53 protein-coding genes and 2 riboswitches (1 of these 55 cut by a window edge) are annotated in these 57,671 nt (G+C 46.5%); of the genes, 38 read left to right on the top strand and 15 right to left on the bottom strand.

Going from position 1 to position 57,671, the window contains the following annotated elements; all coding sequences use genetic code 11:
• Window positions 1-235, bottom strand: the start of a protein-coding gene (locus tag ACL9RM_RS14810; RefSeq protein ID WP_250266630.1) for an MFS transporter. Its footprint begins 938 nt before the window's first position; only the first 235 of its 1,173 coding nucleotides appear in the window; its start codon is at window positions 233-235; its stop codon lies off the left edge, out of view.
• 223 nt (window positions 236-458) lie between these two features.
• Here ACL9RM_RS14810 and ACL9RM_RS14805 point away from each other — a divergent pair, with 223 nt between their 5' ends.
• From ACL9RM_RS14805 to ACL9RM_RS14775, 7 genes are all read left to right on the top strand, one after another.
• Window positions 459-941, top strand: coding sequence for a hypothetical protein (locus ACL9RM_RS14805; protein ID WP_250266629.1), 483 nt, complete (start codon window positions 459-461; stop codon window positions 939-941).
• Between the two features lie 16 nt (window positions 942-957).
• Complete coding sequence (locus ACL9RM_RS14800) at window positions 958-2,109, top strand: transglutaminase domain-containing protein (RefSeq protein ID WP_250266628.1); 1,152 nt, start codon at window positions 958-960, stop codon at window positions 2,107-2,109.
• 20 nt (window positions 2,110-2,129) lie between these two features.
• A complete protein-coding gene (locus ACL9RM_RS14795) occupies window positions 2,130-4,214 on the top strand; it encodes a peptidoglycan D,D-transpeptidase FtsI family protein (RefSeq protein ID WP_250266627.1) in 2,085 nt (694 codons plus the stop codon).
• A 187-nt stretch (window positions 4,215-4,401) separates the two neighbouring features.
• Window positions 4,402-6,480: a peptidoglycan D,D-transpeptidase FtsI family protein gene (locus ACL9RM_RS14790; protein WP_250266626.1), complete on the top strand. Its 2,079-nt coding sequence runs from the start codon at window positions 4,402-4,404 to the stop codon at window positions 6,478-6,480.
• Window positions 6,481-6,562: 82 nt separating this feature from the next.
• Window positions 6,563-7,312 (top strand): Cof-type HAD-IIB family hydrolase, encoded by a 750-nt coding sequence (locus ACL9RM_RS14785; RefSeq protein ID WP_061829851.1) that lies wholly within the window; start codon window positions 6,563-6,565, stop codon window positions 7,310-7,312.
• 51 nt (window positions 7,313-7,363) lie between these two features.
• Entirely contained in the window at window positions 7,364-7,843 is a 480-nt protein-coding gene (locus ACL9RM_RS14780; protein ID WP_061829850.1) for a DUF456 domain-containing protein, read from the top strand.
• A gap of 138 nt (window positions 7,844-7,981) precedes the next feature.
• The gene (locus ACL9RM_RS14775; RefSeq protein WP_250266625.1) at window positions 7,982-9,607 is read left to right on the top strand and encodes a putative polysaccharide biosynthesis protein; all 1,626 of its coding nucleotides are present in this window, start codon (window positions 7,982-7,984) and stop codon (window positions 9,605-9,607) included.
• 17 nt (window positions 9,608-9,624) lie between these two features.
• On the opposite strand, the gene ACL9RM_RS14770 is transcribed toward ACL9RM_RS14775, so the two are convergent.
• Window positions 9,625-10,914: a DUF2515 family protein gene (locus tag ACL9RM_RS14770; protein WP_250266624.1), complete on the bottom strand. Its 1,290-nt coding sequence runs from the start codon at window positions 10,912-10,914 to the stop codon at window positions 9,625-9,627.
• 236 nt (window positions 10,915-11,150) lie between these two features.
• Between ACL9RM_RS14770 and ACL9RM_RS14765 the strand changes: the two genes are divergently transcribed.
• The 8 genes from ACL9RM_RS14765 to ACL9RM_RS14730 all read left to right on the top strand — a co-directional run bounded on the left by ACL9RM_RS14765 (window position 11,151) and on the right by ACL9RM_RS14730 (window position 19,228).
• Window positions 11,151-11,495, top strand: a complete 345-nt coding sequence (locus ACL9RM_RS14765) for a thioredoxin family protein (RefSeq protein WP_025723593.1) — start codon at window positions 11,151-11,153, stop codon at window positions 11,493-11,495.
• 275 nt (window positions 11,496-11,770) lie between these two features.
• Complete coding sequence (locus tag ACL9RM_RS14760; protein ID WP_237166381.1) at window positions 11,771-12,640, top strand: COX15/CtaA family protein; 870 nt, start codon at window positions 11,771-11,773, stop codon at window positions 12,638-12,640.
• A 129-nt stretch (window positions 12,641-12,769) separates the two neighbouring features.
• Window positions 12,770-14,536, top strand: a complete 1,767-nt coding sequence (locus ACL9RM_RS14755) for a UbiD family decarboxylase (RefSeq protein ID WP_250266623.1) — start codon at window positions 12,770-12,772, stop codon at window positions 14,534-14,536.
• 51 nt (window positions 14,537-14,587) lie between these two features.
• Window positions 14,588-15,313, top strand: a complete 726-nt coding sequence (locus ACL9RM_RS14750; protein WP_250266622.1) for a Cthe_2314 family HEPN domain-containing protein — start codon at window positions 14,588-14,590, stop codon at window positions 15,311-15,313.
• A 125-nt stretch (window positions 15,314-15,438) separates the two neighbouring features.
• A riboswitch (SAM riboswitch) is annotated at window positions 15,439-15,578 on the top strand.
• Between the two features lie 136 nt (window positions 15,579-15,714).
• Complete coding sequence (locus ACL9RM_RS14745; protein WP_165148501.1) at window positions 15,715-16,737, top strand: methionine ABC transporter ATP-binding protein; 1,023 nt, start codon at window positions 15,715-15,717, stop codon at window positions 16,735-16,737.
• On the top strand, window positions 16,734-17,402 hold the full coding sequence (locus tag ACL9RM_RS14740) for a methionine ABC transporter permease (RefSeq protein ID WP_013311839.1): 669 nt from the start codon (window positions 16,734-16,736) through the stop codon (window positions 17,400-17,402). Before ACL9RM_RS14745 ends, ACL9RM_RS14740 begins: the two co-directional genes overlap by 4 nt.
• A 74-nt stretch (window positions 17,403-17,476) precedes the next feature.
• Window positions 17,477-18,319 (top strand): MetQ/NlpA family ABC transporter substrate-binding protein, encoded by an 843-nt coding sequence (locus ACL9RM_RS14735; RefSeq protein WP_250266620.1) that lies wholly within the window; start codon window positions 17,477-17,479, stop codon window positions 18,317-18,319.
• A gap of 144 nt (window positions 18,320-18,463) precedes the next feature.
• Entirely contained in the window at window positions 18,464-19,228 is a 765-nt protein-coding gene (locus tag ACL9RM_RS14730) for an SDR family oxidoreductase (RefSeq protein ID WP_250266619.1), read from the top strand.
• A gap of 92 nt (window positions 19,229-19,320) precedes the next feature.
• Here the strand turns inward: ACL9RM_RS14730 and ACL9RM_RS14725 are convergent, their stop codons facing one another.
• Window positions 19,321-19,566 (bottom strand): NifU family protein, encoded by a 246-nt coding sequence (locus ACL9RM_RS14725; RefSeq protein WP_013311836.1) that lies wholly within the window; start codon window positions 19,564-19,566, stop codon window positions 19,321-19,323.
• 87 nt (window positions 19,567-19,653) lie between these two features.
• Between ACL9RM_RS14725 and ACL9RM_RS14720 the strand changes: the two genes are divergently transcribed.
• Complete coding sequence (locus ACL9RM_RS14720; protein WP_023990179.1) at window positions 19,654-19,911, top strand: YuzB family protein; 258 nt, start codon at window positions 19,654-19,656, stop codon at window positions 19,909-19,911.
• Window positions 19,912-20,022: 111 nt separating this feature from the next.
• On the opposite strand, the gene ACL9RM_RS14715 is transcribed toward ACL9RM_RS14720, so the two are convergent.
• Window positions 20,023-21,090, bottom strand: a complete 1,068-nt coding sequence (locus ACL9RM_RS14715; protein ID WP_061829841.1) for an NAD(P)/FAD-dependent oxidoreductase — start codon at window positions 21,088-21,090, stop codon at window positions 20,023-20,025.
• A 204-nt stretch (window positions 21,091-21,294) separates the two neighbouring features.
• Window positions 21,295-22,401 carry an aminofutalosine synthase MqnE gene (gene mqnE / locus ACL9RM_RS14710; protein WP_023990177.1) on the bottom strand — a complete coding sequence of 369 codons (1,107 nt, stop codon included), beginning with the start codon at window positions 22,399-22,401 and terminating at the stop codon, window positions 21,295-21,297.
• 372 nt (window positions 22,402-22,773) lie between these two features.
• Between mqnE and ACL9RM_RS14705 the strand changes: the two genes are divergently transcribed.
• Window positions 22,774-23,133 carry a HesB/IscA family protein gene (locus ACL9RM_RS14705; protein ID WP_013311832.1) on the top strand — a complete coding sequence of 120 codons (360 nt, stop codon included), beginning with the start codon at window positions 22,774-22,776 and terminating at the stop codon, window positions 23,131-23,133.
• Between the two features lie 150 nt (window positions 23,134-23,283).
• On the opposite strand, the gene ACL9RM_RS14700 is transcribed toward ACL9RM_RS14705, so the two are convergent.
• Window positions 23,284-23,484 (bottom strand): hypothetical protein, encoded by a 201-nt coding sequence (locus ACL9RM_RS14700; RefSeq protein WP_250266618.1) that lies wholly within the window; start codon window positions 23,482-23,484, stop codon window positions 23,284-23,286.
• Between the two features lie 261 nt (window positions 23,485-23,745).
• On the opposite strand from ACL9RM_RS14700, the gene ACL9RM_RS14695 reads away from it, so the two are divergent.
• The gene (locus ACL9RM_RS14695) at window positions 23,746-24,111 is read left to right on the top strand and encodes a hypothetical protein (protein WP_250266617.1); all 366 of its coding nucleotides are present in this window, start codon (window positions 23,746-23,748) and stop codon (window positions 24,109-24,111) included.
• A 190-nt stretch (window positions 24,112-24,301) separates the two neighbouring features.
• Window positions 24,302-25,879 carry a sigma-70 family RNA polymerase sigma factor gene (locus ACL9RM_RS14690; protein WP_250266616.1) on the top strand — a complete coding sequence of 526 codons (1,578 nt, stop codon included), beginning with the start codon at window positions 24,302-24,304 and terminating at the stop codon, window positions 25,877-25,879.
• A gap of 193 nt (window positions 25,880-26,072) precedes the next feature.
• Here ACL9RM_RS14690 and ACL9RM_RS14685 read toward each other — a convergent pair whose 3' ends face one another.
• The gene (locus tag ACL9RM_RS14685) at window positions 26,073-26,951 is read right to left on the bottom strand and encodes a LysR family transcriptional regulator (RefSeq protein WP_250266615.1); all 879 of its coding nucleotides are present in this window, start codon (window positions 26,949-26,951) and stop codon (window positions 26,073-26,075) included.
• A 147-nt stretch (window positions 26,952-27,098) separates the two neighbouring features.
• On the opposite strand from ACL9RM_RS14685, the gene ACL9RM_RS14680 reads away from it, so the two are divergent.
• The 6 genes from ACL9RM_RS14680 to ACL9RM_RS14655 all read left to right on the top strand — a co-directional run bounded on the left by ACL9RM_RS14680 (window position 27,099) and on the right by ACL9RM_RS14655 (window position 32,108).
• A complete protein-coding gene (locus ACL9RM_RS14680; protein ID WP_250266614.1) occupies window positions 27,099-27,986 on the top strand; it encodes a DMT family transporter in 888 nt (295 codons plus the stop codon).
• Window positions 27,987-28,749: 763 nt separating this feature from the next.
• Window positions 28,750-30,480, top strand: coding sequence for an RICIN domain-containing protein (locus tag ACL9RM_RS14675; RefSeq protein ID WP_422759375.1), 1,731 nt, complete (start codon window positions 28,750-28,752; stop codon window positions 30,478-30,480).
• Between the two features lie 182 nt (window positions 30,481-30,662).
• A complete protein-coding gene (locus ACL9RM_RS14670; RefSeq protein WP_302058612.1) occupies window positions 30,663-30,881 on the top strand; it encodes a YkvA family protein in 219 nt (72 codons plus the stop codon).
• Entirely contained in the window at window positions 30,839-31,165 is a 327-nt protein-coding gene (locus ACL9RM_RS14665; RefSeq protein ID WP_250266612.1) for a hypothetical protein, read from the top strand. Before ACL9RM_RS14670 ends, ACL9RM_RS14665 begins: the two co-directional genes overlap by 43 nt.
• Window positions 31,166-31,183: 18 nt before the next feature.
• Window positions 31,184-31,474 carry a hypothetical protein gene (locus ACL9RM_RS14660; protein ID WP_013311821.1) on the top strand — a complete coding sequence of 97 codons (291 nt, stop codon included), beginning with the start codon at window positions 31,184-31,186 and terminating at the stop codon, window positions 31,472-31,474.
• Window positions 31,475-31,787: 313 nt separating this feature from the next.
• Window positions 31,788-32,108 (top strand): hypothetical protein, encoded by a 321-nt coding sequence (locus tag ACL9RM_RS14655; protein ID WP_014277849.1) that lies wholly within the window; start codon window positions 31,788-31,790, stop codon window positions 32,106-32,108.
• Between the two features lie 157 nt (window positions 32,109-32,265).
• Here ACL9RM_RS14655 and ACL9RM_RS14650 read toward each other — a convergent pair whose 3' ends face one another.
• The 3 genes from ACL9RM_RS14650 to ACL9RM_RS14640 form a co-directional block, all read right to left on the bottom strand.
• On the bottom strand, window positions 32,266-33,123 hold the full coding sequence (locus ACL9RM_RS14650; protein WP_250266611.1) for a 1,4-dihydroxy-6-naphthoate synthase: 858 nt from the start codon (window positions 33,121-33,123) through the stop codon (window positions 32,266-32,268).
• Window positions 33,124-33,786 (bottom strand): futalosine hydrolase, encoded by a 663-nt coding sequence (locus ACL9RM_RS14645; RefSeq protein WP_250268960.1) that lies wholly within the window; start codon window positions 33,784-33,786, stop codon window positions 33,124-33,126.
• Between the two features lie 200 nt (window positions 33,787-33,986).
• Window positions 33,987-34,232: a hypothetical protein gene (locus ACL9RM_RS14640; protein WP_007431922.1), complete on the bottom strand. Its 246-nt coding sequence runs from the start codon at window positions 34,230-34,232 to the stop codon at window positions 33,987-33,989.
• 307 nt (window positions 34,233-34,539) lie between these two features.
• Here ACL9RM_RS14640 and ppk1 point away from each other — a divergent pair, with 307 nt between their 5' ends.
• Window positions 34,540-36,648 (top strand): polyphosphate kinase 1, encoded by a 2,109-nt coding sequence (gene ppk1, locus ACL9RM_RS14635; RefSeq protein ID WP_025724043.1) that lies wholly within the window; start codon window positions 34,540-34,542, stop codon window positions 36,646-36,648.
• On the opposite strand, the gene ACL9RM_RS14630 is transcribed toward ppk1, so the two are convergent.
• Complete coding sequence (locus tag ACL9RM_RS14630; RefSeq protein ID WP_069290324.1) at window positions 36,608-38,143, bottom strand: Ppx/GppA phosphatase family protein; 1,536 nt, start codon at window positions 38,141-38,143, stop codon at window positions 36,608-36,610. The two genes, ppk1 and ACL9RM_RS14630, sit on opposite strands and share 41 nt — an antisense overlap.
• A gap of 217 nt (window positions 38,144-38,360) precedes the next feature.
• On the opposite strand from ACL9RM_RS14630, the gene ACL9RM_RS14625 reads away from it, so the two are divergent.
• Both ACL9RM_RS14625 and ACL9RM_RS14620 read left to right on the top strand, forming a co-directional pair.
• A complete protein-coding gene (locus ACL9RM_RS14625) occupies window positions 38,361-39,017 on the top strand; it encodes a YheC/YheD family protein (protein ID WP_250260487.1) in 657 nt (218 codons plus the stop codon).
• A 282-nt stretch (window positions 39,018-39,299) separates the two neighbouring features.
• Window positions 39,300-39,443, top strand: a complete 144-nt coding sequence (locus ACL9RM_RS14620; RefSeq protein WP_007431918.1) for a sporulation histidine kinase inhibitor Sda — start codon at window positions 39,300-39,302, stop codon at window positions 39,441-39,443.
• 160 nt (window positions 39,444-39,603) lie between these two features.
• Here the strand turns inward: ACL9RM_RS14620 and ACL9RM_RS14615 are convergent, their stop codons facing one another.
• Window positions 39,604-40,608: an NAD(P)/FAD-dependent oxidoreductase gene (locus ACL9RM_RS14615; protein ID WP_250266610.1), complete on the bottom strand. Its 1,005-nt coding sequence runs from the start codon at window positions 40,606-40,608 to the stop codon at window positions 39,604-39,606.
• Between the two features lie 244 nt (window positions 40,609-40,852).
• On the opposite strand from ACL9RM_RS14615, the gene ACL9RM_RS14610 reads away from it, so the two are divergent.
• Window positions 40,853-42,043, top strand: coding sequence for an NAD(P)/FAD-dependent oxidoreductase (locus ACL9RM_RS14610; protein ID WP_250266609.1), 1,191 nt, complete (start codon window positions 40,853-40,855; stop codon window positions 42,041-42,043).
• Between the two features lie 202 nt (window positions 42,044-42,245).
• Here ACL9RM_RS14610 and hemQ read toward each other — a convergent pair whose 3' ends face one another.
• Entirely contained in the window at window positions 42,246-43,025 is a 780-nt protein-coding gene (hemQ, locus tag ACL9RM_RS14605) for a hydrogen peroxide-dependent heme synthase (RefSeq protein ID WP_061830116.1), read from the bottom strand.
• 344 nt (window positions 43,026-43,369) lie between these two features.
• Here hemQ and ACL9RM_RS14600 point away from each other — a divergent pair, with 344 nt between their 5' ends.
• The 4 genes from ACL9RM_RS14600 to uvrC all read left to right on the top strand — a co-directional run bounded on the left by ACL9RM_RS14600 (window position 43,370) and on the right by uvrC (window position 48,576).
• Entirely contained in the window at window positions 43,370-44,887 is a 1,518-nt protein-coding gene (locus ACL9RM_RS14600) for a DnaD domain protein (RefSeq protein ID WP_061830115.1), read from the top strand.
• A 53-nt stretch (window positions 44,888-44,940) separates the two neighbouring features.
• On the top strand, window positions 44,941-45,888 hold the full coding sequence (dnaI, locus tag ACL9RM_RS14595; protein WP_025724035.1) for a primosomal protein DnaI: 948 nt from the start codon (window positions 44,941-44,943) through the stop codon (window positions 45,886-45,888).
• Window positions 45,889-46,013: 125 nt separating this feature from the next.
• On the top strand, window positions 46,014-46,331 hold the full coding sequence (gene trxA / locus ACL9RM_RS14590) for a thioredoxin (RefSeq protein ID WP_010347861.1): 318 nt from the start codon (window positions 46,014-46,016) through the stop codon (window positions 46,329-46,331).
• Window positions 46,332-46,491: 160 nt separating this feature from the next.
• Complete coding sequence (gene uvrC, locus ACL9RM_RS14585) at window positions 46,492-48,576, top strand: excinuclease ABC subunit UvrC (RefSeq protein WP_250266608.1); 2,085 nt, start codon at window positions 46,492-46,494, stop codon at window positions 48,574-48,576.
• Here the strand turns inward: uvrC and ACL9RM_RS14580 are convergent.
• Window positions 48,545-50,275 carry a CPBP family intramembrane glutamic endopeptidase gene (locus tag ACL9RM_RS14580; RefSeq protein WP_061830112.1) on the bottom strand — a complete coding sequence of 577 codons (1,731 nt, stop codon included), beginning with the start codon at window positions 50,273-50,275 and terminating at the stop codon, window positions 48,545-48,547. The genes uvrC and ACL9RM_RS14580 overlap by 32 nt on opposite strands.
• 261 nt (window positions 50,276-50,536) lie before the next feature.
• A riboswitch (cyclic di-AMP (ydaO/yuaA leader) is annotated at window positions 50,537-50,689 on the top strand.
• Between the two features lie 408 nt (window positions 50,690-51,097).
• On the opposite strand from ACL9RM_RS14580, the gene ACL9RM_RS14575 reads away from it, so the two are divergent.
• Both ACL9RM_RS14575 and ACL9RM_RS14570 read left to right on the top strand, forming a co-directional pair.
• Window positions 51,098-52,438 carry a TrkH family potassium uptake protein gene (locus ACL9RM_RS14575; RefSeq protein ID WP_069290318.1) on the top strand — a complete coding sequence of 447 codons (1,341 nt, stop codon included), beginning with the start codon at window positions 51,098-51,100 and terminating at the stop codon, window positions 52,436-52,438.
• 17 nt (window positions 52,439-52,455) lie between these two features.
• Window positions 52,456-53,133, top strand: coding sequence for a potassium channel family protein (locus tag ACL9RM_RS14570; RefSeq protein WP_028541455.1), 678 nt, complete (start codon window positions 52,456-52,458; stop codon window positions 53,131-53,133).
• 5 nt (window positions 53,134-53,138) lie between these two features.
• Here ACL9RM_RS14570 and ACL9RM_RS14565 read toward each other — a convergent pair whose 3' ends face one another.
• Entirely contained in the window at window positions 53,139-54,044 is a 906-nt protein-coding gene (locus tag ACL9RM_RS14565) for a LysR family transcriptional regulator (RefSeq protein WP_028541456.1), read from the bottom strand.
• A 226-nt stretch (window positions 54,045-54,270) separates the two neighbouring features.
• Here ACL9RM_RS14565 and ACL9RM_RS14560 point away from each other — a divergent pair, with 226 nt between their 5' ends.
• The 3 genes from ACL9RM_RS14560 to sdhB all read left to right on the top strand — a co-directional run bounded on the left by ACL9RM_RS14560 (window position 54,271) and on the right by sdhB (window position 57,571).
• A complete protein-coding gene (locus ACL9RM_RS14560) occupies window positions 54,271-54,945 on the top strand; it encodes a succinate dehydrogenase cytochrome b558 subunit (RefSeq protein ID WP_061830110.1) in 675 nt (224 codons plus the stop codon).
• A 93-nt stretch (window positions 54,946-55,038) separates the two neighbouring features.
• Window positions 55,039-56,784 carry a succinate dehydrogenase flavoprotein subunit gene (sdhA, locus tag ACL9RM_RS14555; RefSeq protein WP_061830109.1) on the top strand — a complete coding sequence of 582 codons (1,746 nt, stop codon included), beginning with the start codon at window positions 55,039-55,041 and terminating at the stop codon, window positions 56,782-56,784.
• Window positions 56,785-56,803: 19 nt separating this feature from the next.
• Window positions 56,804-57,571 carry a succinate dehydrogenase iron-sulfur subunit gene (sdhB, locus tag ACL9RM_RS14550; protein WP_013311795.1) on the top strand — a complete coding sequence of 256 codons (768 nt, stop codon included), beginning with the start codon at window positions 56,804-56,806 and terminating at the stop codon, window positions 57,569-57,571.
• Window positions 57,572-57,671 lie beyond the last annotated feature (100 nt).

Raw genomic sequence — 57,671 nt, 5'->3', positions numbered from 1 at the left:
TGCCTGCGGCTGTTAGGCTGAACATAATATATCGGCGGCTGCCGTGTTTGTCGACCTTGGGGCCGGCCATCAAATTACCAGGCAGATGAGTTAGAGAGTAAATCCCCATCATCCAGCCAATAAAAGTAGGTGCTGCACCCAGGGAGATAGCGAATGGTGTCAAAATAGGATATTGTGCATGCAGATCGAAAAAAGCAATGAATAAAAAGAGATACAGCCAGAGGGCTGTTTTCATGGGATGACCCCCTTCCCTAATGTAAACTTTCATGTTGCACGACGTATTGGCCCTTCCTAAGTTGTACGCTGGAGTGGACGAACATAGACCACTTTGTATGGACAAGAATTGAATAACAAGGTATGTACAAGAGCTAAGCTGACAGGGCATCACGTAATCATGTATAATTACAGAGACAATTTTGTGATTTAAATGATGTAGTTGAAAACGGGAGTGTAGCGAAATGGATAAGGGCGTCTGGACAGAGTTTTTGGAACATAATTGGCAGATCGTTCAGGATAACTGGATGTATATATTAATTGGGCTTGTCCTACTGTTAGTCATATTGAAGATTGTAAGAACTCTCGTAAAATGGCTGATTGTCATTGTCGTCATTGCAGGCTTGCTTATCTACAGTGGCATTTCCTTTGAACAGGTCGGCAAGGTCGTTACTCAGGCAAAGGATGATGCGATTAACAAGGTTCAGAGCGAGGCTTTGAACATGATGATCAAAGAGGGACGGGATGCCCGATACACATCCAACGCGGATGGTACGTTTTCGGTAACCAGCTCCAACTTGGAAGTGAAAGGTCCATTTGATGGTGACAAGGTCAAGGTATGGTATCAGGGGATGTCGCTGGGCGAGTGGAGTATGGGCGATACCGTCAAGAAATATATCGAAGGTGCGAAAGGCTCGGCTGTAACACAGTCGCCGCAGTCGCCGTAGAGACAGGAGGAACACAATGAAACCATCCTGGCTGGAGCCTATTCTTCATTGGAATGGCGTGACGGTGTTTTTGATTGTCATTGTACTGCTGTCGTTGATTCAGGGCTGGAGACGAGGAGCTTCCAGATCTGTAGGGGCGCTGTTCAGTCTTATTGTAGATGGCATACTGACTGTGGCGGGTATTTTGTGCTCGCTCGGATTAGCCATGTGGCTTTCACCGAAGGTACAACAATGGCTGGCGGCTTACATGGAACATTTGCCTCAGCGAGAACTAAGTGGGATTGAGCAATTTTATTATACGTTGGTGGCAGGGTTAGAGGGGTTCCCGCTGCTGCGGTTCGCCGTATTGTTCATGCTCAGTTATGCGATCGCCCAATTTGTACTACGTGCAATTTATGTGTTGATGGTAGGTGGTAAGTCAGATTCTTCTTTCCATGAACATGAAAAAAAATCAGGCTTTTTCAGCAGGGTGGCAGGGGCTGGAATAGGTACTCTTATTGGTGGAGCACGCGCTATCATGGTTATAGCCCTGCTATTCATCGGCGTAAGTCTGTATCCAGACAGCGGGTTTAGCAGCTACGTCCAAGCTTCACCGATTTATAAGCAGGGAGCGCAATCGGTCATTGAGCCGTTATCCGGTACACTGATTAAGGATAAATTGCCCGTATTTACGCAGGCCGTTACCAAGGAATTAAACGGTATCCTGCAGCGTAAATACGAAATGATTGACCGGGAAATTCCGAACGATATCGGTCAGGCGTCAGCCAAGATTACGCAAGGGATGAGCGGTGATGAGCAAAAAGCCAGAGCGTTGTATGAATGGGTAGGTACTCGTATTAGCTATGATTTCAGTAAGGTAGAGGCCTATGAGCAACGTGGTGACTGGCATGAACAGACCCCTAGAGATACGTTTGATACACGTAAAGGAGTCTGCATTGATTATGCCCGCCTGTATGCGATGATGGCTCGGTCGCAGGGACTACAGGTCAAGGTGGTGACAGGGCTTGGATATAACGGACAGGGAGGATACGGTTCCCATGCATGGAATGAAGTGTATTTGAGCGGACAGGATCAGTGGGTACCGCTAGACCCGACCTGGGCGCAAAGTGGGGACTGGTTTAATCCGCCTGGTTTTGCCCAAACACATATCAAGGATAAAGTGATTTAATAAGGAGTGGAAAAGGGCACATGAGAAAGATAGACAACGAGCAGGGAAAAGACAACGAGACGTCTGATCGAAAAAGATTCAGCTTTCGGATCAATCTGTTCTTTTTCAGCTCGTTCATTATATTTACGGTCATTATTGTAAGACTGGCGATACTTCAATTTGTAGATGGACCTCAGCTTAAGCAGCAGGAGGCCAGTAATGTTACCAAAAATGTACCGCTTACGCCGATTCGCGGAACAATTTATGATTCTACCGGGCAGAATAGACTGGCGTATTCTACACCTGTACAATCGCTGTATATCACGCTCTCCAAGAACTATAGTGACAGCGTGGAGGAAAAGCGTAATCCAGATAAAAAGCTGTTGCCTGAGCTGGAAAACATGACACAAAAGCTGGCAAATCGATTTGCCCAATATGGTAATAAAGATGAGCCGAAAATGACGGCAGAACAAATTATGGACGCTATGGATCGGAACTATCAGCGATTTAGCGGTTTTACGCCGCGTCTGATTAAAACGAATCTTAATAAAGATGAAGTTGCCTATTTTATGCAGCATAAAAGTGAGTTTCCAGGCTTAGATGTCGTAGAGGAAACGGTACGTCATTATGATCCAGATACGGTAGCTGTTCAAACGGTTGGCTACATTAAAAGCTATAAAAGTGCGCGTGAAACGTTGACTAAATATAAGAATATTCAAAAATCTATGTCAGCTGAAAATGATCCGGGCCTCATTTATATGGATAACGAATCGGTTGGCTTTGATGGACTGGAATTTCAATATCAGGAACAATTACGGGGGAAAAATGGCTATAAAACCGTTCCGATAGATCCGCGTAATATGCCGGAAGGTGTAGATTCTGTTACTCCTCCGCAAAAAGGAAATAATGTCTATTCTACGATTAACAAAGAAATTCAGGTGAAGACTGAAGAAGCCATTATGGATCAATTGAGATGGCTCCATTCACACGCTGTATCTGGCAAGACACATCCTTATGCCAAAACAGGCTTCGCTGTGGCTATGGAAGTGGACACAGGAAATGTGGTAGCGATGGCCAGTATGCCAGATTATGATGCAAATTACTGGCAGACTGGAAATATATCCAGTGATAATTACAAAAAAATACAAAATGTATACTTGAATGGTACTATTCGTTCGTTCGGATCGGGCCAATCGGGTCAACATCCAGAGTCAGTTGTTCTTCTGGGCTCCACCATTAAACCCCTTTCTGTGTTGATAGGTCTGGAGGAAAATCTATTCAGTACCTCATCCTACTATCAGGATACAGGAGCGGCTTATTTTGGGCGTAACAATTCGTCACGAGTTCGAAACTCTTCCGGTCATGTGTACGGGGGGTTAGACCCGGCTTCTGCCATTCGGCATTCCTCCAATGCATTTATGGTCGATATGGTGGGCAAAAGATTGTACAACAAGTACATTAATAATGCCAAGGAAGATCAAGGTGTGAATGTATGGGACCGCTACATGAAGGAATTTGGGCTAGGGGTGTCTACGGGTGTAGATTTACCTACGGAATATCCTGGTTTGAGAGAGTATGGACCTAAAAGTAAGGAATCGGCCTTGTCCAAATTAGCGTATGCTTCTTTTGGACAGCAGGGTAAGTATACAACGCTCCAGCTTGCACAATATACCACTGTACTGGCTACCAAGGGCAAACGGATGGAGCCGCATTTGGTCAGTCAGATTAAAGATACTAACGGCAATGTAGTTCAAACGATTAAGCCGAAGGTGCTGAATGAAGTGAAATTCCCGGATGCATACTGGAATGAGGTCATACGCGGAATGGCAACAGATGTCAGCGCATTTAATGGTTTCCCTTACGACTATGCTCGTAAAACGGGGACATCGCAGCAAAGCGTAGGCGGTAAACTGAAGGATAACGGGGTATTTATTGCCTTTGCGCCACGTCAGAATCCCAAACTTGCAGTAGCGGTTGTCATTCCTGAAGGAGGTTTCGGGGCTTTTAGTGCCGGACCTGTAGCGCGCAAAATATTTGATGCCTACGATGAAGTATATGGTTTGGACGGGGTACCTAAGAAAAAGGTTGAAACAGCAACCGATTCTAACGCAATCAAACAGCCATAATCATTTTATACGATTTTATACGATGTCATTTCATGAAAGCTTTCCTTAGCCTTTGGGCTGAGGGAAGCTTTTTTATGTTTTTTCTACGTTTTCTTACAAAATTGTCATCTTAGAATTCATCGTTTATTGTTTTAGATATGGTAGGATCAGGGAATATGAACCTATTGGAAGGAGTAATGCAGCTAATATGGACAGAAGAAGTTTAGATAAAAAGTTTTCATTCAAAAAGAAAAATCAAGAAGAGGATGAAGAGTCACGAAAAAAACGGACGGTTTTACGAACCAACCTACTGTTTTTTAGTGCTTTTGTGCTGTTTGCCCTGATCATTACCAGACTAGCTGTATTGCAGTTTGTACAATCGGACGAGCTGAAGAGTCAGCAGCAATCCGTAAATACGAAAAATGTCCCGTTAGTTCCGAGTCGCGGCACGATTTATGATTCCACAGGTACGGTTAAGCTGGCGTATTCGACTCCAGTACAGTCCCTATATGTAACTTTATCTAAGGATTATAGCAAGCATACGGAGAAAGACCGTAAACCAGGGGAAAAGCTGCTCCCTGAGCTTAATGCTTTTGCTACCAAGCTTGCTGCCAAATTAAACGAACTGGGGCGTACCGAAGGAGAGCAGCTCAATGCAGAGGAAATAAAAAAGCGACTGGACCCGGACTATAATCAATATAGGGGGTTTACCCCACGTTTGATCAAATCCGACCTGAGTCAGGAGGAAATCGCTTATTTTCTGGAGCATCGGACAGAGTTTCCTGGCGTGGAGGTAGTAGAAGAAAGTGTCCGCCATTATGACCCGGATCGGGTAGCGGTCCAAGCGATTGGATATATGTACAAGTTCAAAGGAGCCCGTGCGAACCGAACCAAATATAAAGAGCTGTACCAAGCTAATTCGGAGGTTCTAAGACCAGAACAGGTTTACCTGGAAAGTGAAACGGTTGGATATGATGGCTTGGAGCTTCAGTACCAGGACGAGCTGAGAGGAAAAAATGGATATAAAACAGTAGAGGTCAATCCTCGCAGCATGCCAGAGGGCATTGAATCCATTACTCCTCCTGAAAAAGGACATCATTTATATTCCACCATCAACAAGGAAATTCAGCAGAAAACCGAACAGGCCATTATGGATCAGCTTCGCTGGCTTCATACTCATGCCGTATCGGGGAAGCTTCATCAAGACGCTACCACTGGCTTCGCTGTAGCGATGGAGGTAGAGACCGGAAATATCGTGGCAATGGCCAGTATGCCGGATTATGACTCTAATGTATGGAAAAGTGGAAGTACCTCGCCTTCGGTATATGACGAAATTCAGCATAAAATGGGAAATGGAACAATTAAATCCGTGCCTAGCGGAAAAGCGGGTCCACATCCAGAATCCTCGGTGCTTTTGGGTTCAACCATTAAACCGCTAACCGTGCTGATCGGGTTGAAGGAAAACCTGTTTTCTCCCGGACAAACTTATCTGGATACGGGAAGTGCGTACTACGGCAAAAATCGCTCCAGCCGGGTTGGGAATTCTAGCGGACATGTGTATGGTTCTTTGACACCTAGCAGGGCGATTGAGGTCTCGTCGAATACGTTTATGGTAGATATGATCGGCAAGCCAATGTATGACAAATACGGAAGTAATGCAGGGGTGCATCAGGGAATTGACGTATGGGACAAGTATATGAAGGAATTTGGATTAGGCGTACCGACAGAAGTAGATCTGCCGGGCGAGTGGGCAGGCAGACTTGAGTATACGAGCAAGCATGAAAGTGCAATGACACGTTTGGTGCAGGCATCCTTTGGTCAGCAGGGAAAGTATACGGCCATGCAGTTAGCCCAGTATACGACTGTGCTGGCAACAAAGGGTAAGCGTATGCAGCCTCATTTGGTCAGCAAAATTGTAGATGATCAGGGGAATCTCGTACGTGAGTTTAAGCCGCAGGTGCTGAATGAGGTCGCCTTTTCAGATACGTACTGGAATACAGTGATTCGGGGTATGGCTACGGATGTTAAAGCCTTTAACGGATTTCCTTATGATTATGCCCGCAAAACGGGAACTTCTCAGCAGGTGGTGGGGCGTACGGTTAAAGATAATGGGGTGTTCATCGCTTTTGCTCCACGTCAAAATCCGAAGCTGGCGGTAGCGGTCATCATTCCTGAAGGGGGCTTTGGTGCGACGAGCGCGGGGCCAGTTGCACGTAAAATATTTGATGCGTATGACGAAGTATATGGGCTAGATGGTACTCCTAAAAAGCCTGTGGCAGCCAAGTAAGGTCTTGAATACTTTTGTGGGCTTCTCTTTTTCATGGTAAAATGTCGTTGGACATAAGGGACATACAGGAGGAAGAGAGACTATGGGAGAAAACCAATATAAATACAAACTGCTTGCGCTCGACATGGACGGAACTTTACTGAATGATAATCATGAAATTTCCTTGGAAACGATTAACTGGATTAACAAGGCGATTCAGGAAGGGATTCATGTATGCTTGTCCACCGGACGTGCAGCCATGCATGCTCTGCCCTACGGTCAGCAACTCGGCCTGGAGACGCCAATGGTAACCGTAAACGGCAGTGAGGTGTGGAAATCACCCCACGAGTTGTGGCGCCGTTATTTACTTGATAAGGAGCTCGTTCGCAAGATGCACCAGATTGCTGTAGAAACAGGCTCCTGGTTCTGGGCGTACTCAACAGAGGAATTATATAACAGGGATCGTTGGCCGGATACATTGGACACACAGGAGTGGCTTAAATTCGGTTATAATACGGAAAATGACGAAATTCGCCACCAAATTTTGCTTAAGCTTCAGGACATGGGTGGACTTGAAATTTCCAATTCTTCGATGACAAATTTGGAAATTAACCCGGCTGGTATATCCAAAGCCAGTGGAATCGCTGAAGTGTGCGATCTGCTTGGCATTACTCTGGAGCAGGTGGTTGCCGTTGGCGACAGTCTGAATGACCTGGCTGTGATTCAAGCGGTTGGACTGGGCGTAGCAATGGGGAATGCTCAGGATACGGTAAAAGAAGCCGCTGATGTGGTCGTGGCTTCGAACAATGACGACGGCATTGTAGAAGTGATCCGTGATTATGTGCTTGTGTAATGAAACGAATGATGCAGCAAGCAGGATGAATGAACGAGAAGGAGGAGACCCATGGACGTTGTAGGCTGGATTGTTGTCATTGTGCTGTTCATTGTGGGCATGGCTGGGGCGGTATATCCCGTATTGCCGGGGGCGCTCGCCATCTATTTTGCATTTTTTGTATACGGCTGGTTTTTCTCGTTTGCTCCATACAATGCATTGTTTTGGATTATACAAACATTAATCGTTGTTGCCCTTTTTGTTGCAGATTATGCTGTGAATGCCTGGGGAGTCAAGCGATTTGGCGGCTCGCGTCTGTCGGCGATCCTCAGCACTGTCGGGATTATTATTGGCCCCTTCGTTATTCCGGCATTTGGTCTGATTTTGGGGCCATTTATCGGCGCTGTGCTGGGTGAGCTAATTGGCAAAGCCCCGCTGGATCGAGCTATTAAAGTGGGCTTTGGCTCCGTATTGGGCCTCTTCACCAGCACCGTGATGAAAGTGATTTTGCAGCTTGCCATGATTATTGTATTCTTGATTTGGGTGTTATGACCCGAGATTCGTTTTCGTTTATTATGATTTGCAGAGACAGAATCGACATGCGGCTCCGCACCGGTGATGGCTCAGGCCATGACTGTTTGTGCGGGGCTTTTGCATGCGTGTGAACAGCAAGAAAGAAGGGAACGCATTTTGTCCAATAAAGAAACATTCCTTAAAGGTACGCTTATTTTAGCCGCTGCTGCCTTGGTGGCCAGAGTGCTTGGTCTGGTACAGCGTGTTCCATTGGAGCATCTGCTCGGTTCCGTAGGGAACGCCTCGTTTACCATTGCGAACAACGCTTATTTGATGCTGCTCACAGTGGCTACGGCCGGTATTCCAAGCACATTGAGCAAAATGGTTTCAGAACGTTATGCACTGGATCGGCCTTCGGAAGCGCGACGTGTGTACCGTGCGGCTTTGATATTCGCAGCCGCGGCAGGCATTATCATTACAGCGCTGCTGTATTTTGGAGCGCCTTACTTTGCCGAGCATGTAGCAGGGGTTCCGCAATCCGCTTTGGCCATTCAGGCTTTGGCACCAGCATTACTACTGTTCCCTGCCATTGCTATGATGCGTGGATACTTCCAAGGGCGCGGTAATATGACCGCAGGCGGAATTTCACAAATTGTGGAGCAGGTTGCACGGGTAGCGACCGCTATTATACTCGCTTTTATTATTTTGAAGCTGGGTTATGGAGATCGCGAGGTTGCAGCCGGGGCCTCCTTTGGGGGTGTCATGGGAAGTCTTGGCGCTCTAGCGGTCATGTTGTACTACACGGTGAAATTGCGTCGCCAGGATCGTCAAGATCAATTCCAAGAGGAAAGCTCCGCGCTACCGATGATGCGCATTTACAAAGATATTTTCAAGCTTTCCATTCCCATTGTATTGTCGTCTCTGACGGTTCCGGCGGTCAACTTTATTGATACGTCGATTGTGGTGAGACTGCTGTCTGGTCAAGTGGGATTGGATCAGGCGACTACTCAGTTGGGTTATCTAGGCTCTCGGGCACAGAGTGTGGCGGGAATTCCGCCGATTTTGGCCATTGCGCTCAGCCAATCGCTCATTCCGATCATTTCAGCGGCATTTGCTCGTAAGGATGAGCAGCATTTACAAAATCAGATGACGCTGGCCTTGCGTATCTCTATTTTGACTGGAATGCCAATTGTGTTAGCTTTATGTGTAACCGCCTATTCTATTAATGGTTTACTGTTTAGCTCGCTTGGAGGCAGTGGTATCATCGCTGTTCTGACACTCGGAACGATATTTCAGATTACGATGATGACTTCTAATTCAATACTGATCGGTATGGGCAAGCCGCGTATTTCAATGGTTAATGTCATGGTCGGTATCGTCGTCAAGTTTGCAGCGAGCTGGCTGCTGGCTGGTTGGCTTGGGATTTACGGGATCATTGCCGCAACCGGATTATGTTTCCTCGTGATCACGTTACTGAATTTACGTGTGCTTAAAGGGATCGTCTCCTTTTCCATCATGGGCCGTCGCTGGGCAGGGTTCTTAACCGCAGTCGTCGTCTCGGGAGCTATCGGATACGGTGTAAATGAAGCCTGTATTCTGCTGGTGCATCTGATGCCTGCGCGTGTGGCCTTCTTGATCGCGTGCTGTATTGCCGGGGCAGCTGTACTGGTATGCTACTTGCTGTTGCTGGTTGTACTGCGCGTATTGCGCAGGGACGAGCTAGGCAACTACCCACGTATGTTGCAAAAGGTACTGCGTCCGTTAATGCGCCTACAGCGTGAATCCACAGGACAACGAGGCTAAAAGAGTCCTCTAGTCTATCAGTGGAAAGGTTGCAAGCTGTTATGGGCAACGTGGGCCATTGCTGTTTTTTGGATGCCGTGGCGATGCTCATGGCGCATGGCAAATAACAGGGGTCGCCTTGGTTCGCTCAGATGCCCAAGTGTGGAGCCGTCCTGAAACCAATCATAACGGGGGATTGGATCATAAGCTGTATCGGACCAGACGGCGTTCAGCTCCGGGCTGTACAGACGTTGTCCTGGCGGTAGCCATTCATGTGCTAAAAGCGTTGCACTTTCATCTGGAGAGTGCAGCGCTTTTTGTTCATTCGGGGTGAACAATCCGGGCCAATAGTCGCTGCGTGAACCCGTATGTGGCACACTGTTAGCGAATGCTGATACCTGGTCCAGCACCTGCTGATGGCCGAAGAGCATAGCATAGAGACCTTTGCCAAAGCCGATCCGCTCGTCCAAATGGCCGAAACGCTCCATCACTAGTCCAGCAAGTCCACCGTTCAGCCCAAGTGGAAATATAACCTGATTAAGTTGGAGCCAGTCATGCAAATAAAAGCCCGGCTTGTGTGTCACAAATTTTTGAAAATACGGATCTTTTACCACACGTCCTTCAATATAGTTTTGTTCATTAATGATGAGCGCAACAGTCAACAGAGAGCTATCCCGCCAAGCCCAAAAACGTTCCCAAAAGGGCTTCATGAATGGCGAAACGTGAAAATAAGGCAACAAATGAAAGCAACTCCGACCCAAATGACGGCTGTGCATGTAAAGTTGCAACTGCGGGTAAGCATCTTGAAAAATAAGGGCATTACAGCGCTCCAGTAGCCGATACAGCCATTCCTTTTCCTGTTCGCCAAACAGGTTGCCAATCAGTCCCCCTTTCAGATCGGTCATATTATAGCCGCCATTACGAGAAACCAGGTGGGCCAGTAATGCCCAGTGTAACTCCGGGTAGCCACGATAGCATTCAAGGTAAGCGGCCGTGCGGGTGACGTTGCTGCGATTCTCCTGTGCTGTATCATTTTTGATCCGCTCCAGCAGCTCACAGTCTGTTTCGCATAAGGGCATATTCAGAGAAGAGGGACGCGTAGCGGGTCCGTTCACCAGCATTAACGCTTCAGCTTCATTCATAGCGGCCTGTGCTGTATGATAATCCCACGCTAGTTGACGCAAGGGGTAGCGTAATTTGCGGGATTCGGTCCAAGCCGCCCGTTTGCCCTCCCAAGCTTCCTCTGCAACACGGGGAACGGAACCCAGTAGCTTTAGCCCTCCTTGAAGCTGTCGAGATGCTGTATGGAGCCATTCGGTAAGAGACATGACTAAATAACCTCCTTTCCAATTGCAAGCATCCCCGTATCCTGCCAAGTATGTTGGGTATGCTGTTAGGATGTCGTCGCTCATGTGGATTCTTAAGTATATCTTTAGTATGCCTCAATGAGAGGGCTTCCAATCGGCATGTGAGCAGAATGGGGGAGTGTGCAAAAGCTTCACTTGGCGTTACAATAGAAAGTGCAATCTTTTCAGCATAAAAAGAATTTAAGGAGGAATCATCCATGCAAAAAATCGTCTCTCATGAAGACTTTAATAAGGCAATATCTACTCCCGGCGTAACGGTGGCTGTATTTAAGGCGGACTGGTGTGGGGATTGTCATTTCATTGATCCGTTCATGCCTGATGTGGAACAACAATATGCAGATAAGCTTACATTAATTGAGATTGATGTAGAACAGGCCGAAAGCGTCAGTCAAGAGCAGAATGTATTGGGTATTCCTAGCTTTATCGCTTACAGTGAAGGCAGAGAACTGGTACGTCTGGTGAACAGACTGCGCAAATCCCGCGAGGAGATTGAGCAATTTTTGGATCGGGCTGTTGAAGTCCATGCGAGCTTGGCAAAATAATGAATGCTGTACATGCATGAAGGTTACAAAGTGAATTTTAAACATCAAGACATTCAGAAAGCCGCTTCCTTCTAAGGGGGCGGCTTTCTCACGGACACGTTCACATTTTGTCAACAAAGCTCGTATGTCAAGGAACGATATATCAGTTATAATTACTTTAAGTGATCATTTCACAACATATAAAGTGAATAAATATTATATTTGGAAGGATACGGGTGAATTTGAATAACAAAATTAGAATATTAAAATGGCTGGCACTCGTAACATGTATTGTCATGTTTTTGGCTACCTTCGGTGGAGGTGTCGTGACACGGACGGATTCAGGTCTTGGCTGTGGCCGGGAATTCCCGCTTTGCAATGGCAAGCTGGTTCCGGCACATACGATCGCATCCCTTATTGAGTTCTCTCATCGTTCCGTTAGTGCCATGGCCGGGATTCTTTCTATCGCCTCATTTGTTGGCTTTTTGCTGTTTATGAAGCATCGGAAGGATTTACAGCTATTCTCGCTGCTCACGCTCTTGTTTGTCATCATACAAGGTGCCATGGGGGCGTTGGCTGTCATTTTCTCCCAATCGGCTGCTGTCATGGGACTGCATTTTGGCTTTGCGCTTATCGCCTTTGCCAGTGCAACTATGATGACGCTGGGGGCCTGGCAGGAGCACGCGGACTCACGCCACACTCCGCGTCTGATTCCTGGGCGTGTCAGTCGGGGCTATCGCAACTTTATATGGCTATCGACGATCTATACCTATATTGCTGTCTATTCAGGGGCGTTGCTTAGTCACTCGGTCATCCAGAAGGTTGTAAATATTGGGGGCTTCATATCTCCACTGCTGCTTCATCAGATTTCAGCCGGTCTGCTGTTCGTCATTATCTTGGCTGTGGGTCACTACTCATACCGTTATCACCCGAATCACCGAGATATCCGTATATTGGGTGTCGTGTCGGTCTTGTTAATTTTGCTTCAAGTGGTGATTGGAATTATCTTGTTGTACGTCAACAGACCTGAAATCTACATGTTTATCGTGCTGGGACATATGCTGGTGATTGCATCGTTGTTCTCCGTTTTGGCTTATCTGAGCTATCGTGTATGGCAATTGTCACCGGACCGCAAGCTTGTTCCGACCCAAGCACAACGTACCTAAGCATTTCATAGATCATAGTGAAGCGGATTTTTGCCCAAGAGGCGTTTAAACACGTATAATAGCATATAAGAAACAAACCAGGCCCACGAGTTTCTCGAGGGCTTGATTTGCTTAGGAGGAGTCGTCCAGTTGATCTACCAGAATTTGCGCCAATTTATTGAAGCGCTGCGTAAAGAAAATCATCTTAAAATTATAGAGGCACCTGTCGATCCTTACTTGGAGCTGGCTGAGATTCATCGAAGAGTCATTGAGGAAGAAGGGCCGGCACTGCTGTTCACGAATGTAAAAGGAACCCCGTTTCCTGTAGCCAGTAATCTGTTTGGCACGAATCGCCGTGTAGATATGGCTTTTGGCCCGCGACCTGAGCAACTGATGGATGCGATTGTCGGAGCCACCAAAACATTGTTTCCACCTACACCCAAAGCATTGTGGAATGAACGTGGCCTGATTAAGGACATGCTAAAAGTAGGGCTAAAAACAGTATCTCACAGCGAGGCCCCTGTATTGGGAGTTCGCCGTACAGAGGCTCCGTTAGCGCCACTGCCTAAAGTGACCAGTTGGCATGAGGATGGAGGGCCGTTTATTACGCTTCCACTCGTGTATACCGAGAAGCCAGGTCAGCCCAAGGATCATAATCTGGGGATGTACCGCATTCAGATTTATGATGATCAGACGACGGGCATTCACTGGCAAATTCATAAAGGCGGCGGTTTCCATTATCATGAAGCGGAGCTGCGTAATGAGCCATTGCCTACGACGATTATCATTGGTGGCCCGCCTGCCCTGATTGCGTCTGCCATTGCTCCAGCACCGGAAAACTTGCCTGAGCTGCTGCTGGCTTCGCTTATTATGGGAGGCAAGCTGCCCATGACAGAAGATCCGCTTGGGGGTCACCGGATTCCAGCAGAAGCAGAATTTGCAATCAGCGGTTATGTGCCGCCTCATGAACGCCGTCCGGAAGGCCCGTTTGGTGATCATTTTGGATATTATTCATTACAGCATGATTTCCCTGTATTTCATGTCAAACATATGCATCACCGCAAGGATGCCATTTATCCGGCAACCATTGTAGGTAAGCCTCGGCAAGAAGACTACTATCTCGGTGAGTTTTTGCAACGTCTGCTGTCGCCTGCATATCCGCTTGTGATGCCTTCCGTCAAGTCCCTGTGGGCGTATGCGGAAACGGGCGTACATGCGCTGGCAGCGGCAGTCGTACGTGAAAGCTACTCCCGTGAAGCGCTTGTATCCGGTTTTACTATTTTGGGTCAAGGTCAATTATCGTTGACCAAGTTCCTGATGCTGACGGATCGAGTAATTGATTTATCTGACTTTAACCTGCTGCTGGAAACCATTCTGGAGCGATTTAATCCAGCAACGGATTTATTTATTTTCAATCACACGTCACACGATACACTCGATTACACAGGCCGCAAGCTGAATCATGGTAGTAAGGCGATCCTGATGGGGATAGGTGAGCCTGTACGTGAATTGTCTCGTGCTTATGAGGGAGGCGATCTGCCGGGAATTCGTGAAATTAAGCCCTATTGCGGAGGATGCCTCGTCGTATCGGGTGCGTCTTTTGAGCAGGAACCTGAGCTGGCGGCACGTGTTTTGGAGCGACTAGCAGCGGGTGAGCAAGAGTGGCCGCTCGTCTTTATTGTGGACGATGCCAAAGAAGTTGTTCGCTCTCAAGCCTCGTTCCTGTGGACGGTGTTCACACGCTTTAACCCGGCTACGGATATGTACGCGGACAGCGAAGTGCGTTTGCATCATCTGAACTATAAGCTGCCGATTGTAGTGGATGCGCGTATGAAGCCGGGGTATCCGGATGAGGTGTTACCGCGTGAGGATATTGTTAAGCTTGTAGATCAACGATGGACGAGTTATTTCGCTTGACGCCCTAATGAAACCTACAGCCGGATTTTACATTTATAAGGAGGCGTAAGCATGATACGCAAGCTACTGGGTGAGCCGCCACGTGTGAACAAGGGCATCTTGCTGGATGCCATGAATAGCATGTCAGATATGTTGAGCTTGCTGGAGCGGCAAATTCAGGCTGGTGGAGATCCGACCCACGATTTTCGGAAGGCGGATATTTTGACACGCGGTCTAATGTCATCTCTGGATGAACTGGAGCAGAGCCATCATGCTGCCGCCTTTTTCCGTATGAAAGTGAAAGCCGGATATGCTGAAGATATGAGCGAGGATGAAAAATCCGACTATGCATTATATGTTTTCTTTTATAAAGATGGGTTTGTGAGGGTATTCTCCATTTTAGATAAGCTGGGTAACTGGCTGAATGATCTGTGTGATTTAAAAACAGGGCAGTATAAGGCTCATTATTCGTATTTTACCGTGTTGCGGCAGCTCAAGTATCTCAAAATGCATCCTGTATTGACCGATAATTTAATTGATATCAAGGACACATACAACGATGCCATCAATCGGCTGCGTAAGCGTCGGAATACGGAGATACACTATATGAATACGGAAATGCAGGATGATCTCTGGCAACGACACCGAGCTTTGTATGGAAAAATCCAACTGGAGGACCTCGATCACCATTTGGAAGATTTGCAGCAGGGCTTGGAAATGGTGTGTCGGTCGCTGTCAAACGCCTTTACTTATACTGCGAAACAATGGGAGAACCGGGCAGTACGCCCAAAAATATGATAGAAAATATCCTTTGACAAAGCTATGTAAACTATCTATACTGAAACCTAGTTTCAGAAAAATGCTTGAATTATATTTTTTTATATAAACTTAACGGACAGCTAAAGCTGGAGTTTAACATATTTTTCTTATCCAGAGAGGTGGAGGGACTGGCCCGATGAAGCCCGGCAACCCGTTCTTTCCCGGTGTAATACACTGGGAGGGAACATGATGGTGCTAATTCCTACAAAACCGCTAGAGTTATAGCGATTTTGGCAGATGAGAAAAGGTTCGCAAGGTGGGGCCCTTTTCATTCTGTGAAAGGGGCTCTTTTTTGTATAAATAAATAGCGATTTTATACAATCCTGAGAGATGACAACTGGTTAAAAGGGTAAGGAAGAAGTGAAGGGGGTCGCAGCACGTTGATAGAGCTTAAGCAGTTAACCAAGCATTATGGCAAAGGTAACCGACGCGTTAATGCGCTGTCTGGGTTGAATCTTTCTATAAAGCGTGGAGAAATATTCGGGGTGATTGGTCACTCCGGGGCGGGGAAAAGTACATTGATCCGCTGTATTAATTTATTGGAACGCCCTACTTCAGGTGAAGTATGGGTAGACGGGGTAAACCTCACCACTGTGAGTCAATCCCAATTACAAATGCAGCGCCGAAAAATCGGAATGATTTTTCAGCATTTTAATTTGTTGTCCTCGGCGACGGTGTATGACAATATTGCATTTCCATTGCGGCTGGTAAACACGCCCAAGCAGAAGCTGGACAAGAAGGTTCGTGAACTGCTGGAATTGGTGGGTCTCGAAGAACACAGTGGAAAATATCCGTCACAGCTCTCAGGTGGACAGAAGCAACGGGTAGGAATTGCACGGGCGCTGGCTAGTGATCCTCATGTATTGCTGTGTGACGAAGCGACTTCAGCGCTTGATCCGCAGACGACGGGGTCTATCCTGAAATTGCTGCTGGATATTAATCAGCGCTTTAATTTAACCATCGTACTGATTACACATGAAATGCATGTCATTCAAAGCATCTGTGATAAAGTTGGCGTCATTCATCAGGGCGACATCGTGGAGCAAGGTCCGGTGGCGGAAGTATTTTTGAAGCCGCAGCACCAGGTAACCAAGGACTTTATTCAACGGGAGTCAGAACATCCCGAGGAGCTGCAAGCAGCGATTGCGGCAGCGGGTGGCGGCGAGTCGGCGCAGGTGGTGCGTATCTCCTTCTTGGGCAGCAAAACATATGATGCGATTCTGTCGCGTACGGCTCGAAGTACTGGTGTTGATTTTGCGATCTTGCAGGGAACTATATCTACGATTAAAAATGTACCCTATGGACAGCTAATCGTTCGTTTTGAAGGAAATCATGAGGATATAGAGCATACGTTGCGCGAAGTGTCTGGGCAAGGGCTTGATGTGGAGGTGATTGGACAATGAGCGAACTTGATTTTTCACAAGTGAGTTGGGAAGAGCTAGGGAATTCTACGCTGGAAACCCTTCAGATGCTTGGGGCATCTGCATTGTTCACCCTCGTTATTGGTTTGCCGCTTGGTATATTATTGTTTCTGGCGAGCCGCTCCTCGTTGACTCTGATGAAGGTGATATACATTGTATTATCATTTATCGTTAACATTTTACGTTCCGTACCCTTTATCATTTTGATCGTTGCACTTATTCCTTTTACACGATCGCTGGTAGGTACCTCGACCGGGGTGCTGGGAACCATTCCGCCATTGGTTATCGGGGCTGCCCCATTCTTTGCACGTCTTGTCGAAACGTCTCTGCGTGAAGTGGACAAGGGCGTCATTGAAGCCGCACAAGCGATGGGTGCCTCGACAGGACAAATTATCCGGCGTGTGCTGTTACGTGAGGCACTTCCGGGTCTGCTCGCTGCATTAACCATTACCGTCGTTACACTCGTATCCTACACGGCAATGTCCGGGATGATCGGGGGCGGTGGACTAGGTACACTGGCTATCAACTACGGCTATTATCGTTATGAAACGGCTGTAATGATCGTTGCGGTCGTGCTGATGGTTGTATTGGTACAATTGCTGCAAATGGCGGGAGATCGCCTCGTGCGGCATTATACTCGAAAATAGGGAAAACATATAGATATCCTTATTGATCAGGACGTTTGCTCCTGAATATTACAAATTATTGGAGGGGTAATAACATGAAGAAATGGGTATTGGCTGTATTAAGCTTGACATTAATTGCGGTGCTGGCTGCTTGCGGTACAAAGAGCACAACATCGGATACAAACAATGCGAACGAAAATACAGGCGGATCACCACGTGAAGTGGAGCTGAAAGTTGGAGCTTCTCCTGTGCCACATGCGGAAATTTTGGAAGCAATCAAGCCTCAGTTGGAAAAAGAAGGGGTTCGCCTCCAAGTCGTTCAGTTTAACGACTATGTACAGCCGAACGTTCAATTGTTTGACAAGCAGCTGGATGCTAACTTCTTTCAACATGTACCTTACTTGGATGTGATGAACAAAGAGCGCAAAATGGATTTGGTTTCTGTGGGCGCGGTTCACCTGGAGCCTTTCGGCGTCTACTCCCAAAAATATAAAAAGCTTGATGAACTTCCAGATGGCGCAACCGTAGCCATTCCGAACGATGCGACAAACGGAGGCCGTGCTTTGCTGTTGTTGGAGAAACAAGGTCTGATCAAGCTGAAAGACGCAAGCAACATTGAAGCTACAGTAAAAGATATTACTGAAAATAAGAAAAACCTGGAATTCAAGGAGCTTGAGGCGGCTATGCTGCCACGTCAGTTGCCTGAAGTGGATATTGCGTTGATCAACACGAACTACGCTTTGGAAGCGAAGCTGAACCCTACGAAGGATGCACTGGCACTGGAAGACAAGGATTCTCCATATGCTAACGTTCTGGTAGCACGTCCTGATAATAAGGATTCCGAAGCGATTCAGAAGCTGCTTAAAGCTTTGCAATCTCCAGAAACTAAAAAATTCATTGAAGATAAATACCAAGGCGCAATTATCCCGGCATTTTAAGTAGGGAACGAGAACGCATTGCACGCAACCCCCAGATTCTCTTGAACAAGAGGACTGGGGGTTTCTTTTTGGATGGAGTTGTAGGGGAAGCTTAAATATTTTATACTTGGGGGTGACCGTTCTCTGTGAACAGGAGGAAAATTGTTGAGAGATAAAGTCGCATTCATAACGGGCAGTGCCAAAGGTTTAGGTAAAACGACCGCTCTGCGTCTGGCGGATGAAGGCTGTAATATTGCACTGAATTATGTGCATAGCCAAGCAGAAGCTGAAGCGCTTAAGCGGGTGATTGAGTCTAAGGGAGTACGCTGCTTGTCTTTACAAGGGGATATCTCTGTTCAGGAAGATATTAAGAGGCTGATTGGTGAAGTACAGGATCGGCTAGGCGGAGTCGATATTATGGTGAACAATGCCGGACCGTTCATCCGGGAACGCCGTCTGTTTGCGGATTACAGTGTAGCTGAGATTCATGCCATGATACAAGGGAATCTGGTCGGTACCATGTTGCTGGATCATTTGGTATTGCCCCACATGCGTAGCCAACAATGGGGACGTATTATTCATTTTGGCTTTGGTCATGCTGGAGAAGCAAGGGCTTGGCCGCATCGAGCCGTCTACGCAGCCGCCAAGGTGGGACTGGTGTCTTTTACGAAATCACTGGCTGTGGAGGAAGCTCCTTATGGCATTACGGTCAATATGATCTGTCCAGGGGATATTCGAGGAGCAAATAAGGAAATGTCAATCGCCGATGTCATCGGCATGCAGGATAAAGAGACACCGCGTGGACGTCCGGGGAGCGGAGAGGACATTGCGCGAGTGATCGCCTATTTGTGTGAGGAGCATTCGGATTTTATAACAGGTAATATTATGGATGTATCGGGAGGATTGGACCCCATTCGGCCAACCATATAAGCTTGAGTGCTCCCTCAGACGCTGTAACACAAAAAAGAGTCTTGAGCTTCGTTACCGAAGTCAAGACTCTCATGATCATTATGCATCAAGCATTAGAATACTTGTACCACTTCTTGGACGCCGTCGACTTCTTCGAGAAGAGCACGTTCAATCCCTGCTTTCAGCGTGATCGTGGAACTTGGGCAACTGCCGCAAGCGCCTACCAGCTTCAGCTTAACGATGCCGTCTTCAACGTCAACCAGCTCAACGTCGCCACCATCGCGTTGCAGGAACGGACGGAGCTTATCCAGTACATCAGCTACTTCATCATACATTTGAACGCTTTGTGTTTCGCTCATTAGAATTCAACTCCTTTCCTATACCTTTATTATTATATTACAAAGCGGGCCAAATTAAAATGCCCGTCATCCAAAGCAGGTGAAAAAATGTTAAGACCTATTATTGAGTTTTGCACCAGTAATATGCATTGGGGTACCGATGAAATCATGTCCAAGCTGGAACAGAATCCAGATTATGATGTGATTGAATACGGCTGCCTAAGCAATTGCGGTCAGTGCAACGCCGAACCCTATGCGATGGTCAACGGCGAGATTGTATCCGCAGATTCAGCAGAGCTTCTGTACGAAGTGATTATGAACAAAATTAAGGAAGCTGAAGCATGGGATAACCTAGATTTGGATTGAAAGGCTCTGTTAGCCAGCTCCTTTTTGTAGAGAATATACATGATGCAAACACTCAAGAAACAAAGAAGACCTGCTCTGAGAGCGGGTCTTCTTTGTTTCTTGAGCATACGTTTATCCAAAATGGCGTTTGGACTTCCAGAGCACACCGCTTTTAAGCAGGCGTGGTACTCGTCCGCGCAATGAGGTACTGCCCATAAAGCCATAGCCGAACCCGGCCTTCTTGCCAAGTGCGCCTAATGTACCACGCAGCTTTAAAGGATGCGGATGAGGCGTTTGACCTTTCCACAGGTCGCGTACAATGTGTGCGATCTGCTCCCCTTGCACTTCTGCCGCTTGAGCGCTTGGAGAGTAGGGAAGGCTCGCACAGTCTCCGACCACATACACCTCAGGATGGTCCGGTATTTGATAATATTCGTTGAGCACGATGCGGCCCTGAGGATCTTTAGGGACAGCTAAATCCTGCACAATTTTTACCGGCTGAATCCCGGCCGTCCATACGACTGCATCCGTTACAATTTGCTCGTCACGGTTATAAATAGCCCCCGGCTCAATACGGGAAACCGCAACATGATTCAGGGCATTAACCTGATGCTCCTTGAACCAAGCATGTACATAGGCAGACAAACGTTGCGGGAATGCCGACAGCACCCGCTCGCCCCGATCCATAATGGTAATATTCAAATCTGTACGGCTTTCACGTAACTCCGCAGCAATCTCAACACCGCTAAGACCGCCGCCTACAATATGGACATGTCCATATGGCTTGATTTCGTTCAAGCGCAGATAGGTTTGGCGGGTATGGTTAAACGACTGGATCGTACAGCTGTGTTCTTCAGCCCCCGGTGTATTGTGAAAGCGGTCGGTACAACCCAACGCAATGACAAGCTGGTCATAGGACAAGGGTTCACCGTCTTGAAAATGGACCATTTTATTCTCCAGATCCATCGAGGTGACCTCTCCATATTTGCGAATAAGACGTTGCTCATCTGGAAAATGCACCCGTAAATCAAAGTCAGAAACCGTACCAGCCGCGAGGGCATAATACTCTGTTTTTAACCCCTGAAAGGGCATTCGATCCACTAAAATAACTTGAACATCGTCGGGAATGTGTTTATCCAGCAATTCTTTGGCAATGGTAAGGCCGCCATAGCCGCCCCCCAGAATAACGAAATTTTTCATCAAAATCCGCCTTCCTTTCGCTACCGTGTCCCCGGCAAATGGTCTGGTGTCTCGTTGATCTAACACAAGTTTTTGTTGTTATAAAACCCGAGAATCGGGCCTGCCTTTGGCAGGCAGACCAGCGTATTCCGAGGCAGCATGATGCTGCATGGTGTGAGTAATGGGGATGAAATGCTCGCGGGAAATCTGAATCCGATATTACATTTATTCGAAAACTTCGATTTCGTTATAGAAGGTGTCCCGTTCAACAGGTATGCGTCCGGCACCTTTGACCAGCCAGATCAGCTCTTTACGGGTCAATCCGGCAGGGGTCAAAGCACCTGCGGCGTGGCTGATCTGCTCGCGCACAATCGTGCCATGCACGTCTGATGCGCCAAAGGTGAGAGCGACCTGCGTCAATTGCGGGCCAATATTAATGAAGTAAGCTTTGACATGGTCGATATTGTCCAGCATCAGGCGGCTGATCGCAATGGTTTTGAGATCCTCGTAAGCGGAGTTCCGGCGCATGATGTTGGCGTTTTTGCTTTTCGGCTGCATGGACAGTGGAATAAATACCATAAATCCGTTCGTTTCGTCCTGCAATTCACGAATTTGCAGCATATGTTCAATACGATCCTGATACGATTCGACCGAACCGTACAGCATGGTCGTATGAGTTTTCATGCCGAGATTGTGGGCCGTGCGATGTACTTCGAGATAGCGGTCCACGTTGGCTTTCGTAACACGCATCTTCTTCCGATATTCGTCGGACAAGATTTCTGCGCCACCACCAGTCAGGGATTGAAGTCCAGCCTTTTGCAGCTCCTGAAGCACTTCTTTAATACTCAAGCCGCTTATGCGTGTGAAAAAGTCAATTTCCGCTGCTGTGTAAGCTTTCAGTGTAACGTGGGGATATTTTTCATTCAGAGCCTTCAATGAGTCTACATAGTATTGGAAAGGCACATGATTATTATGACCACCGACGATATGGAATTCTCTTACTCCCGGATGGATGTGTTGCTCTACATAATCAATCATTTCCTGCCCGGACAACGTATAAGAGCCGTCCTCCCCCTGATCCTTGCGGAAATTGCAGAACGCGCAGCGCGCTTCGCATACATTGGTGAAGTACAGGCTCATGTTTTCGATAAAATAAACCTTTTTTCCGTTCTTGCGTAAATTAGCTTCGTTAGCCAACTGTCCCAGTGTGAGGATATCGTCAGTTTCATACAAATATATTCCGTCTTCAAGGTTCAAACGAATACCGTTCTGTACCTTTTCTACAATTTCCGCCATTCTGCGGTCTGTAAAAGGTGTAACTAATGTGGACATGCCTATTCCTCCTTCAAGTTGCTCTGTGCGAGGCTGTCCGCCAAATCAGCGGCACAAGCGCTAAGTGCGCACAGGATGTCCCGTTCCGTCGGTAAGAATCCGGCAGCGCGGATATACGATATGTGAAAAATGTTACAATGCCAGGCTACAATGATGAATATCTCAAAATATCGCCTTTGAAATGACAAATTTCCGACAGTTTCTTTTACACACTCTTCACCTATTATAAACCTCACACCACCGGTGTTCAATACAAACGAATAGAAAAACAGGTCTTTAAGCCTGTAAGGGAAGGACATTCCATGACTTGAGCACGTGCAAATAGTGGAGTATACTGAAGGAGAACATGAAGTAAAAGAGGAGGATGGAGCTATGATTAACATCACCGATTCCGCTGCTGAGCGTTTGAAGGATATGCTGGAGCAGCAGGAAACGCCGAATATGTTTTTACGTCTGGGTGTTACTCCGGGCGGTTGCACCGGATTTTCGTATGCAATGGGCTTTGACGACAACGAGACGGATCAGGATATATATATGAACGTACAGGATATGAAGATTGTAGTGGAAAAGGAAAGCATCCGCTACCTGGACGGTCTGGAAATCGACTTTGAAGAGTCTGGAATGTCAGGCGGCTTCACGATTCATAATCCGAATGCTGTAGCTACATGCGGCTGCGGTTCAAGCTTCCGTACGGCTACGGATGCCGGAAAACCGAACGAAGAGCCTTGTTAAGATAGTTTAAAAGGGTACAATGAAAATGAATTGTCTGCAAACCTTCATGATGGGGTGTTAGCAATTCGAAAATGTAAATCAAGACCTCCAGAACGGTATAGTCACGTACTATATTCGTCCTGGAGGTCTTTTTAATGTGTAAAGATTACTTTACTTAAGATCATTATCACTACGTGTAGATTGGACAAATTTACTCAGGGCATTAAAAAAGGCAAATGCAACTGTAAAAAGTAAAAGAGCTACGGGTTTAATCTCAATCTCAGAAAAAACACTATATAAAACTAAAAATGCAAAAAAGAGTACTGAGCTATTTACGTTTTGTTTTGTATAAATAGATTTTATAAAATTCATTGTATCACTCTCCAATTTGATTATAAGAATTCAAAACATATAGTATAAGTAGCTTATTAACAAAATAGAAGTTAACTTAATATATATACCATAATGCGAATGTATTTAATGAACGACTTCTTATACATAAATTACAGTATTGCATACAAACCTCCAGGACTTGTCGAATGAAAGTTCACATTATTTAAATTAGAGTTTTACTTCACTAAAATTTCAAGTATAGGAACTTACAATTACAATTCTGAGGGGGTGAAAGTATATATGAGCAATCCAGTTGGCTTAAAAAGAGTTGTCATGGTATATGGACCTGATGATGATCCTCATATGTATGAATTATTTGAGGGAGTTCTGTATGATCGTAGCTATTTCTTTTATCTTGAACAAGGGATATTGTGTCTGCGGCATGTACGAAAGATAGATCAACCGGATCATCCATATCTTTATGTGGATGGGGAAAGTGGGGGCCTCCAACTAGCGAAGAATATGCAGCGTGAGATTATGGAAGTCGTTACAGAACTGATCGAGCGTTTGCGTAGTAAGGATGGACTGGCGTTTTTACTGGATGAACTGCTATGGCTACATGGTCGAAGTCATATTGAACTTAACCTCGTAAAAAATAAAGGATGACATATTTCTGTTGGGAACTATCAGCTGTAACTATATTATGCTTCATTTGAGAAAGAATCTGTTAATATGGTTGCTGTGTTCAGTGACGCTATTTATCAATCATTCATTTTTTAATCATATGATTTGTAACCTTCCCCTATGGAGTTGGCACTTAAGAATAAGAACACGAAAGAAAAGAGGCTAGGGACGTATGAGGGAGTGGGTTGAAAAGGCGCGGCTAGGGGATGCGGAAGCGTTTGGGCAGCTGATGCTGCATTTTCGCGGAATGGCATATGCCGTGTCCTATGACATGCTGAAGGATGTCCATCTCGCGGAAGATGCCGTGCAGGATGCGTTCATAGAGGCTTATCAGAATCTGGAGAAGCTACAGAACCCGGCAGCTTTTCCAGGCTGGTTCAAGACCATTGTCGTAAGACAGTGCCAGCGGACGCTGCGGCGCAAGCATCATTCGATGCTTCCTCTGGATGAGGCTGTGCAGGTATCGGGAGGAGTACCGGGTTTGGTAGAAATTGCAGAGCGTAGGGAGGAGAGCCAAGTTCTGCAGCAATCGGTGAAGGCACTGTCTGCAAAGCTGCGCGTGCCTCTGCGGCTGTTTTATTTTTACGGTTACTCTCTTCAGGAAATTTCCGATTATTTGGGCACTCCGGTCCCGACGCTTAAGAAGCGGCTGCACGATGCCCGCCGAAAATTGAAAGGTACACTCCCGGTGGCCGACCTCGTCTCCGTGTTCAATCATTTGTATGAGGGAGGGCAAAACATGCTACATATTGTTAACGGTGATGTTGTAGGTGACATGTTGAAGCAGGGTGTTGTAAAGGGTGACGTGCTTGTATGGAGAGAGGTATATCCGGCAGGGCCGATATTTGCAAATCCAGCGGGGGCGGAAGAACGGGCATTGCGGGCCAGGGTGTTGGAAGAAACGATGGGTATTCCGGCCAGCGAATATATTGTGGGTTGTGAGGAACAAGAGCAGAAACTTCGTAAATTTATCAAGTATGATGAAGTCGTATTGTGGTTTGAACATGACCTGTTTGATCAGAGCATGCTCGCCTATCTGCTCCACTGGTTCAAGAAACAGAAACTGGGCCATACGAAGCTGAGCCTGCTCTGTATTGGGGAGTTTCCGGGAATCGAGCGATTTCATGGACTGGGACAGCTCACTCCGGCACAGCTTCAGACATTATCCGGGACCTGGCGAACTATTGAACGGCAAGAAATGGAGCTCGGAAGCGAGCTTTGGCAGGCGTATGCTTCTCCTGATCCTGCTCAAATGGCTAATCTGTTGGAAGACAAGAAGGCAGAACTGGCAGCATCTGGCCTACCTTTTGCCTATGAAGCCTTCAAAGCACATCTCAAGCGGTTGCCCTCGGAGCGGAATGGTCTTGGCATTGTGGAACAGACCACGCTTCAGACCGTTCATAATGGAGTGGATACGCCATTGGAATTATTTCGTCAGGTAACAGACGTTCTGCATGTGCTCGGCATGGGTGATCTCGAATACTGGAAATTTATTCGTGCTTTGGTGCAAGGTGAACATCCTTTGCTGATGATTGACGGGGATGAGGCTGGCTTGAATTTCAGACAAATTCCGGATTTTCTGAACCGAAAGGTAATTCTGACAGAGTTGGGTAAAGAGGTACTGAATGGATCAGCGGACCGCATTGCAGTTCAAGGGATCGATGAGTGGTTTGGGGGGCTGCATCTCCATGGACATGAGGTTTCTTGGCGCTGGGATGATGTAGCCGGAGAATTGGTGGTCCGACATTGAACAAGCTGTAGCAGTAAATAGCTTAACGTGCGAAGGAGTTTTCCGTTTATGGAAAACTCCTTTTTATTTTTTTAGTACACCATATTAAAACAAGAAAAATCACCGGGAATAGGTTAGGAACTTAGCTATCCGGTCCAATGAATTGAGTTTCCTGTATATGAATAGACCTCCTTATGATCATAATCCAATGCTTCTACTGCTTCGAATCTGTAAACAGCTCCTGCGCGGTCCGCACAAATAACTGTACAGCAAGTGAAGCATTGTGCAGGGACGGTACAGCTATACCGATTTGACGTGTGATCAGAGGCGAGGTTTCCTTGACGGTCAGATTATGAGGGAACGTGGATAAGGCAAGTGAAGAAACAATACCCATCCCTAGTCCCTGTCGAACCATGCTGACCAAGGTGCTGATATTATGAGTAATGAACTGTGCCTGCAACTGACTTTTCTCGCGTTCAAAACCTTCCATAATGGCGACCTCATGTCCACCTTTACAAAAGATCATATCCTGCTGATTCAAGTCTCGAATGGCGATTTTATTGTGCGATTGCAAAGGGTGACCGTCTGGCAGGAGAATAACCATGTCATCCTGACATAAAGGGATGACATCTACCTGAGGGTCTGGCAACAGGATGATACCCGCCTCGATTTCTCTGGTATGCACCCACTCCTTGACTTCATTCGTGGAGCCTTCATGTAGATCGAAAACAAGGTTCGGATAATGCTGACGAATATGATGAATAATCGGGGGCAGAAAATAGGCTGAAGCAGAAGGAAAGGCACCGATCGTGATTGTGCCCACGTCTAGACCTTTTTCAGCAGCCACCTGCTGCTGTACCTTTTCCATGCTTTGCAGCATCATCCGGAATTCCAGCAGTACTTTGTGACCGATATCGGTCAGCAGCACTCCTTTTTTTCGGTCTCGCAGCAATAGCTGGACATCCAGTTCGTTTTCGATGCTGGCGATGGCATGGCTGACCGCGGGCTGCGTCATATGCAGCTCATGGGCAGTTTGGGTGAAGTTTAGCGTTTCAGCTACGCGAACGAAGATCATAATTTGAGTAATGGTCATAAGTGAAAAGTTATCTCCCTTATTGAAAATATTCATTTTATTTATTAGTGACCACAGTATACGCTAGTAAAGCAAAACTTTGCAAACGGCTATTCAGATTGTAGACGTAAAGCAATGAGCGATAAATCTAAGGGAGAGAAGACATCTATGAAAAAATTAACACCTAAAGCTACGCTGTGGCTTGTCTTGATATTAGTGATGGTATGGGGGATCAACTGGCCGTTGACCAAGCTGGCTTTGCCAGATGCGCCGCCGATATTTTTTTCAGGACTCCGTACCCTACTGGGTGGTGTGATTCTGCTGTTGTTCGCTATGCGTCATCGGGAAACCTTACGCTTTAGACAGAATGGGTGGACTTATCTGGTGCTGGCCATATTTAATATTGCAGGCTACTATGGCTTGCAGACGGTAGGGTTGCGTTATTTGCCTGCTGGGTTATTTTCCACTTTAGTATTCCTTCAGCCGATCCTGTTGGGATTATTCTCCTGGATGTGGTTGGGGGAGCGTATGTTTCCCCTGAAGGTCATTGGACTGGTGCTGGGTTTTGGCGGAGTGATCGTGATTAGCTCTGGTGGAATGGCAGGGCATTTATCGGTACTGGGCATTGTGTTGGGGCTAGCTTCAGGACTGTGCTGGGCGCTCGGAACGATTTATATGAAGAAAAAAAGCCAACAGTTGGATTCCATTTGGGCGGTGACGATGCAGCTCGTTTTGGGAGGGATTATACTTAATGGCATTGGATTTACGACCGAGAAATGGAGCGATATTCACTGGACGACCTCCTTTATCGCAATTTTATTGTTTATTTCGATATTCGTGATTGCGATGGGCTGGATGATTTATTTTAAACTAATCGACAACGGAGATGCGGGAACCGTCGGCTCCTATACGTTTATGATACCGGTGTTGTCCACGGTCTTTAGTATGGTAATGCTCAAGGAATCACTTACTTTGACGTTTGTTGTGGGGCTGGTGCTGATTGCAGGCAGTGTGTATCTGGTAAATATTAAAGAAAGAATAGAGTTATCCCACTAAGTATCAGAACGGTGAGACATTTGAGGATTAACGGGAGCGATGGATCAAGAAGAACTTCAATAACTTCTTTCATGCACGCATATTGGAAGCACCAATATAGCGTGCTTTTTTGACTATGATTTTCAAAGAACTCATTTGCTATGCTATTCAAGATCATCGAAAAAATTTAAATTTATGGTAGAGGTTGTCGTACAAAATTAGCTAACAAGATATGATGTTATAAAAAAACATTAGAATAACAAAATATTTTTAAAGATTTTTGTGTTTTTTATGTTTTTCGTCCTTATGTAAAAAATGAATGAATATAATTGTTTTATAGCAAAAATAGAGATGATAAAAGAAGCTTGGTATTCAATATCACTAATTTGTTATTTTAATAGAATGTTTGTTTTTTAAATAATCATTGTATTTTACAGATTTTTGTTATGCTAACAATTGACATTTAGTATAACGTAAACTAGAATGAGTAAGAATTCATTTCCCAATCACATAATTAGTTTGGAACAATTGAAAGCGTTTACCTAATATTAGGATAGAGCTCTTTTTTTGGTTCTTTTTTCTTTTCCGAATTATGGCCGGGAGGGAGAGATCATAGTACGTGCCTAAGGGATGGAAATTTGAATATATAAGCTAAGGGAGAGGTGTATGTTGAGATGCGGTTAAATAGAAATGTTGGAAACTTCGAGCAAACGGTGAATGGTAACGCTGGTTACCTGGAGGGTACAAAATGAAGAAATTATTGTCGTGTTTGATCTCGTTAGGAATGCTTGTTTATATATTGCCGACCACTATTGTAAGCGCTAACAATGATGGAGTTACTAATCTAACGCTTGATCCAACACCGTCTGCCCAATCGGATATTATTTCAGATGCTGTTTACAAAATTACGGCACAGCATAGCGGAAAAAACTTGGAAGTTGAAGGGGGGTCCAAGGATGACGGAGCGAATGTTCAACAATGGACCGATAACGGAAAGGAGCAACAGAAGTGGAGAGTGGTCGACGTTGGGGATGGGTATTATAAGCTGATCTCGCAATCTAGTGGTAAAGCATTAGATGTAGCCGGTGGTAATACCCATGACGGAGCGAACGTTCAACAATGGACCGACAATGGGAACGCTCAGCAAAAGTGGAAAATCATTGACGCTGGTGGTGGATATTATAAGCTGATCTCGCAATCTAGTGGTAAAGCATTGGATGTTGTCGGTGGTTATACCCATGACGGTGCAAACGTTCAACAATGGGCCGACAACGGTAGCGCTCAGCAAAGGTGGAGATTCACGCAGATTGATACGACAGCAGATACGACACCACCAACCGCCCCAACAAACCTCCAAAGCTCATCCAAGACGAGCACATCTGTCACTCTCACATGGACGACCTCAATAGACAATGTAGGTGTAACTGGCTACGTTATTTATAACGGAACAGATCTGATAGGCACGAGCGCCACAACAAGTTATACAGTGACGGGTCTCACTGCGAACACATCCTACAATTTCACTGTAAAAGCGAAAGATGCAGCAGGCAATGTTTCGGAACCAAGTAATGTCTTAAAAGTAACAACAAGTTCCGACTCCTCTCAAAATACAGGATTTTATGTTAAAGGTACGACGCTTTATGATGGCAAGGGAAATCCCTTTGTCATGAGAGGAATTAATCACGCTTACACTTGGTACAAAGGTCAAGAGTCGGTTGCGATACCTGCAATTGCCAAAACAGGAGCGAACACGATTAGAATCGTGCTGTCAGACGGTCAGCAATGGACGAAAGATGATTTGTCAGCGTTGCAAAACCTGATCACTTTATCAGAACAAAACAAATTGGTTGTTATCCTTGAAGTACACGATGGTACGGGAAGTGATAATGCTGCTGTGTTGAATAAAATCGCAGATTACTGGATTGAAATGAAGAGCGCACTGATTGGAAAAGAAAATACAGTCATTCTCAACATTGCGAATGAATGGTTTGGTACTTGGGATGGAAACGGCTGGGCCCAGGGGTATAAATCAGTTATTCCAAAGCTAAGAAATGCTGGCATCAAAAATACCATTATGGTTGACGCCGCTGGTTGGGGTCAATATCCGAAGTCGATTTTTGACTACGGAACGCAAGTGTTTGATGCCGATCCGCTTAAAAATACGATGTTCTCCATTCATATGTACGAATACGCTGGAGGAAATGCCGAAACAGTAAAAAGCAATATTGACAATGTATTAAACAAAAATCTAGCTCTCATCATTGGAGAATTCGGAATCAAGCATACAAATGGTGATGTTGATGAGGCCACCATTATGAGTTACGCCCAACAAAAAGGTGTAGGCTATCTCGGGTGGTCTTGGAAAGGAAATGGATCGGGTCTAGAATATTTGGATATGTCAAACGACTGGGGAGGATCGAGTTATACTGAACAAGGACGTGCCATTATTGAAGGTCCAAATGGCATCAGAGCAACATCCAAGTTAAGTACGGTTTATAGTAGCGGTAAACAGTAAAAGATTCATATTGTTGTAGTAACGGCCTTTTCTCGAAATTCTAATGGGGAAGGTCGTTTAGTTTGTCTGAAATCAAGCAAAAGCCTGTACAAATACATAGGAGCAAGGATTAGTATAAATATACTAGAATATCAAAGGAGGTCATAGTAAAATATGACTATAAGTCTGTTGAGTTAGTGGAAATGACGGTTCAAAATTATCCGCTTGGTAAGCGGGAAGGTGGTACTTTTAAACTCATCAGGGCAATAGGAGGAATCTACGTAGCATTCGGAGCCTTGGCGTATTTTATTTCTCCATTAGATGCTATATCAGATGTTATTCCGATGTTGGGTTTTACAGATGATGCGGGGGAGAAGGAATGGACAGATATACACCTACAGCGAGGGAACGCTGGCAGATGAAGCAGAGTGAGCCGCAGCAGCAGGGATGGTTGCTCGCTTTCTTTGGCTGGATTTTTGCAGGTTTGGGGTTCATATTTAGTTTTTTTGTCTTTGGAGGATTGTTGGGTGTCTTAGGTTTGGTTTTCGGAATTTTAACGAAACGAATGGAACAAAGAAACACGCAGGGTATCTTCATTATCGTAATCAGCTCCGTAGCTATTGGTATTGGACTATTGATTTTTATGATTTTTTTTGCGCAAGGTTTTGTAGAGGGTCTGAGAGAAGGGTATAATGAGCATTATTAGGTCAGGGAGGTAACAGCATTGAGCGTCATTATTTCACAGCAGATCTCGGCAACGGGCGTGAAGGAATATACGAAGGTGATGAAAACATTTGATTCCCAGTTTACACCTTTGGTTGGACAGAAAATCAGGGATACGGCATTTGGCGATATGCAATATTACGATGTCGAGGACGTATTTATTGATCTAGCGGAGAATGAATATTGGGTAATTCTACCTGCCGTTTTGCTGCATTCTGATGATATTGAGGATATACGAGACGCTGTGCGTGAGTATCGTTCACATGGTTGGGAATGTACGAAGCCTCTGTAAATGCATACCACTTGGGCATCTATACGGAAACGTCTTTCTTTTGCGAGATAGGCGTTTTTTTGTGTATTTGTGTATAAACTATTTCTAATGATTGGCATGAAAAGAAAGAATTTATGCTGAAAATGCGCAAATTGTATCATTTTTTATCATAAAACGACAAGTTGGGAAATGAAAACGGCCTTAATGTGTTATACTTAGTATATCAAAGGACAAGAGTCTAAAACGACCGGTAAGGCCCTTTCTTTGAAGAGCCTCTGAAAGGTTCAACGTTTATCCAAAATAAATGGTCAAAAGGAAAAGGGGAAATGCTAACGTGAGAGTGAATTTGAAATTTACTAACAAAGGGCAAGTTGCAGTTGAGAAGTTCAACAATGAGGAGCTTATCGAAATCTTTACCCGCTACATTAAAACGTTAAGCAAGAAGTATGATATCTCGGTTACCGTACCGGAGGATCTGAATGAGCAGATCTTGGCAGAGGGCACCGTGAAGGTCGTGTTGGATAAGATTAATTGTGACATGGACGCTTTTTTCAAGGAGCTGAGCCGGGATATCAAGGTGCCGCTGGTCAAAAGATTGGGTACCAAACTGGATAACGTATTTAAGACCGAGGTTGTGGAGCAGGAACAGAACTAAGAATAAGGATCAAGCGAGTCCGAATGAGGATTCGCCATATGAAATGATAAAACCTCCCGAATGGGGCGCACGGCTAGGCCATGTGCTCGTTCGGGAGGTTTTATATGTTTAAACTACTCTATTCAGCAGAAAAACATGCATGGCATGTCTGTCCCTTTTAACGTGTTGTTGTGGAAGTAGGGCGCAGTTGGGCTAAATCAAACGAAGGTACCAGCCCTTCCTGCGCAGCGCGACCAAGCAAAGCTTCGATGGCGGCATATCCGCTGTCGCCCAAATTGGCGGTAAAATCGTTAACATACAGGTCGATATGAGATTGGGCGACATCGGGTGAAAGCTCCTGCGCATGAGACAATACATATTCACGCGAAGCTTCTGGATGCTTCCAAGCGTATTCGACAGAGGCGCGTATCCAGTTTGTGATCGCATCCAAATCCAGCGTACGTCGGGCAATAATGGCTCCGAGCGGGATTGGGAGCCCTGTATCTTCTTCCCACCAGTTCCCCAGATCGACTTGCTTACTAAGTCCGTAGGACGGATACGTGAACCGTGCTTCATGAATAACCAGTCCGGCATCTATCTCCCCGTCACGGACAGCAGGCATGATTTGGTCGAACGGCATCACGACGATCTCGCCGACACCCCCAGGCACATGCTTGGCTGCCCACAGGCGGAACAGCAGATAGGCAGTGGAACGTTCACTCGGAACGGCTACACGCTTGCCGGACAGGGCCTCCGGGCCTTCGACGGTGGAACCTTCCTTGGTCAGTACGAGTGGCCCACAACCCCGGCCCAGTGCGCCCCCGCAAGGCAGCAGGGCATATTCATCCAGCACCCAAGGGAGTGCAGCATACGAAATTTTCATGATATCCAGTCCGTCTGGTGTGATCGCCAGATTGTTGGTGATGTCGATATCGGCAAATGTAATGTCCAGCGCGGGTGCGCCCGGAATCAATCCATGCGTCAGGGCATGGAAGACAAAAGTGTCGTTGGGACAAGGTGAAAAAGCAATTTGCATCTATATAACCTCCGTTAATGTAGAAAATGCGGCTTCCAACGCTTGCAAAGCCTCTTTGATCCGCCAGGCTGCACGGTCACGTGGACCGACAGCATTGGAAACCGTGCGGATTTCCATCGTCGGCAGTTCCAGTCTATTTGCCGCCACGGCTACGCCGTAGCCTTCCATCGCTTCGGCAGCAGCTCCGGGAACGCGCTTGGCCAGCCGTTCCGCTGTTGCCGCCGTACCGGTGGCTGTGGAGACGGTCAGGATCGGCCCCGCGACAGCCGTCTGTCCAGCGGCACGCAACGCCTGAACGATTCGCTGCGCGTTGGCAACGTTCACGGCAATTCGGCTTGAGCCGAAACCCAGCTCGTCCACGCTGCTGAAGCCCTCTGCCGTCTCTGCCCCCAGGTCGGCGGCAATGATCGCGTCAGCAACAACGACGCTCTCCAGTGCAGCGACCTCGACGAAGCCGCCACCAATTCCGGCGCTGATGACCAGACGGTAGTCACCGGCCGCCGCCAGTGCTAGCGCGGTTGAAGCCGCTGCGGACGGTGCGCCCACGCCAGCCAGCTCGACCACAAAACGGGTATCGCCTTGCAGGCCGCGCAGTACAGCTTCCCGTTCGGCTTCAACCGCGGTCATAACCAGGATGTGCCCATCTGATGTTGTATGCTCCATCGGTTGAGTCCCCTTTAAATTTAGGTAATATGCTCCCTTATCATACTGCTTTTCGAAACGATGTTCAAAAAAGTCGACAAAAAAAGCGCTCTGAGGCGCTTTTTGGAAAAACTGCAAGATTAGCAGATATGAAAAATCGATAGTTGTAAACATTAAACAATTCTAATCTGGAAGAACAGCGCAGGCATAGCATATAATAATTATATCGGCTGATCCTTCGTGATTAACTGAAACATGGTGATATTGCGGTCATAATGGCTTGGGGTTCCATCTTGATTGCGCACCCGAATCATCTCGCTACTGAATAACTCGATATATCCACAGCCAATCTCACAGTATACACCTGTAGGGTCCTCTTGCCAGACCGAAACGAGGTGTTGAGATAGCGCCGCGGTGAAAAATTCGATGTTTTTTTGCAGTACGCGTGGCGTTTTCTTGGGTTCCATAACGTAAATCCTCCCTATATCATGCCATTTGAAAATCAGCAATTGAACGTGGCTACTAAATGATTACTACACATCATAATGAACATAAACAACTGAAAAAGGAACGGTTTGTCAATCTACTCTATGAAACAGACGTAAACACTGTACCGCTTAATGCTATTTTTGTAAAGCGTCCGATTGACCTTTTCAAACATCCAGTTTGTGTTTACACACATTTTACATTGCGTTTACACTGCTGTGATGCTAGTGCGTTTCATCTAATAGTACAATAAAGGGATACTATACTGCATGAATTGATGGAGGCCATATGTTGATAGAGAGTCAGAATAAGGATAAAGCCGGGTCAGAACGTTACTTTAACCGAGATTTAAGCTGGATTGAATTTAATCGCCGTGTGCTTCAGGAAGCTCAGGATGCAGATACACCGTTGCTGGAGAGAGCCAAATTTTTGGCGATTGTATCTAGCAATTTGGATGAGTTTATGGCTGTTCGTGTTGCAGAGACGCGCGAGAAGATCAAGGCGGGTTTTATGCAAAAGGATTTTACGGGATATACCCCTTCCGGTTTGTACAAACGGCTGATCAAGCGTACCGTCTCGATGGTATCAGAACAATACCGGACCTATCGTGATATTTCTCGCCTCTTGACGAAAAAAGGTCTTTTACTGCTCGAATATGAAGACTTAAATACAACACAGCGCAAGTCGCTGGATGCATATTTTCATGAAATTATATTTCCGGTACTCACGCCGATGGCGGTCGATCAGAGCCGTCCTTTTCCACTCGTTCACAATAAATACGTATATTTAGCGGTCGTCTTGAGACGTCCCGGGGATACGGAGGAGGATAAACCGCTTTTTGCCATTGTGCAGGTGCCTTCGAATATTCCACGTGTTGTTACGGTGCCTTTGCGGTCGAACAGCAAGAAGAAATCATTTATTTTAATTGAGGAACTAATCAAGCATCACATCCAAACGCTGTTCACCGGATATGTTCCGGAGGCGGTTCATGCCTTTCGTGTTACGCGTAACTCCGATTTATCCATTAATGAAGAAGAGATCGAAGATTTGCTCGAAGAGATTGAAAAAGAGCTGCGTCGAAGACGCCGGGGGGCGCCGGTTAGACTGGAAGTAGAAAAAGGGATTCATCCCTATGCCTTGATGGAGCTTCAACGCGAATTCAAGCTGTTCGATCATGTGTTTGAGATGGACGGGCCGCTCGATCTGACGTTTTTGTCGTCTTTTGCCGATCATTTGGAGGGGTATTCGCATTTGAAATTTCCGGCAATCAAACCACTGTATCCGGAAGAACTGCCCCCACAAGAGGATATTTTCAACGTACTTCGCAAACGGGACGTGCTCGTGTACCATCCATATGAATCATTCGATGCGGTGACTGATTTTATCATTGAGGCATCAGAGGACCCGGATGTGATGGCAATCAAAATGACCCTGTACCGTGTCAACGGGGAATCGAAGCTGATTCCGGCATTGGCACGTGCAGCCGAATCGGGCAAGCAGGTAACGGTGGTGGTGGAGCTGAAAGCCCGTTTTGACGAGGAACGTAATATTGCCTGGGCGCGTACGCTTGAAAAAGCAGGCTGTCACGTAGTGTATGGGTTGGTTGGCTTGAAGACGCACGCCAAAATCATTCTTGTCATACGTCATGAGCGCAACGCGCTCAAACGATATGTGCACGTAGGCACAGGCAATTATAATGAAAGCACGGCGCGCGTGTATACGGATATCGGATTGTTTACGTCGGATCCGGTACTGGGAGAGGATGCCTCCGAACTGTTTAATGAAATTACGGGATTCTCTGCGCTCAAGACTTTGCAAGCTTTTACGGTGGCTCCAACGGGAATGAAGAACAAGCTGTTTGAACTCATCCGTAGGGAAGCTGAGCAAGCATTGGCAGGTAAGCCCGCCCGGATTATTGCCAAGATCAACTCCTTATCCAATCAAGAGATGATCGATGAACTATATGCGGCTTCCCAGGCAGGTGTGAAGATTGATCTTATCATTAGAGGGGTTTGTTGTTTGCGTCCCGGTGTGGAAGGATTCAGCGAGAACATACGTGTCATCAGTATTGTAGACCGCTTCCTGGAGCATTCCAGATTGTTTTATTTTGAAAATGGAGGGAACTCCGAGTTATTTTTGTCCAGTGCGGATTGGATGACGCGCAATTTGACCCGCCGAATTGAACTGATGTGCCCGATTTATGATGACGGGATCAAAGAAATGCTGGCAGATATTCTGCATTTATCGTTAAGGGATAATGTGAAGGCACGCCAGCTTTTACCTAACGGCAGCTATCAATTTGTGTCCAGAAACGACAAAGAGGCTCCCATTAGGAGCCAATCTGAAGCGATGAAGGTTAGAAATTGGAAGAAGGTAGAATGGACCACGACAATGTAAGGTTCCACGCCTTTTGAAAATCCTTGGCAACCGATTCTAGCTCCCGTTGTTCTAATATGGGTTCACTCTTGCTTTCCAGACGAAGATGCAGTGCGTCATCCCCAGTAGTGGGATTGATGCTGGTAATCATTCCCGACTCACTCCGATCCATGCCAATCGCGAGCTGGAGCAGCGAGCCGAGCCGATGTACACGTTCCTCGTCGGAAGGCTCCAAAATATCGGCATGTGTGCGTAGCAAACGGGGAGTCCGGTTCTTGGGATGGTAATCCGCGATCAACGCGGCTAGTACCGTTTCCCTATGGGACAGACCGCCAATGCCTGCATGTAAAATCCAGAATACGGAATTCTGGCGGAAATGATAATAATTCAAGGCAGCCCCCGTTTTGTAAAGAGTTGCTGCGGTCAGTAACAAGCGCTTGTCCATAGCAGCTGAGGTTCCGTTAGCCAATGTGTCATAAAGACGGACGGCGTACTCGTTAACCCGCTTGACATGCGCTTCGCTAACCGGGACAGCAAACGAAAGGATATTGCGAATGGATGTGATAAGCGGATTAGCTACCACGGGCTGTTCAGCGTTGACCAGCTCATGAAATAGGCCGTCTCGCAGACCCGCTCCACTGACCAAATACGCGGAGCCTTGAGCAGCTTCAAATATCGTTTTCAATATAATAAGACCCGGTACAATGATGTCGGCTCTGTCCTTGGACAGGCCGGCTGTTTTTTTGCGTTTTTCATAGGGAAGATGGGGCAGACTGCCATAGAAGTAATCGACATCTTCTATCGTCATTTCGTAATGGTGCGTCACAGGAAGTGAGTAATCCTGCCGCTTCTGATTGATTTTAGCCAAAGTACGCAGGGTTCCGCCCAGCCCGATGAATGGCAGACCCGGATTGGAGAAGATCCAATCATGATTTTGCAGTGAAGAACGGACAAAGCTCTCCATTTCCTCAATCTGCTGAGGAGACCATTCGCCATTCTTAACCTCACGTCCAAAGCGCCAATTCATATTGACGGCGCCAAAGGGAAATGACACCGTATGCAGTCGCTTTCGATCGCGGAACAGCGTAATTTCGGTACTGCCACCCCCGATGTCAATAATGATTCCGTCACTCACATTCATAGTGTTCACTACGCCCAGAAAACCGGCATAGCCTTCTTGCTCCCCGCTGAGTATTTCCAGTGTTAAATTTGTCTCCTCCGCGATCCATTGGACGATTTCGTCCGAATTCGTGGCATTGCGGATGGCTGCTGTTGCTGCTGCACGCATACGGACAACCCCGTGCATATGGCATACCGCCATAAATTGGCGTAACAATGGAGCGATGCTTCGAATCGCCTCCCGTTCCATACGGCCGTTGGCCCCAACCTTTTCGCTCAGTCGGGCAGCTTCTTTGCATTCCTGCACAATTCGATAGGCTCCTGTCTCTGTCATTTCATAGATCACCAGACGTATGGAGTTTGAGCCAATGTCCATGATGCCAATTTTGCTATTCATGAGTTGACCTCCTTGTTGAAAAAACGATTTGCCGGTAATTTCCGTTGCTCCGTGCAAATGGTAGTAGATTATTGTCATTGTACCAGTGATGTTCGGTGCATGCTACCGTTCGCCATGATCTTGTCGAAATAGGCACATGCCGCGGACAATCATCCAAGAATAGAACATTCCTGTTGAGTATGTATAAGTATACCTGACGGCGAAAGGAGAGGGTTAGATGAGACAACTTGCAAGCAAATGGCTAAAGACGAAGGCGCTGCTCCACCATCCACATACCGCCGTTTATATACCGGAAACCTGTCTATATAGTGAAGAACAATTGCGCATGATGCTGCGGCGGCATGCTTTTGTATTTATAAAACCTGTGAAAGGAGGCGGAGGAGTCGGAGTCATGCGTGTGGCAAAGGAGCGTAGGGGATACACCTGTACGCGTATGGAGCACACGCACCGGTTCAGTCATTTTAAAGCGCTTGTAATCGGAATTAATAAGCTCAGAATCCAACGTCCATATCTCATTCAACAAGGCATCCAACTGGCAAGTATTCAAGGTAGACCTGTCGACTATCGAGTCAAAGTTGTGAAGGAAGGGCAGAGATGGGTTTTCCGTGCGGTGGTTGCACGTCATGCTCGGCCTGGGCTGGTCATTACGAATCTGTGCAAAGGGGGAACTTTGCTGAAGGGAACAGAGGCGCTTCGGATGATATATCCCCGGCGGCTTGCTACTCAAAAGCGGCGAGAGATCATTGAACTTACACGACGCTGTATTCCTGTACTGGAAAGAAGATTTCCTGGGATCGGACAACTGGGATTTGATTACGGGCTTGATCAGAGTGGACGGGTATGGATTTTAGAGGTTAATACAAGACCGCAATAAATTTCTGATTTCTTTAAAAAAATTCCAATATAATCTATTAACAAGACGCTAAATATAATATATTTGTATAAATAATAAAAATATTTTTTTTGTGTTCGAGCGTCAAAATTCTGTGTATAAATATTGTCCACATTATCCCCTGTCACATATATGGGTTAACGACACTTACCAACAATTTATACACAGGATTTCCACAATTGACTGTGGATAACAGAACGCTTGTTCCGATTTTGGTATTTTGATAGAATAGATTTTGAAATAAAAGGAAAGGTTGTGTCGAGGATGGCTATGCTGACGGATGAAATGCTTTTGGATTCCTATCAGATGGCAATCGAGCTTAAACTTGAATGTGACTTCATTGCACTGTTGCTGGCTGAGATTCACAAAAGAAATCTAGAGATGAATACAGCCGTAGTCCTTCATTAGACCGGACAAGCTCTCGTACTGCGACTGTAAAGTCATTCAGGGTTCGGATGACTTTACGGACAATCACTGCAACGAATAGGCACACCGTAAAAAAGGGTATTTCACTCCAAAGAATCAAATTTGGAGTAAAATACCCTTTTTTGTCATAGTCTAAACTAGACTACAATTTCATGTTACTGCTGTGCCCGGGAGACAACTTGGCATCTGGATCTACATAGACCTTGGCGTTGTTGACTGCCGTAGGAGCTTCACCAAAGCCGACCGCAATCAGCTTGAGCTTGCCTGGATAGGTCGTAATGTCCCCTGCGGCGAAAATGCCGGGAATATTTGTTTCCTGGCGAGAGTCGACCACGATAGAGTTACTTTCGATTTCAATTCCCCATTCAGCAATCGGGCCAAGTGTGGATACAAATCCAAAGTTAACGATCACATCGTCCACTTCAATTTCCTGTGTTTCTTTGGTTTTTACATGAGCAAGAGTGACTTTAGTAATCGTGTCTTCTCCATGCAATTCTGTAATTTCCGTTGGTGTAATAACGTTTACTTTGGAAGCGAGGAGGTTTTCGACACTGTGTTCATGCGCACGGAATTTGTCACGGCGGTGAATCAATGTAACCTGTTCTGCAATCGGTTCCAGCATAAGTGCCCAGTCTACAGCAGAGTCACCACCACCACTGATAAGCACTTTTCGGCCTGCAAATTTGCTCAGGTCGCTGACAAAGTAATGCAGGTTCGTTTTTTCAAAACGCTCGGCACCTAGAAGCTCCAGTCTGCGCGGCTCGAAAGCACCAACACCAGCGGTAATAATAACCGCTTTACCATGATACTCGCCACCTTTGTCTGTTTTTACAATGAAGTGGCGTTCTTCCTTTTTCTCTAACGATACGACTTTCTCTTCTAGCTGCACCTCTGGATTAAAGTGGTTCATTTGTTGAACCAAATTGTTAACCAGTTCTTGTGCAGTCACTTTAGGAAAGCCAGCAACGTCATAAATATATTTTTCAGGATAAAGGGCTGCAAGCTGGCCGCCCAGTTGGGGCATACTTTCAATTAAGGTGACGGATGCCTGACGCATTCCTCCGTAAAAAGCGGCGAAAATACCGGCTGGACCGCCTCCGATAATAATCAGATCGCGGATCTCCGCACCTGTGGATTGAGCTGTCACTCTAAAAACACCTCCGAAAGGGATAGTATGGGATTTGTAGATATTGAATCAGCCGCATAGAGGTTCAGATAGCCGCCGAACGCATGATTCACTGTTTATCATTATAAACTGCTGGGTTCCGCTTGCAAAGTTAAAGCGATTAATATTTGATGAAGACTTTTCTGTGAGTATCAATTCACCGTTTTGAGAGAACAGCTGTGAACAATTAATGATTATGATTATGTATATCGGAAGGGGTAGAAGCATGAGCAGTATTCCCAAAATTGTCATTGTGGGCGCCGGATATGGCGGTATATTGACGGCTCAGCAATTGCAAAAGGAGCTCAAGCACAATGAGGCGGATGTCACGCTGATTAACCGTCATGATTACCACTATATTACGACACATCTTCATATGCCTGCGGCAGGTACAGATACGATTGAACATTCAAGGATTCCGATTGCGCAGCTAATCGATGAGTTCAAGGTGGATTTAGTCAAAGGAACGGTTAAGGAAATCATACCAAAGGAGAAAAAAATCGTGCTGGAGGATGGCTCGCTGTCCTACGATTATTTGGTCATCGGACTAGGCGGGGAGCCAGAAACATTCGGTATTCCGGGGATGGATAAGTTCGCGCTGACGATTCGCAGTATTAACTCGGTTCGCCTGATTCGTGAGCATATTGAATACCAACTGGCCTTGTATAAAAATGATGGTAAGCAAGGTCGCCTCAATTTTGTCGTTGGGGGCGCTGGTTTCAGCGGGATTGAGTTTGTAGCGGAGTTGGCGGATCGTTTGCCACAGCTCGCTAGAGCGTATGACATCGATTTTAACCGGATTCAAATCATTAACGTCGAGGCAGCTCCTACGGCACTGCCAGGGTTCGATCCTGAACTGGTGGAGTATGCGATGGATGTCCTTAAGCGTAAAGGGGTCACCTTCCGCATTGGAATTCCGATTAAGGAATGCTTGCAGGATGGTGTAATCGTTGGTGAGGGTGAGAAAATCGAAGCCTGCACGGTGGTCTGGACGGGAGGGATTCGTGGGAACGGATTAATTGAGAAAGCCGGATTCGAAGTGATGCGCGGAAGGGTGAAAATCGACGATTTTCTGCGTGCACCGGGCCACGATGATATTTTTATTATCGGGGACAGCTCCCTGATGTTTAATCCCGAAGGACGTCCTTATCCACCGACTGCCCAAATTGCGATGCAGCAAGGGGTCCTTTGTGCCAAGAATCTGGCCGCTACTCTTCGCAAAAAGGAGCTGCACAAGTTCGTATTTTCTAACAAAGGGACGGTTGCTTCGCTTGGAAAAGGCGAAGCCGTCGCCGTGGTGGGCAAACGTAAAATAAAAGGTTGGGTGGCCGCACAATTGAAAAAAATTGTGGATCTCCGCTATCTGTTCATCATTGGCGGAATTCCACTGGTACTGAAAAAAGGGCGGTTTTTCTAACCTCAGACGAGTAGTCAACATGCAAAAACAATACGAGCAGAAAAAGGTTTCCACAGCTCTTATACAGGAGCTCGGAGGCCTTTTTTTCATTGTTCTTGTTTTCTATTATAGTTTTAAGTCTTATAAAAAAGGATTCCGTCGTCCCGAAAGTGGGAGTTCACGAAATCCTCGGTTTTATTCAGTAAGAGTTGATGTCTGCGTCTTACAGCTTCAACATGTCTTCAAATGTCTCTTCATTCAACACGCTGCCGACATAGAAGGAGCCGAATTCACCGTAACGGGCACTGACTTCATCAAAACGCATTTCGTAGATTAGCTTCTTGAACTGAAGTGCGTCATCGGAGAACAGTGTTACGCCCCATTCCCAATCGTCAAAGCCGACGGAACCGGAAATAATTTGCTTTACTTTGCCAGCATAGCTGCGTCCAATTAAACCGTGGCTGCGCATCAAGGTGCGACGCTCGTCCATCGAAAGCATATACCAGTTGTCGTCCAGGTCACGTTTTTTGTTCATTGGATAGAAGCAAATATAACGCGCCTTGTTTAATACGGGCTTCAAGCGTGCGACGATTTGTGGATTTTGCATTGGATCTTCATCTTTGCTCAAATAATTACTTAGTTCCACCACACTCACATAAGAATAGGTTTTGGTTGTATATTTGGCGAAGGTTGTTTTGTTAAAGTCATTTTCCAGTTTATTGAGGTCTTCCAGCGTTTCGCGCAGGTGCATCATGACAAAATCAGCCTTTTGTCCGACTATAGTATAGACAGCTGAGCTGCCCAGACCCGCTTCCTCGGTAACGTTCCATTCCTTCATAAACTCTTGAAGCTCGTCCAGTGCTCCGGCGCGCTCTTCATCGTCTGCGGTCTTCCATGCTGTCCAGTTGATGGACCGGAAATCGTGAAGCGCATACCAGCCTTCCAGTGTGGAGGCTACTTCGTTGGGTGTTGCTGGGGTTTGTTGTGGTTGATGTTGACTCACGATCTACACTCCTTTACGATCTGTAAATGATAATCGGCTTAGCCGAAATATGTGTACTTCCTTATATCTTCCTGTATCCAAATACGTGATGCTTACCATTATATTGTAGCTCAAAGTAAAGCTTTTCACCAATGAAAGAAGTGTGAAGAATTTTATTTTTACCATGATGCAGGTCACAAAGTCATAAAATAGTTAGTATTCTCGAAAAAAGTAGAACTCAGACGAATATGGCTGCCAAAAAGGAGAACAATTGCCCTTATTTTGTTGGTCCCACGAGAAGGCAAGTATGATAGAATAGAAAAACATCTTGGAGACCGTTATGTCAGGAAAGGAAGAATGTTGGAATGCGGATGAAAAACCTGCTGCACTATACTGAGAACCACCGCTATTGCGTTTATCGGGAATTTGGCTTGAGCGCACTGGATGAATTGATGCTGGGAAGCGTCTATCAGCCGATGGTAGGCGCATTTGCGGTCAGTCTGTATCGACTGTTGTTCCAGCATGTGCCAGTTGGACAAATCGGTTATTCGCCGTTGGAACAGCAGCGTCGCCTTTTTCTGACACTGGGACTGGAGCCGAGTGAGAAGGGACGCAAGTATTTGATTGAACAGACCTCCAAGCTGGAGGCCGTCGGTCTGTTACAGACGTCCAGGCTGTATGCACCCGAAACGGACGACTATATGTACGAATATGAGATGCAGCCACCGCTTGCACCTGCTGAATTTTTTAGAACACAGCATCTCACCCTTTTGTTGAGAGACAAAATCGGTAAGTTTGCAGTGCTTTCTCTGAGAGAATCGTTGTGGAGCAGGGAATCTAGCGAATGGTCGCAATCTTCCTATAATAAAGAGAATATTTCGATTCCTTTCTACGAGTTATTTGAACTGAATACCCATGTTATAGATTATGAACTGGAACAGGCGCTGTCCGAGGTGTCCACTAGTCGTCAGACTGGAGCACTAGCGTCAGAATCGGAGGAAGCATTGAATTATGCAGATATTATTCTCCGTTTTCCGCGTGAATCTGCCAATCGTAAGCACGTGGAACGTCTTCGGTTTGAGCACGAGCAGTTAGGCATGGTCAATTACGTTGTTCGCAAATTTGACCTTTCTGTACAGGATATCAGTCGCTTGCTGGATGAGGATGGTATTTTTACCGAAGCAGGCGATTTGTTGCTCGATGAGCTTCAGCTTCGAGCTAGTCAGCACTCCAGACAGGATCGGAAGCGTCAGGAGGAACAGCAGGTACAGGCCGCCAAAGTGGTCGCCTTGCGCCAGAGAGAAACTTCCACATCTGAAGAGCCGCCTGCAGAACAGGCTGTGGAAATGGAATTTTATGTGGAAGTTCCACCACAATTCACAGCCAAATGTGACATTCACCAGTATAATATGATGTTGCGCAACGAGCCTTATCGTCGCTTGTTGCAAACCTTTTTCCCCGGCACGGTTCCCGGTAACCTGCTGGATATATTCGAGAAAATTGATATCAGCTATAAGCTGCCCGGTGAAGTCATCAACGTGCTGATCCATTATTTAATGTCACTGCTCGTATCTGGGAGCGATCAGCGGATTAACCGCAACTTTGTCGAGGCCGTTGCTTCCAACATGCTGCTTAAGCAGGTAAACACTTACGAAAAAGCCGTTCAATATATAAGGGATCAAGCCAAGGTAAAAGGAAAACAGTCCTCTGCTTCTCCTTCCGGCGGCCGATCCCGCGCATATGCCAAAAATAACGGGCCAGCCAAGCCATCCATTCCAATCGTTCAGGATCACCCTTCCGAGGAGTCTGTATCTGAGGAAGAATTGGATGAACTGCTGCGTCTGGCCGAACGAATGCAATCCGGTAAACAGAAAAAGGTGTAGATAGATTTTAAGGTGTCTATAACTCTGCACATTTTAAGAAAGGAGGAGCGTTCTTGGAATCACTGGGCGATTTGCTACAGCAGATGCAGAACCCTTCGTTTCGCCAGCGCACTCGCAATGTAGCTGATCAAGTTCTAAATGATCCGCTCGTGCAGGAGTTTTGTGCTGCTCATCCTGATGTGGACGAAACACAATTGCGACTCAACATGAGCATGCTCTTTCAGTATGCCCGGGATCGTCGAAATTGCGACAATTGTCCGGGGCTGGAACGATGTCCTAACGATTTTCAGGGCCACTTTTGCAAGCTGGGCGTGGAATATCCGAATGGAACAGCCGAAATCGTGGACATTCGGACCCCATGTGCGAAGTTGGTTGCTTCCCAACATGAACAACGGGTGCGTCAGCGAATTAAAAGCTTTTATGTGGATGAACGCGCCCTTCTGGAGGGATATAACGCTCTTGAAATTGCGCGCAAAGATTCACAACGTATGCCTGCCGTCACACAGCTATTCCGTTACATTGAAGAGACGAAAAGTCAGGGTCTATCCAAAAAAGGACTGTATCTGGAAGGTACATTTGGTACGGGTAAAACTTTTTTGATGGGCTATCTATTGCACGAGCTGGCCCTGTCGGGTCTGAACGGTGTGATCGTGTATATGCCTGATTTTGTGGAGGACTTAAAGTCCATGATTCAGGACGGGCAGAAGCTGAAGGAAACGACCGAAATGCTCAAAAATTGTGATCTGCTCGTATTTGACGATATTGGTGCCGAAAATTTAAGCCCGTGGGTACGGGACCATGTGATGGGCTCCATACTGAATTACCGAATGAATCGCAAACCGACCTTTTATACTTCCAATTACTCATTGCAAGGGCTGGAGAAGCATCTCAGCTTTACGAGCAAGGACGGAGAGGAAATGTACAAAGGACAACGCTTGATGGACCGGATTCGTCCTTTTGTAGATGTCATTACCGTAAAGGGAAAAAATCAGCGGGGGTAAGCGTTTTTCCGTCTGCTATTTTGATATCTTACAATTAAAAGACTATTGTGATATAATTAAAAGGTGTCGAAACAGACATTACAGGTTATAATAATCTTGACTTTTCTATAAAGGAGGAACATACAATGGCAATTGTTAACGTGTCCGATCAATCCTTCAACGCAGAAGTCGAAGGCACAGGAACCGTTTTGGTTGATTTTTGGGCGCCATGGTGCGGTCCTTGCAAAATGATCGCTCCTATTCTGGAGGATCTGTCCACAGAAGTTGGCGACAGCGTCAAAATCGCGAAGGTGAACGTGGATGAAAATCCAGAGTCTGCTTCCCGTTTTGGCGTGATGAGTATTCCTACCCTGATCGTCTTCAAAGACGGACAGCCTGTTGATAAAGTGGTAGGTCTGAACTCTAAAGAAGCGCTGAAAAGCATGCTTACTAAACACCAATAATCATCGCATGTGACCCATGCTCCCGCGGGGGCTTGGTGGAGCGGCCATGAAAGGTCAATGCCTCCGGTTGTAAATACCGGGGGCGTTTTTGTGTATTATTCCTATATATTCTAAGTAGTTAGTTGAGTAATCATTAAGAATGGAAGGAGGAACCGGGCGAATGAAACCTTATGCGGAGGACTTGCAGAATCAGGAGAAGGCGCTGGAGAACATACGGCACAAATTAGCGTTACTGCCGGATGCATCAGGCTGTTACCTGATGAAGAATAGCGAAGGCACCATTATTTATGTCGGCAAGGCCAAAGTGTTGAAAAACCGGGTCCGTTCCTATTTTACAGGTAGCCATAACGGCAAGACGCAGCGACTGGTTTCCGATATCCGTGATTTTGAATATATCGTTACAGGAAGTAATATGGAGGCGCTCATTTTGGAGTGCAACCTCATTAAAAAGTACCAGCCGCGTTATAACGTGCTATTGAAGGATGATAAAACCTTTCCGTATTTGAAAATTACGAACGAGGCACACCCCAAGCTGGAGGTGACCCGTCGCGTTCTGAAAGATAAAGCAAAATATTTTGGACCATATCCCAATTCCTACGCGGCACATCAGACGAAGAAGCTGTTGGATCGTATGTATCCGTTACGCAAGTGTGGTGTAATGCCCAAGGAAGTGTGTCTGTATTATCACATGCATCAATGTTTGGGGCCTTGTGTGAAAGAGGTCGAGAAGGAAACGTATGACCAGATTGGTCAGGAGATTGGTTCCTTTTTAAGCGGGGGACATGAGGAAATTAAAAAGGATCTTCAGCGTAAAATGCAGGAGGCCGCAGAGGAATTGTACTTTGAGCGGGCCAAGGAGCTGCGAGATCAGATTATCAGTATCGACGCGATGATGGAAAAGCAGAAAATCACCACATCGGATGCGAAGGATCGAGATGTATTCGGTTTTTCAGTAGATAAGGGCTGGATGTGTGTACAAATCCTATATGTCCGCAAAGGTAAAATGATCGAGCGCCATATGTCGACTTTTCCTTTCTACGGTGAAGCTTACAGTGATTTTATGTCCTATGTGACGCAATATTATAGTGACAACCCGGCAGTGCCGCAAGAAATATTGCTGCCGGATTCTCCTAAGCTGATGCAGGCAGAACAGGTCCATGTCGATCAACCGGTTGCGGCAGAAACTGTACTCCACAGTGCAGCTACAACCGATGCTACCGGACAGACAGATGAGAAAGCGATACAAACGGAGACAGAGCATTCTGCTGACTCATTGCTGGTGGCTGAAAAACGGGCAACTTATGCAGCAGCAACAAATCAAGATCAAGTTGGTGACCAAGATACCGGAGTAAAGGAAACAGAAACCCAACTATCCGGTGGACTGGAGGACCCGAGTACGGCGGCTCTCGCTCTGGCTGAATGGTTGGATGTAAAGGTACTTGTACCGCAGCGTGGACTGAAAAAGCAAATGACAGGCATGGCGACGGAAAATGCACGTGTTGCTTTGGATGAGAAGTTTAAGCTGATCGAGCGGGATGAGGAACGGACATCCAAAGCTGCAAGCAATCTCGGACGTGCCATTGGACTGGATAGCTTGCACCGGGTGGAGGCGTTTGATAACTCCAATATCCAGGGTTCCGATCCAGTCTCCGCCATGATCGTGTTTATTGATGGCAAGCCTGCCAAGAAGGAGTATCGAAAATATAAAATCCGTTCTGTGCAGGGACCCGATGATTATGAAACAATGCGTGAGGTTATCCGACGTAGATATGAACGTGTGCTTAAGGAAAATTTGGAACGTCCCGACTTGATCGTTGTCGATGGTGGACGTGGACAAATTAAGGCGGCGACCGATGTATTGCAAAATGAGCTGGGTTTGTTCATTCCTGTGTGTGGACTGGTGAAGGATGCCAAACATAGAACTTCCCAACTATTAGTGGGAGAGTCCTCTGAGGCCGTGACACTTGCACGCAATAGCGAAGAATTTTATCTACTGCAACGGATTCAGGACGAGGTTCACCGTTTTGCCATCACGTTCCACCGCGAGCAACGCGGCAAATCTATGGTAACTTCCCGGCTGGACTCTATTCCAGGCATCGGCGAGAAACGGCGTAAGTTACTGCTTAAGCATTTTGGATCGCTCAAAAAAATAAGAGAGGCCAGTGTCGAAGACTTCCGGCCTCTCTCTATTGGGGATAAGCTTGCGCGTCAGATTATAGCTGCCCTTCGGGAGGAGGAGTCGTAGAATACGGCTCCTCTTTTTTTATAGGTTCAAACATAATTCGATTTGGCTTTTTAGGACTAAACCAATAAATGATGTAACCCACGATGGCTGGAAGTAAGATCCAGAATAGACCAGCGCTCACATTCACAGTGTCTCCCAGACTCATCACACTAAGTCCCATTAGAATGCTGTCAAAAATAACGTGGCTGAACATGGCGGCAATAAAGCCGTAACGCAGGAACACAAAACTGAACAGCAAACCAAGAAAAGTCAGCTCAATAGGTCTGGAAATCACCGGATAGATCGGATAAAGCGTATGTCCCAGTGCCCAAATCAGCGTGGTGATCAGACAAGCAACAAAAGTGTTTTTCACTATTTTTTTGACCATCGGAATACCAAACAGACGGTAGACAGTCTCTTCTCCAATACCTGCCATCCACGCCATAATCGGCAGTAGCCATGGATAAGCCATATTGTAAGGGGATTGTGTGGCATCTGTGGTGGAGAATGTATTAAATGTGCGCTCCAGTATAAAGAATAAGATGGATTGTACCCCGAGTAAAATAAAGGCCCACAAGTAGCCAACATACATACTGCGAAGCACATACAACCCGTAGCCCGGCTCTTTTGCACGCGGCCATGCATTCAGTCCAACCTGACGCATAAGCCCGTCACCGCCGACCAAGGAGAAGTAGAGCGCTACAGCCATGAAAAAGGTAACACCAATCTGGAAAACCATAAGAAATATAAGCATGCCCTTACCGCCTGCTTCTGCTTGCAATAAAGGCAGCATGTTCATGGTCCCAGCTATACTAGCAATAAAGTATACAACGGATAGAACAATGCCGCGTACAAATGAAGTATGTCGTCGGGTGAGTGACGCATACACAATGGCAAGTACACCCAGTACAAAGCTAAATAGGGCATAACCCGCATAGGTCATCAAATTCGCCCAAAATGTTTGCTTTTCGATATAATCGGTATAGGACGACGGGGCCGAAAAGCTTTGGGTGAAGGAGCGAACATCACCGTCTTCAAAAGTAAAAGCCAGTGTAAGTACCGAGGCGCCGATTTTTTTATCGTCTACGGTATACTTTAATCCGCCTTCTTGTTCAGTGGTCGCAAGCTTCAAATCCGACGGCTTAAAGCCAAAGCGCTTGACCCATACTGCGGCCGCCTGCTCCTTGGCTTCGAGCGTCATGCCGTCCTCAGCCACACGTACAAGCCTGTTACGTGCTTGTTCATCCGTAGAAATATCAGCCTGTGTGTAATTGGTGCTGGAGGTGATCCGTTTAAAGCTAACGACCTTGCCAGTGGATAAATCCACATGAATTTGCAGTTTACTCTTCGCTGAGGATTCAGGCAGATCGACCCGAAAGGTTTCGTAAGGGTAACTCTTTTTCCATGTACGGTCGTACTGTTGAAGCAGTTTTTCTCTAGATAAATAACCGTACAAATCTGTTTCGGCCTGATAGGTCACGACAGGCTCCTCAGGCTGTGATTCAGTATAGCCCAGCTCGGAGCGGGCGAAGTCCAATGCGTGTATGACCGCTTCTTGTTTGCTGATGACCTTTGCGTTCATTACTGATTCTGGACTCGGATTGCTAAGCGAGGGAATAAGCAATTGAAAGATAAAAAAGCAAATCAGGCCAATCCCGCCCAGCAAGCCTAATTTTTTGAAGTTGGCCGTGAGCACGACCGGTTTCCCGATAGGATTCATGAGTTTCCTCCTTAATCTGTAAATAAGAACATCCATTAAAGATATCATACTGCACAGGTTCCCGCCAACAGACCAACGATATTCATGAAAATAGAGCGAAAGCACTTTAAAGTTTCAATAAAATTAGATAAGCTGCGATTAAACGATGCCCATTCGCAAAATAAAGCCAATTTCACGTTTTTTCGGCGAAATCGGTTTTGTGATCTGGATATAGAAGGATTATAATCTTGAGGCAATGCCTATGAAATACATAGGTAATGATATACAGTTGAGCCGAATTTCTATGGGAAAACGGGGGAACCATGTTACTGGGGTGAATTTTACAACCGATCCTGCTGGATCGGAAGTGTAAATAGGGCATACTGTGCTGCCCGAATCCGTCAGCTAACCTCGTAGGCTATGAGCAGGAACCAAGTCAGGCACTCGGTTTTCCGGTGTCTTTTTTTGTGCGTATAAAAGTGTTTGGATTGGTTAGACCGCTGCGGGTGCAGATTATTCTTCCGATTGCTGTTATCCCCGGATTTTTTTATTGTATACCCCCTTTAATGGTTAAAATCCGGAGATAAAGGCAAACGCTTCGCTTCTTCAGAACAATTCTGCCCCTTTCGCTACTGCCCGCCAATAGCACAGGGGGCCGAGTAGTGCTTGACATGCATTCTTCCTGTATTCAGGGAATGCTAATTATAGTTAACTAAGGTTTGGAAAAATCAAAAAATTCAGGGGCAACGACGATCGAAAGATCAAATGGAACGCGTAGCGAGCTTACACCGTATTAAATCACTGATTTTTAGTTTTAAGGATTAGGAGAGAAGTGATGAATAGATGAATCCCAATGCAAGCTGGCTTCGGCTTTCTCCACCGCAGATATTCGTTGCGGGCTTTGCCATTATCATTCTAATAGGTAGCTTATTGTTAATGCTGCCGATCTCCAATACAACAGGAAAGCCACTTGCGTTTATAGACGCTTTGTTTACTGCCGCGTCCGCGACGTGTGTAACAGGGCTTGTCGTTAAGGATACAGGGACCTTTTTCACAACCTTTGGTCAAGTCGTCATCGCTGCACTCATTCAGATTGGCGGTCTCGGCTTTATGACTATGGCTACCTTGATCGCGCTGGTGTTCAAACGTCGGATTTCCTTGCGGGAGCGCCTCATTTTGCAGGAAGCGATGAATCAGACTTCTGTAGAGGGAATTGTCGGGTTAATCCGTAAGGTATTGCTGTACTCACTGGTTATTGAAGGCGTATGCGCTACGATATTCTCGGTTCGCTGGTCCTTTGATATGCCCGTAGGCAGGGCGATTTATTTTGGAATCTGGCATGCCATCTCCATGTTTAACAATGCTGGTTTTGATTTATTCGGTGAATTTCGCAGCTTGACAGGTTATGTATATGATCCGATTGTTAATTTTACCGCAATGTTTCTAATTATTTCTGGCGGCATTGGTTTTGTAGTGATGTCAGACCTGGCAGAATATCGCAAGCGCAAGAGACTGTCCTTGCATACCAAGGTGGTACTCAGCATGACGGGCGCTATGATTGTAGTCGGCACGCTCGTGATTTTTGTATTTGAGTTTACGAATCCAAAGACTCTTGGCTCGCTTGATTGGGGTGGTAAGCTACTGGGATCTTTATTCCAGTCCGTTACCCCCCGTACCGCAGGTGCCAATACGCTGGACATCGCAGGCTTGCGGCAGGCTACGCAGTTTTTTATCATCATACTCATGTTTATTGGGGCTTCCCCTGGTTCCACTGGAGGCGGGATTAAGACAACAACATTCGCCCTGCTCATTGGAGCAGTGATTTCGATGCTGCGGGGGCGGGAAGATATTGTACTGTTCAAGTACCGACTTGCGCAGGGACGAATTTACAAGGCTTTGACCATTACACTGCTGGGGTTGCTGTTCGTGATCGGGGTGACCATGATTTTGTCGGCAACCGAAGATCATCATTTTCTGATGATCTTGTTTGAGACGGTGTCTGCGTTTGGTACGGTGGGGCTGTCGATGGGGCTTACACCTGATTTGACAGTCATAGGCAAGCTGGTGATTACCCTGACGATGTTTGCAGGTAGACTGGGGCCACTCACGCTAGCTTATGCACTGGGGCCGAAAAAGGGTAAAGAATTATATCGTCATCCGGAAGGCAAAATGATTATAGGATAAGGAGTTTTCGAGTAGATATGAAAACGCAGCAGTTTGTAGTTATTGGCTTGGGGCGGTTTGGCTCAAGCCTGGCTTTGCAATTGGTGGATATGGGGTGCGAGGTGCTAGGCATTGACCGGAATGAGGATGTTGTGGACAGTATGAGTGAGATGTTGACACATACTGTCGTGGCGGATGCTACCGATGAAGACTCGTTGCGATCACTGGGCATCCGTAATTTCGATTGTGGCATTGTTGCTATTGGTGATGACATTCAGGTAAGCATCCTCACCGCCATTTTGCTGAAGGAGCTGGGTGTGAAAAAAGTTGTAGCCAAAGCCATATCTGTGCTGCACGGGCGTGCATTAGAAAAGCTCGGTGTGGACCGGATTATTTATCCAGAACGGGATATGGGTATCCGGGTGGCTCACCAGCTAGTCACGCCTAATTTGCTCGATTATTTAGAGTTGTCTAAGGAATACAGTATTGTGGAACTCAATGTACCTGCATGTCTGAATGGCAAAACGCTAGCAGAGCTAAATGCCCGTACCCGCTTTGGTTGTAGCGTCGTGGCGCTTCATACGGCGAACGGTATCCTGATCGCACCGACGGCTATGGATCGGCTAAAAGCAGATGATATTATGGTCATCATCGGTTCGAATGACAATATCGGTCGCTTTGAGGATGAGGTTGTTAATGTTAATGAAGAGGATTAAACCCTCTACACCATACGGTAGCCTGCAAACGACGCACGTGTCTCGCTAATCCAGCGTCGTGCTGTCGGACCGAGATCGGTCGTCTCCGAGTAAATGAGGGAGGTCGTTCGGCGTGTCTCCTTCAAATCGGGCAAGTATAATGCAGTGAGTCCATTATCCCGTAATAGTTCGCTGCGCAAATAGGATTTGGGTAGCAAGGCAGAAGCCTTACAGGTTGGAAGCAGGCGTACAATTGCCTCGAAGGAGTCGATTTCCATGCGGATATCCGGCATGATGCCGCTGCGCTGGAACAAGTCATCCGTCAGACTGCGGTACCAGGTTCCTTTGGAGAAAATAATCATCGGCAATCCTTGCAGATCTTTCATCGAGGCCGTTCCTGTCTTGACGGTTAATTCATGTCCAATGGGAACAACGAGCTCCAAATGATCATCAAATAGCGGAATGCAACGCAGTCCGGCTTCATGAATGGCAGACCCGACAATACCGGCGTCTGCTTTTTTGTCACGTACAAAGGCGACGATTTCATGGGTTTTACCGGTGAGCAGCTTTAGCTCGGTTTGAGGATGCTTGCTCATGAAAGCTTCGACGAGGGTAGGTAGCGTCGTTTGGAGTGTCGTGAGACTAGCCCCGAGTGTAAGCATACTCTGGGCTTCATTTTTGTGCTGGGACAGCTTTTGTAAGAAGCGAAGCTGTCGTTGCCGTTGCTCTAGCGCGAATGTATAAACAAATCGGCCAGTGGACGTAATTTCGAGCCGTTTGCCCCGACGATCAAAGAGATTCACACCCAGCTCTTCCTCCAGCTTCGCAATTTTGCGAGACAGGGCAGGTTGGGATAGATTCAGCAGTTTGGAGGCTTTATTCAGGCTGGACTGCTCGACAATGACGGCAAAAGCGTTCAAATCCTCAAACAAATCATCCACTTCCTCTCTATATGCAAAAAAGACATAATAATTAATACGTATATTGCAATTCCATTATAAGCCGAAAAGGAGTAACATGAAAGCGACACAAGATGTTCACACTTTTGTTTTTCCTTATAAGGGACACCTTGTTGGACATTTCCTGTCGGAAACTGTCAATTTATATGTTATATTACTATTGAAAACGCTATTATTGGAAGAAGGGAGCATGATTTAGATGAGAGGATTTTATTCCAGAAAGCTGCATTCGCTTCTTGGCGTCATTCCGCTGGCTCTATTTTTTGTTGAGCATTTGGTGACGAACTTCACAGCGGTGGAGGGCGGCAAGGAAGGATTTAATCGCAGCGTGGCCTTCCTGAATGGTTTGCCACTGGTTATTGTGCTAGAAACGTTATTCATCTACTTGCCATTACTGTTCCACGGAATTTATGGCTTGTATATTGCTTATCAGGCTGACCCGAATGTCAAAAGATTCGGCTATTCACGTAACTGGCGCTTTCTGTTCCAGCGTATTTCCGGCGTCATTACGTTTGTATTTATTATCTGGCACGTATACGACACGCGTTTTCAGGTGGCTCTGGGTAATGTAACCCATGAGGAGCTAGGCGGAGTCATGCATGGCATCGTGACGAACCCGGTTTATTTCATTTTGTATTTAATCAGTGTCGTTTCGGCATCCTTTCACTTTGCTAACGGACTGTGGGCATTTATGGTCAGTTGGGGGATTACCGTGGGACCACGTGCGCAAAAAGTATCTTCTTATATCTGTATGACCCTGTTCGTGGTGGTGTCTATCGGCTTCATCGCTTCCCTGCTTGCATTCCGCAGTGCGGAATTTCAGGAAACGGCAACTGCCTTGGTGCAATGCGGCGCTTTTAAACAGCTACTATAAACGACTCATATCAATTATACATCGTGTTGAGATTCTATTTTCAAACGTAAAAGGGGATTTGGTTAAAATCCTGAAAAAAAGGAGTGAGCAGAAATGGCAGCATCCAACATTATTGTCGTGGGCGGCGGTCTGGCAGGTCTAATGGCTACGATCAAGGCGGCAGAGGCGGGAGTTCACGTTCATTTATTTTCTTTGGTACCGGTCAAAAGGTCCCACTCCGTTTGTGCTCAAGGCGGCATCAACGGTGCGGTTAATACCAAGGGTGAGGGAGACTCACCATGGATTCACTTCGATGATTCAGTTTATGGGGGGGACTTTCTGGCCAACCAGCCTCCGGTAAAAGCGATGTGCGAAGCGGCCCCGGGGATCATTCATCTCATGGACCGCATGGGTGTCATGTTTAACCGGACACCGGAAGGACTGCTGGACTTCCGCCGCTTCGGCGGTACCCAGCATCATCGGACCGCCTTTGCCGGTGCGACGACAGGACAGCAGCTTCTGTACGCTCTCGATGAGCAGGTTCGGCGCTGGGAATCTGCAGGTTTGGTGACCAAGTACGAGAACTGGGAGTTTTTACAGGCTGTACTGGATGATGAAGGCATCTGTCGAGGGATTTGCGGGCAGGATTTGCGTACGATGGAAGTGAAGACTTTTGCGGCGGATGCAGTTATTTTGGCATCTGGTGGCCCCGGGATTATTTTCGGTAAAACCACGAATTCCGTCATTAATACGGGCACGGCTGCCGGTGCGGTGTATCAGCAAGGCGTACGCTATGCGAACGGTGAGTTTATCCAGATTCATCCGACGGCTATACCAGGTGATGACAAGCTGCGTCTCATGTCCGAGTCGGCACGGGGAGAGGGCGGTCGTATTTGGACGTATAAGGACGGCAAACCGTGGTATTTCCTCGAAGAAAAGTATCCGGCTTACGGAAATCTGGTCCCTCGCGATATTGCGACACGTGAAATATTCAGTGTATGCGTAGATGATGGACTGGGTATTAATGGCGAGAACATGGTCTACCTCGATCTGTCCCACAAGGACCCGAAAGAGCTGGATGTAAAGCTGGGCGGCATTATTGAAATTTATGAAAAATTCGTCGGTGACGATCCCCGCAAAATCCCGATGAAAATATTCCCGGCTGTTCATTATTCAATGGGCGGCATGTGGGTTGATTACAATCAGATGACGAATATACCGGGCTTGTTCGCGGCTGGTGAGTGTGAATTCCAATATCACGGTGCGAACCGTTTGGGTGCGAACTCGTTGCTGTCAGCCATTTACGGCGGGATGGTGGCTGGACCTAAGGCTGTGGAATACATTAAAGGCTTGAAAAAATCTGCACAGGATATAGCTACCTCCGTATTTGATGCGGCAGTTCATCAGCAGACGGAGAAGTATGAGCGTATTTTGCATATGGACGGAAAAGAAAATGCTTATGTTCTTCATAAAGAGCTGGGCGAGTGGATGACGAACAACATGACTGTAGTTCGTTATAATGACAAGCTGGAAGCTACGATCCACAAGATCAAGGAGCTGAAGGAGCGTTACTCTAACATTAACATCAATGACGCTTCGCGCTGGAACAATGCGGGTGCGGCGTTTACACGGCAACTGTGGAATATGATGGAGCTGGCTGAAGCGATGACCAAAGGTGCGCTACTGCGCAACGAAAGTCGCGGGGCCCATTACAAACCAGACTTCCCGGATCGCAACGATGAGGATTTCCTGAAAACAACGATTGCGGACTGGACACCGGAAGGACCACAAATCTCGTATGAAGCGGTGGATGTTTCGCTGATCAAGCCGCGTATTCGGGATTATTCCAAGAACAAATAACGGAAGGGAGTGTATTTAGATGTCGGAGCAAGCAGTGAAGTCGAATAAAACAGTGAAATTCGTTGTGACCCGTCAAGCTGATCCTAAAGCCAGTCCCTATACGGAAGAATTCGAATTGGCTTATCGTCCGGGGATGAATGTGATTAGCGCGCTGATGGAAATTCAGCGTAACCCGGTGGACAGCCACGGTAAAGAGACGGCCCCGGTATGCTGGGAGTCGAATTGCCTGGAGGAAGTATGCGGAGCATGCTCCATGGTGATTAACGGCAAGCCGCGTCAGGCCTGTGCGGCGCTCGTCGATAAGCTGGAGCAGCCGATTACGATCGCGCCGATGAGCACGTTCCCGGTAGTTCGGGATTTGGTCATCGACCGCAGCCGGATGTTTAATGCGCTCAAGAAGGTCAAAGCGTGGATTCCGATTGACGGTACCTACGATCTGGGCCCTGGTCCTAGAATGGCAGAGAAAAAGCGTCAGTGGGCGTATGAGCTGTCCAAGTGCATGACCTGCGGTGTCTGTCTGGAAGCTTGCCCGAACGTCAACGAGAAGACGACGTTCATCGGACCTGCGGCGATATCTCAGGTTCGCCTGTTTAACAGCCATCCGACAGGGGAAATGAATCAGGAAGAGCGGCTGGAGGCGTTGATGACGGACGATGGGCTGGAAGGATGCGGGAACTCGCAAAACTGCGTACGCTCTTGCCCGAAAGGCATTCCGTTGACAACTTCCATTGCCGAAATGAATAAGGAAACGACCAAGCATATGTTCAAGCGCTGGCTGACTGTATAGCAAATAGGTTATGCCCAAACAGGCCTTTTCTCAAACTGGAGAAAGCCTGTTTTTTTGCGCTCAGAAAAGATGGAGGGTAACATGGAGGAAGGAGCGCGGA

Source organism: Paenibacillus sp. S29 (genome assembly GCF_049319765.1).
GTDB lineage: Bacteria > Bacillota > Bacilli > Paenibacillales > Paenibacillaceae > Paenibacillus > Paenibacillus polymyxa_B.
This window is presented reverse-complemented; position numbering and strand designations above follow the sequence as displayed.

What these genes read in the sequence shown, in the direction of transcription:
- ACL9RM_RS14580 (WP_061830112.1), bottom strand. Translation starts at nt 50,275, where the DNA reads ATGAATCCTATCGGGAAACCGGTCGTGCTCACGGCCAACTTCAAAAAA.
- ACL9RM_RS14705 (WP_013311832.1), top strand. Translation starts at nt 22,774, where the DNA reads ATGATTAACATCACCGATTCCGCTGCTGAGCGTTTGAAGGATATGCTG.
- ACL9RM_RS14750 (WP_250266622.1), top strand. Translation starts at nt 14,588, where the DNA reads ATGATACGCAAGCTACTGGGTGAGCCGCCACGTGTGAACAAGGGCATC.
- ACL9RM_RS14695 (WP_250266617.1), top strand. Translation starts at nt 23,746, where the DNA reads ATGAGCAATCCAGTTGGCTTAAAAAGAGTTGTCATGGTATATGGACCT.
- ACL9RM_RS14765 (WP_025723593.1), top strand. Translation starts at nt 11,151, where the DNA reads ATGCAAAAAATCGTCTCTCATGAAGACTTTAATAAGGCAATATCTACT.
- ACL9RM_RS14630 (WP_069290324.1), bottom strand. Translation starts at nt 38,143, where the DNA reads ATGAATAGCAAAATTGGCATCATGGACATTGGCTCAAACTCCATACGT.
- ACL9RM_RS14795 (WP_250266627.1), top strand. Translation starts at nt 2,130, where the DNA reads ATGAGAAAGATAGACAACGAGCAGGGAAAAGACAACGAGACGTCTGAT.
- ACL9RM_RS14560 (WP_061830110.1), top strand. Translation starts at nt 54,271, where the DNA reads ATGAGAGGATTTTATTCCAGAAAGCTGCATTCGCTTCTTGGCGTCATT.
- uvrC (WP_250266608.1), top strand. Translation starts at nt 46,492, where the DNA reads ATGAAACCTTATGCGGAGGACTTGCAGAATCAGGAGAAGGCGCTGGAG.
- ACL9RM_RS14700 (WP_250266618.1), bottom strand. Translation starts at nt 23,484, where the DNA reads ATGAATTTTATAAAATCTATTTATACAAAACAAAACGTAAATAGCTCA.
- ACL9RM_RS14740 (WP_013311839.1), top strand. Translation starts at nt 16,734, where the DNA reads ATGAGCGAACTTGATTTTTCACAAGTGAGTTGGGAAGAGCTAGGGAAT.
- ACL9RM_RS14620 (WP_007431918.1), top strand. Translation starts at nt 39,300, where the DNA reads ATGGCTATGCTGACGGATGAAATGCTTTTGGATTCCTATCAGATGGCA.
- ACL9RM_RS14770 (WP_250266624.1), bottom strand. Translation starts at nt 10,914, where the DNA reads ATGTCTCTTACCGAATGGCTCCATACAGCATCTCGACAGCTTCAAGGA.
- ACL9RM_RS14570 (WP_028541455.1), top strand. Translation starts at nt 52,456, where the DNA reads ATGAAAACGCAGCAGTTTGTAGTTATTGGCTTGGGGCGGTTTGGCTCA.
- ACL9RM_RS14690 (WP_250266616.1), top strand. Translation starts at nt 24,302, where the DNA reads ATGAGGGAGTGGGTTGAAAAGGCGCGGCTAGGGGATGCGGAAGCGTTT.
- ACL9RM_RS14680 (WP_250266614.1), top strand. Translation starts at nt 27,099, where the DNA reads ATGAAAAAATTAACACCTAAAGCTACGCTGTGGCTTGTCTTGATATTA.
- ACL9RM_RS14760 (WP_237166381.1), top strand. Translation starts at nt 11,771, where the DNA reads ATGTTTTTGGCTACCTTCGGTGGAGGTGTCGTGACACGGACGGATTCA.
- ACL9RM_RS14685 (WP_250266615.1), bottom strand. Translation starts at nt 26,951, where the DNA reads ATGACCATTACTCAAATTATGATCTTCGTTCGCGTAGCTGAAACGCTA.
- ACL9RM_RS14645 (WP_250268960.1), bottom strand. Translation starts at nt 33,786, where the DNA reads ATGGAGCATACAACATCAGATGGGCACATCCTGGTTATGACCGCGGTT.
- ACL9RM_RS14735 (WP_250266620.1), top strand. Translation starts at nt 17,477, where the DNA reads ATGAAGAAATGGGTATTGGCTGTATTAAGCTTGACATTAATTGCGGTG.
- ACL9RM_RS14610 (WP_250266609.1), top strand. Translation starts at nt 40,853, where the DNA reads ATGAGCAGTATTCCCAAAATTGTCATTGTGGGCGCCGGATATGGCGGT.
- ACL9RM_RS14670 (WP_302058612.1), top strand. Translation starts at nt 30,663, where the DNA reads ATGACGGTTCAAAATTATCCGCTTGGTAAGCGGGAAGGTGGTACTTTT.
- ACL9RM_RS14725 (WP_013311836.1), bottom strand. Translation starts at nt 19,566, where the DNA reads ATGAGCGAAACACAAAGCGTTCAAATGTATGATGAAGTAGCTGATGTA.
- ACL9RM_RS14805 (WP_250266629.1), top strand. Translation starts at nt 459, where the DNA reads ATGGATAAGGGCGTCTGGACAGAGTTTTTGGAACATAATTGGCAGATC.
- ACL9RM_RS14780 (WP_061829850.1), top strand. Translation starts at nt 7,364, where the DNA reads ATGGACGTTGTAGGCTGGATTGTTGTCATTGTGCTGTTCATTGTGGGC.
- ACL9RM_RS14625 (WP_250260487.1), top strand. Translation starts at nt 38,361, where the DNA reads ATGAGACAACTTGCAAGCAAATGGCTAAAGACGAAGGCGCTGCTCCAC.
- ACL9RM_RS14640 (WP_007431922.1), bottom strand. Translation starts at nt 34,232, where the DNA reads ATGGAACCCAAGAAAACGCCACGCGTACTGCAAAAAAACATCGAATTT.
- ACL9RM_RS14785 (WP_061829851.1), top strand. Translation starts at nt 6,563, where the DNA reads ATGGGAGAAAACCAATATAAATACAAACTGCTTGCGCTCGACATGGAC.
- sdhA (WP_061830109.1), top strand. Translation starts at nt 55,039, where the DNA reads ATGGCAGCATCCAACATTATTGTCGTGGGCGGCGGTCTGGCAGGTCTA.
- ACL9RM_RS14720 (WP_023990179.1), top strand. Translation starts at nt 19,654, where the DNA reads ATGTTAAGACCTATTATTGAGTTTTGCACCAGTAATATGCATTGGGGT.
- ACL9RM_RS14800 (WP_250266628.1), top strand. Translation starts at nt 958, where the DNA reads ATGAAACCATCCTGGCTGGAGCCTATTCTTCATTGGAATGGCGTGACG.
- trxA (WP_010347861.1), top strand. Translation starts at nt 46,014, where the DNA reads ATGGCAATTGTTAACGTGTCCGATCAATCCTTCAACGCAGAAGTCGAA.
- mqnE (WP_023990177.1), bottom strand. Translation starts at nt 22,401, where the DNA reads ATGTCCACATTAGTTACACCTTTTACAGACCGCAGAATGGCGGAAATT.
- ACL9RM_RS14650 (WP_250266611.1), bottom strand. Translation starts at nt 33,123, where the DNA reads ATGCAAATTGCTTTTTCACCTTGTCCCAACGACACTTTTGTCTTCCAT.
- ACL9RM_RS14575 (WP_069290318.1), top strand. Translation starts at nt 51,098, where the DNA reads ATGAATCCCAATGCAAGCTGGCTTCGGCTTTCTCCACCGCAGATATTC.
- ppk1 (WP_025724043.1), top strand. Translation starts at nt 34,540, where the DNA reads ATGTTGATAGAGAGTCAGAATAAGGATAAAGCCGGGTCAGAACGTTAC.
- ACL9RM_RS14600 (WP_061830115.1), top strand. Translation starts at nt 43,370, where the DNA reads ATGCGGATGAAAAACCTGCTGCACTATACTGAGAACCACCGCTATTGC.
- ACL9RM_RS14675 (WP_422759375.1), top strand. Translation starts at nt 28,750, where the DNA reads ATGCTTGTTTATATATTGCCGACCACTATTGTAAGCGCTAACAATGAT.
- ACL9RM_RS14715 (WP_061829841.1), bottom strand. Translation starts at nt 21,090, where the DNA reads ATGAAAAATTTCGTTATTCTGGGGGGCGGCTATGGCGGCCTTACCATT.
- ACL9RM_RS14665 (WP_250266612.1), top strand. Translation starts at nt 30,839, where the DNA reads ATGGACAGATATACACCTACAGCGAGGGAACGCTGGCAGATGAAGCAG.
- ACL9RM_RS14790 (WP_250266626.1), top strand. Translation starts at nt 4,402, where the DNA reads ATGGACAGAAGAAGTTTAGATAAAAAGTTTTCATTCAAAAAGAAAAAT.
- sdhB (WP_013311795.1), top strand. Translation starts at nt 56,804, where the DNA reads ATGTCGGAGCAAGCAGTGAAGTCGAATAAAACAGTGAAATTCGTTGTG.